At 33.5% G+C, this 57671-nt stretch carries 48 protein-coding genes (2 of these 48 only partly in view); 30 read left to right on the top strand and 18 right to left on the bottom strand.

Features of this window, described 5'->3' with window-relative positions; all coding sequences use genetic code 11:
* The 6 genes from E9099_RS08315 to panC form a co-directional block, all read right to left on the bottom strand.
* A protein-coding gene (locus E9099_RS08315; protein ID WP_168800729.1) for a LamG-like jellyroll fold domain-containing protein crosses the window boundary here: on the bottom strand, positions 1-5304 show its 5' portion. Its footprint begins 972 nt before the window's first position; the window shows 5304 of its 6276 coding nt (coding positions 1-5304); the start codon lies at positions 5302-5304; the stop codon falls past the left edge of the window.
* 351 nt (positions 5305-5655) lie between these two features.
* Positions 5656-7017 carry a DNA repair protein RadA gene (radA, locus tag E9099_RS08310; protein ID WP_136583193.1) on the bottom strand — a complete coding sequence of 454 codons (1362 nt, stop codon included), beginning with the start codon at positions 7015-7017 and terminating at the stop codon, positions 5656-5658.
* 3 nt (positions 7018-7020) lie between these two features.
* Positions 7021-8166, bottom strand: coding sequence for an alpha/beta hydrolase (locus E9099_RS08305; RefSeq protein ID WP_136583192.1), 1146 nt, complete (start codon positions 8164-8166; stop codon positions 7021-7023).
* A 38-nt stretch (positions 8167-8204) separates the two neighbouring features.
* Positions 8205-9161: a YbhN family protein gene (locus E9099_RS08300; RefSeq protein ID WP_136583191.1), complete on the bottom strand. Its 957-nt coding sequence runs from the start codon at positions 9159-9161 to the stop codon at positions 8205-8207.
* Positions 9162-9512, bottom strand: coding sequence for an aspartate 1-decarboxylase (gene panD / locus E9099_RS08295; RefSeq protein WP_136583190.1), 351 nt, complete (start codon positions 9510-9512; stop codon positions 9162-9164).
* A 14-nt stretch (positions 9513-9526) separates the two neighbouring features.
* A complete protein-coding gene (gene panC / locus E9099_RS08290) occupies positions 9527-10375 on the bottom strand; it encodes a pantoate--beta-alanine ligase (RefSeq protein ID WP_136583189.1) in 849 nt (282 codons plus the stop codon).
* 109 nt (positions 10376-10484) lie between these two features.
* Between panC and E9099_RS08285 the strand changes: the two genes are divergently transcribed.
* From E9099_RS08285 to E9099_RS08255, 7 genes are all read left to right on the top strand, one after another.
* On the top strand, positions 10485-11294 hold the full coding sequence (locus E9099_RS08285; RefSeq protein ID WP_136583188.1) for a glycogen/starch synthase: 810 nt from the start codon (positions 10485-10487) through the stop codon (positions 11292-11294).
* Between the two features lie 29 nt (positions 11295-11323).
* Complete coding sequence (locus tag E9099_RS08280; RefSeq protein ID WP_136583187.1) at positions 11324-12961, top strand: DUF4270 domain-containing protein; 1638 nt, start codon at positions 11324-11326, stop codon at positions 12959-12961.
* Positions 12962-12976: 15 nt separating this feature from the next.
* Positions 12977-14824 (top strand): glutamine--fructose-6-phosphate transaminase (isomerizing), encoded by a 1848-nt coding sequence (gene glmS / locus E9099_RS08275; RefSeq protein ID WP_136583186.1) that lies wholly within the window; start codon positions 12977-12979, stop codon positions 14822-14824.
* 196 nt (positions 14825-15020) lie between these two features.
* On the top strand, positions 15021-17858 hold the full coding sequence (locus E9099_RS08270; protein ID WP_136583185.1) for a TonB-dependent receptor: 2838 nt from the start codon (positions 15021-15023) through the stop codon (positions 17856-17858).
* Positions 17859-17863: 5 nt separating this feature from the next.
* Positions 17864-19531, top strand: coding sequence for a G-D-S-L family lipolytic protein (locus tag E9099_RS08265; protein ID WP_136583184.1), 1668 nt, complete (start codon positions 17864-17866; stop codon positions 19529-19531).
* 174 nt (positions 19532-19705) lie between these two features.
* Positions 19706-21214: a F0F1 ATP synthase subunit beta gene (gene atpD / locus E9099_RS08260; protein ID WP_101015556.1), complete on the top strand. Its 1509-nt coding sequence runs from the start codon at positions 19706-19708 to the stop codon at positions 21212-21214.
* Between the two features lie 17 nt (positions 21215-21231).
* Positions 21232-21510, top strand: coding sequence for a F0F1 ATP synthase subunit epsilon (locus tag E9099_RS08255; protein ID WP_136583183.1), 279 nt, complete (start codon positions 21232-21234; stop codon positions 21508-21510).
* 69 nt (positions 21511-21579) lie between these two features.
* Here E9099_RS08255 and E9099_RS08250 read toward each other — a convergent pair whose 3' ends face one another.
* Positions 21580-22020, bottom strand: a complete 441-nt coding sequence (locus tag E9099_RS08250; protein ID WP_136583182.1) for a LexA family protein — start codon at positions 22018-22020, stop codon at positions 21580-21582.
* Positions 22021-22399: 379 nt separating this feature from the next.
* On the opposite strand from E9099_RS08250, the gene E9099_RS08245 reads away from it, so the two are divergent.
* Complete coding sequence (locus E9099_RS08245; protein ID WP_136583181.1) at positions 22400-22975, top strand: hypothetical protein; 576 nt, start codon at positions 22400-22402, stop codon at positions 22973-22975.
* An 8-nt stretch (positions 22976-22983) separates the two neighbouring features.
* Positions 22984-24402 (top strand): flotillin family protein, encoded by a 1419-nt coding sequence (locus tag E9099_RS08240; protein ID WP_136583180.1) that lies wholly within the window; start codon positions 22984-22986, stop codon positions 24400-24402.
* A gap of 57 nt (positions 24403-24459) precedes the next feature.
* Here E9099_RS08240 and E9099_RS08235 read toward each other — a convergent pair whose 3' ends face one another.
* Together E9099_RS08235 and E9099_RS08230 are read right to left on the bottom strand one after the other, a co-directional pair.
* Complete coding sequence (locus E9099_RS08235; RefSeq protein ID WP_136583179.1) at positions 24460-24666, bottom strand: helix-turn-helix domain-containing protein; 207 nt, start codon at positions 24664-24666, stop codon at positions 24460-24462.
* 3 nt (positions 24667-24669) lie between these two features.
* On the bottom strand, positions 24670-25149 hold the full coding sequence (locus E9099_RS08230) for a DUF2975 domain-containing protein (protein WP_136583178.1): 480 nt from the start codon (positions 25147-25149) through the stop codon (positions 24670-24672).
* Positions 25150-25444: 295 nt separating this feature from the next.
* Here E9099_RS08230 and E9099_RS08225 point away from each other — a divergent pair, with 295 nt between their 5' ends.
* A complete protein-coding gene (locus tag E9099_RS08225; protein ID WP_136583177.1) occupies positions 25445-25984 on the top strand; it encodes a hypothetical protein in 540 nt (179 codons plus the stop codon).
* A 1-nt stretch (position 25985) separates the two neighbouring features.
* On the opposite strand, the gene E9099_RS08220 is transcribed toward E9099_RS08225, so the two are convergent.
* A complete protein-coding gene (locus E9099_RS08220) occupies positions 25986-27485 on the bottom strand; it encodes a PLP-dependent aminotransferase family protein (protein ID WP_136583176.1) in 1500 nt (499 codons plus the stop codon).
* Between the two features lie 59 nt (positions 27486-27544).
* Here E9099_RS08220 and E9099_RS08215 point away from each other — a divergent pair, with 59 nt between their 5' ends.
* The 3 genes from E9099_RS08215 (at position 27545) to E9099_RS08205 (ending at position 30821) form a co-directional block, all read left to right on the top strand.
* Positions 27545-29383: a TonB-dependent receptor plug domain-containing protein gene (locus tag E9099_RS08215; RefSeq protein ID WP_240788976.1), complete on the top strand. Its 1839-nt coding sequence runs from the start codon at positions 27545-27547 to the stop codon at positions 29381-29383.
* 68 nt (positions 29384-29451) lie between these two features.
* A complete protein-coding gene (locus E9099_RS08210; RefSeq protein ID WP_136583175.1) occupies positions 29452-30321 on the top strand; it encodes a cupin-like domain-containing protein in 870 nt (289 codons plus the stop codon).
* A gap of 5 nt (positions 30322-30326) precedes the next feature.
* Complete coding sequence (locus tag E9099_RS08205; RefSeq protein ID WP_136583174.1) at positions 30327-30821, top strand: DUF6646 family protein; 495 nt, start codon at positions 30327-30329, stop codon at positions 30819-30821.
* 59 nt (positions 30822-30880) lie between these two features.
* Here the strand turns inward: E9099_RS08205 and E9099_RS08200 are convergent, their stop codons facing one another.
* A complete protein-coding gene (locus tag E9099_RS08200; protein WP_136583173.1) occupies positions 30881-31357 on the bottom strand; it encodes a regulatory protein RecX in 477 nt (158 codons plus the stop codon).
* Between the two features lie 43 nt (positions 31358-31400).
* Here E9099_RS08200 and E9099_RS08195 point away from each other — a divergent pair, with 43 nt between their 5' ends.
* Positions 31401-34616, top strand: a complete 3216-nt coding sequence (locus E9099_RS08195) for a lamin tail domain-containing protein (protein ID WP_136583172.1) — start codon at positions 31401-31403, stop codon at positions 34614-34616.
* Positions 34617-34665: 49 nt separating this feature from the next.
* On the opposite strand, the gene E9099_RS08190 is transcribed toward E9099_RS08195, so the two are convergent.
* The 4 genes from E9099_RS08190 to gdhA all read right to left on the bottom strand — a co-directional run bounded on the left by E9099_RS08190 (position 34666) and on the right by gdhA (position 41640).
* Complete coding sequence (locus tag E9099_RS08190) at positions 34666-37074, bottom strand: TonB-dependent receptor domain-containing protein (RefSeq protein ID WP_136583171.1); 2409 nt, start codon at positions 37072-37074, stop codon at positions 34666-34668.
* Between the two features lie 4 nt (positions 37075-37078).
* On the bottom strand, positions 37079-37801 hold the full coding sequence (gene recO / locus E9099_RS08185; RefSeq protein WP_136583170.1) for a DNA repair protein RecO: 723 nt from the start codon (positions 37799-37801) through the stop codon (positions 37079-37081).
* Entirely contained in the window at positions 37801-40170 is a 2370-nt protein-coding gene (locus E9099_RS08180) for a two-component regulator propeller domain-containing protein (RefSeq protein WP_136583169.1), read from the bottom strand. The genes recO and E9099_RS08180 overlap by 1 nt, the downstream gene beginning before the upstream one ends.
* Before the next feature lie 126 nt (positions 40171-40296).
* Positions 40297-41640, bottom strand: a complete 1344-nt coding sequence (gene gdhA / locus E9099_RS08175) for an NADP-specific glutamate dehydrogenase (RefSeq protein WP_136583168.1) — start codon at positions 41638-41640, stop codon at positions 40297-40299.
* A gap of 224 nt (positions 41641-41864) precedes the next feature.
* Between gdhA and E9099_RS08170 the strand changes: the two genes are divergently transcribed.
* Positions 41865-42665 (top strand): THC0290_0291 family protein, encoded by an 801-nt coding sequence (locus tag E9099_RS08170; protein WP_136583167.1) that lies wholly within the window; start codon positions 41865-41867, stop codon positions 42663-42665.
* A gap of 77 nt (positions 42666-42742) precedes the next feature.
* On the opposite strand, the gene E9099_RS08165 is transcribed toward E9099_RS08170, so the two are convergent.
* Positions 42743-43882, bottom strand: a complete 1140-nt coding sequence (locus tag E9099_RS08165) for a cystathionine gamma-synthase (protein WP_136583166.1) — start codon at positions 43880-43882, stop codon at positions 42743-42745.
* Positions 43883-43974: 92 nt separating this feature from the next.
* Between E9099_RS08165 and E9099_RS08160 the strand changes: the two genes are divergently transcribed.
* Complete coding sequence (locus E9099_RS08160; RefSeq protein WP_168800728.1) at positions 43975-44700, top strand: PdaC/SigV domain-containing protein; 726 nt, start codon at positions 43975-43977, stop codon at positions 44698-44700.
* On the opposite strand, the gene E9099_RS08155 is transcribed toward E9099_RS08160, so the two are convergent.
* Positions 44697-45152: a DinB family protein gene (locus E9099_RS08155; protein ID WP_136583164.1), complete on the bottom strand. Its 456-nt coding sequence runs from the start codon at positions 45150-45152 to the stop codon at positions 44697-44699. The two genes, E9099_RS08160 and E9099_RS08155, sit on opposite strands and share 4 nt — an antisense overlap.
* 92 nt (positions 45153-45244) lie before the next feature.
* On the opposite strand from E9099_RS08155, the gene E9099_RS08150 reads away from it, so the two are divergent.
* The 3 genes from E9099_RS08150 (at position 45245) to E9099_RS08140 (ending at position 47035) form a co-directional block, all read left to right on the top strand.
* A complete protein-coding gene (locus tag E9099_RS08150; protein ID WP_136583163.1) occupies positions 45245-45721 on the top strand; it encodes an OsmC family protein in 477 nt (158 codons plus the stop codon).
* Positions 45722-45792: 71 nt separating this feature from the next.
* A complete protein-coding gene (locus E9099_RS08145) occupies positions 45793-46149 on the top strand; it encodes an arsenate reductase family protein (protein WP_136583162.1) in 357 nt (118 codons plus the stop codon).
* Positions 46139-47035, top strand: a complete 897-nt coding sequence (locus E9099_RS08140; RefSeq protein ID WP_136583161.1) for a DMT family transporter — start codon at positions 46139-46141, stop codon at positions 47033-47035. The genes E9099_RS08145 and E9099_RS08140 overlap by 11 nt, the downstream gene beginning before the upstream one ends.
* Here the strand turns inward: E9099_RS08140 and E9099_RS08135 are convergent.
* Complete coding sequence (locus tag E9099_RS08135; RefSeq protein WP_136583160.1) at positions 47016-47495, bottom strand: acyl-CoA thioesterase; 480 nt, start codon at positions 47493-47495, stop codon at positions 47016-47018. The two genes, E9099_RS08140 and E9099_RS08135, sit on opposite strands and share 20 nt — an antisense overlap.
* A gap of 117 nt (positions 47496-47612) precedes the next feature.
* Between E9099_RS08135 and E9099_RS08130 the strand changes: the two genes are divergently transcribed.
* The 11 genes from E9099_RS08130 to E9099_RS08080 all read left to right on the top strand — a co-directional run.
* The gene (locus E9099_RS08130) at positions 47613-48473 is read left to right on the top strand and encodes a YicC/YloC family endoribonuclease (RefSeq protein ID WP_240788975.1); all 861 of its coding nucleotides are present in this window, start codon (positions 47613-47615) and stop codon (positions 48471-48473) included.
* A 12-nt stretch (positions 48474-48485) separates the two neighbouring features.
* On the top strand, positions 48486-49073 hold the full coding sequence (gene gmk, locus E9099_RS08125; RefSeq protein ID WP_136583159.1) for a guanylate kinase: 588 nt from the start codon (positions 48486-48488) through the stop codon (positions 49071-49073).
* Between the two features lie 97 nt (positions 49074-49170).
* The gene (nadD, locus tag E9099_RS08120) at positions 49171-49749 is read left to right on the top strand and encodes a nicotinate (nicotinamide) nucleotide adenylyltransferase (RefSeq protein ID WP_136583158.1); all 579 of its coding nucleotides are present in this window, start codon (positions 49171-49173) and stop codon (positions 49747-49749) included.
* Between the two features lie 481 nt (positions 49750-50230).
* Positions 50231-50692: a mobile mystery protein A gene (locus tag E9099_RS08115; protein ID WP_136583157.1), complete on the top strand. Its 462-nt coding sequence runs from the start codon at positions 50231-50233 to the stop codon at positions 50690-50692.
* Positions 50683-51279, top strand: coding sequence for a mobile mystery protein B (locus tag E9099_RS08110; protein WP_136583156.1), 597 nt, complete (start codon positions 50683-50685; stop codon positions 51277-51279). Before E9099_RS08115 ends, E9099_RS08110 begins: the two co-directional genes overlap by 10 nt.
* A 604-nt stretch (positions 51280-51883) precedes the next feature.
* Complete coding sequence (locus E9099_RS19685) at positions 51884-52720, top strand: PAAR domain-containing protein (RefSeq protein ID WP_136583155.1); 837 nt, start codon at positions 51884-51886, stop codon at positions 52718-52720.
* A 71-nt stretch (positions 52721-52791) separates the two neighbouring features.
* Complete coding sequence (locus E9099_RS08100) at positions 52792-54063, top strand: hypothetical protein (RefSeq protein ID WP_136583154.1); 1272 nt, start codon at positions 52792-52794, stop codon at positions 54061-54063.
* Between the two features lie 2 nt (positions 54064-54065).
* A complete protein-coding gene (locus E9099_RS08095) occupies positions 54066-54515 on the top strand; it encodes a hypothetical protein (protein ID WP_136583153.1) in 450 nt (149 codons plus the stop codon).
* 531 nt (positions 54516-55046) lie between these two features.
* Positions 55047-55532 (top strand): hypothetical protein, encoded by a 486-nt coding sequence (locus tag E9099_RS08090; RefSeq protein WP_136583152.1) that lies wholly within the window; start codon positions 55047-55049, stop codon positions 55530-55532.
* A 6-nt stretch (positions 55533-55538) separates the two neighbouring features.
* Complete coding sequence (locus tag E9099_RS08085; protein WP_136583151.1) at positions 55539-56183, top strand: hypothetical protein; 645 nt, start codon at positions 55539-55541, stop codon at positions 56181-56183.
* 803 nt (positions 56184-56986) lie between these two features.
* Positions 56987-57671, top strand: partial view of a hypothetical protein gene (locus E9099_RS08080; RefSeq protein WP_136583150.1) — the 5' portion only. Its footprint extends 86 nt past the window's final position; 685 of the gene's 771 nt are visible here — the first part of the coding sequence; it begins with the start codon at positions 56987-56989; its stop codon lies off the right edge, out of view.

Here is a 57671-nt window from a genome sequence, read left to right as displayed (position 1 = left end):
TAAAACATGTGAATCACCACCCGTTTGTTCCCAAAAATAAAGTGCACCACCACCTCCTAAAACAGAACTATTATCAAGTATAAAAGCTTCGACATCTAAAGCTGAAGGATAAGGATTACCCACTAACGACGTTGTTCTTGTTGTACCTCCAACGGATCCTGAACCTCCAATATCTGTAGCAGGAAGAACAAGTGTTCCATTATTTGGTTTCCCTTCGAAAATATACTGAAAATCCGTAGTACCAATACCTGTTCCCTTATGAATATAACCATGCCCTGAAAGAATATCATAATTAGCATTAATATTTACCCAATCGTAATAAGACACTCCACTTTGATAAATATAGGTCCAATACGTACTTATTTTACCTAATTCGTCATAACCCGTTGTAAACTCCATAGGCGTAAAAGCATTATCCTTAAGCATACTTAAATTAAAAGGAGAGTTACTAGTATTAGACACACTATTATTATCAGAAATAAGTGTTACCTGCGTTTTACCAACTGGCGACCCCCAATAATTATATCTATATTTATTAGCCATCCCTTCTTGGCGTCTATAAACTTTACCATCCGTATCCGTTACTAAATCACTTTGATCTGATTGCAATAACTGAGAATCGTCAGACAAATCGATGGTTCCGTTAAGCTCTAAATACCATGTGTTATCAATATAATTATCATTATTAACCGTAAACGTTTGAGCATCTTTTATCAACAACCCTAAATTTTTGTGAGACGCTACTGTAGATATATTATTATCTAATTTAACAATACTCCAATCTTTATTATTAGCTACAACATCAATATCCCAAACATCTCCATGTTCCCAATTGGAAACACTAGTCCAAGCTCCATCTTGAATTGTTTTATATGGCAATGGTGCTGTTTGAAAATATATATTTTTAATATTATACAATTTAGCTCCCGTTACCTGGTCGATTGCAGGAGTTACCTTATTATCTGTAATATCACCTTTATAACCATCCATTTTATAGTAGCGTATAAGATTTGCTCCAATAGAATTTCCTGAGATGTCTTTAGGAATTATCTTACCTTGATTAAAACTTTGATTTTCGTCTAACTCTTGATATACGGTCCTTTGGACTTCTTCTTCTGTTAAACTAATATCAAACACTCTAACCTCATCAATTTCTCCATGAAAATAACCTGAGTCTATATTAGCTAGTCTCCCTATACTAAAGCTAGATGTATCATTAGACAAACCTCCGGTTCCGGATGGACTACCTTGCGCTTCTCCATTTACATATAAAATAGTTTCAGCCCCATTTGTTGTTACTGAAAGATGTGTCCAAATAGTATCAACTACCACATCGGTGGACGTTAGTACTACACTACCATTTAAAACCACTGACACTGAATTATCTGCAGTATTAACAACCAAATAAAAATTAGCCTGTCCTGCAACAACTCTATTTGTGCCTAAAGTATTATCTCCTTCAGATTTTATCCATGCCATAAGTGTCGCATTTCCGTTTGACAGCACATTAGCATCCTCTACATAATCATTACGTCCATCAAAGAACAAACTATAAGAATCCTCTAAGTCTCTAGGAGATCCGTATACTGAATTATCCGAATCAAATGCATCTAATATCCCATCGTGATCTGCGTCTAAATTTCCATCAATAACGCCATCATTATTCGCATCTAATGAATTATAGATTGTATTATCGATATCACTTCCATTAGATACATCATTACTAGCATCGTCACTATCTATATCTAAATAATCAGGTATTCCATCCCCGTCAGTATCTAAAGGATACTCATAACCGTTAGTACCAAGACCATGGTCATCCCCATCAGCATCATCATCATTATTATCTATTAATGCCAGAACACCATCTCCGTCAAATGTATCATTATTTATTCCCGTACTTGCATCTGTACCGTCTCCTAAACCATCTCCATCTATATCTATATCTCCATTACCATCATTTTCTAATGCATCAAAAACAGAATCATTATCAGAATCTAGATCCACATAATCTGGAGTACCATCATTATCGGAATCTAAAGCAGTTGCTGTTTCATATATATCACTCATCCCATTGCCATCAGTATCTGCTCCTGGTCCAAGCAAAGCGACACCGTTTCTATCTACATCAATATCCGCTCCTAATAAAGGAGGCCCAAATTCGTAAATATTAGGAATACCATCGTTATCATTATCTAAATCAAAAACATCTGCAACACCATCATTATCTAAATCACACAAGGATTGCGTAACAAGAATATCATCTAAGGCTAAATCATTTCCTAACCCTCCTGGTGAATTATTAATAAATTGAATAACAAATTCTGATTCTGATAAAATAACCCAAGTACTGTATTCTTTCCAAATAGAATCTACACAATTATTCCCTGAAGCACATCGCGTGATGTCTCCTGTATCAAACGAAGCTAGCTCGGTTGTATAATCCGAAGATAAAAACCTAACTGTTATATTTGGATTTATCCTTGGAGTTTCTCCTCCTGGAAATCTATTATCGGCATTATCGATATTAATAGCCCAAAAACTATAGGCTAATGGCACATCAGGTAATATTCCTGAAATTAAAGTTTCATAAAAAATACCTGGATCTGTGGCAGCATTAAATATTGCCATTCTACCATTGGTATCTCCTGGAGTATGATCTTCTCCTTTATACCATGCAAAGTTTGCAAAATCGGCTATATTTTCGCCATTAGGCGTAACAGCATTATTAGCCGCGTCTCCGTTTGTAACAGAGTAATGCACTACATATTCACCATCATTTAAATTTACATTTGCATCACACTCTTCTGATGCTTGACCAGCAACTCCATCTTCATAGCAATATGACGTTGTCACACCATCCGTGTTACCATTAATTGCTGCTCTAGTTAATCCGGCTCCAAAATGTTCATTTAAAAATTCTGTTTCCACAATAGATGCTCCAGAATACAACAAACACTGTAACTGCTCTTCACTATCGGAAATACCGTCATTATCATCATCAATATCTACATTATTAGAAACGCCATCACCATCCGTATCTGGATACAACTCATCCCCTTCACCTATTATGGTATACGTAAATGGGTTTTCATCTGGATCATCACTATCAATAACAACAACTGCTGTTATATTACTAGCAATAGCACTCGGATCAAAACTTATAGAGAATGTCTCAGTACCTCCTGGTGGAATTACTGTACCTGCAGTAGGTTGTGACGAAATAGAAAAATCTACACTTGACCCCAACTGTAAAGACACTGGCAGAAGCCCCAAAACTAATGGTTCTGATCCACTATTAAAAATTGTAAAAACTCTTGTTTTAGCCCCTCCATTAATATCGTAAATTCCAAAATCTGTGAAACTAGAAAAAGTTGTTTCTGTTTGACCATTTATAATCTCAGTATTATTACCTGATACGGTAATATCTTGGGGCGCAAGTGGATCTAAAGAAATCTTAATTTTATAATCCTCAAAGTCTATCGCATTACCAGAAACCTCTCCACAAGGATCAGCTGGAGAAGTAAAATGTTGAATACCGATACGCATAGTCGTTACCCCCGAAACTGCAGTTGTCGGAACTGTAAAAGATCGCGCCACATACGGAAAAGTTGCATTAGACTCTTCTCCACCTCCTGTTCCTCCAGAACGATACACTCGTTCTCCTTCATCAAAAACATTATCCTGATTAAAATCGATATAAGCAACCCAACCTGAGCGATGATTTGCAGCATTTAAAGCTGTATTCCCATCTACCAAAATAGAAATGTCATATGTTTCTCCATAGTACAAATCAGCAGCTGGTAAATAGGTGTAATCAAAATATCCTCCTTCATTCCCTGAATCATTATCAATACTTACAGTCTCTCCAGGTAATGTAACATTTGTTATAAAACGATCCCCAAAAGAACCATTTGTATTTGCTACTGGAGTACAATAAGCACCTGAGCTTAATGTTATAAAGTTTTCCGTATCAGAGTATCCTGATTCTGCAACACCACAAGCACTTGCAACAGCCACATCGTATTCTGTTAAAGCATCCAAACCTGTAAGGTTTACAGAATTAGTTACAGAGTTTACGGTAGTCCAAGTTACGCTTCCGGTTTCTCTATATCTTATTACATAAGTTTCTTCACCTAAAAAATCATCCCACGAAATTGTTGCACCAGATTGTGTTATTCCAGACACCACTATACTGGCAGGAGGCACCAACCCTTCTATGATTACATTTTGTATTGCTGTTGCAGACTCTCCTGCTCCGTCGTCGTACAACCAAGTAATTGTACCACTAGATGTAAATGTATCATCACCTGTTCCAGAAGTAGAACTAGCAAAAGTAGGAGTAATTAAATTACAACTATAAATTAAATCCGCTGGTGGCAACACAGTATAATTACAATACGCGTTAACATCAGGAAGGACAGGAGCTACTAGACTTCCAGAATAAGCATTTACTGTCACTACAGCGTTACATGTATCAGTCTGACCCTCGTCATCTGTAACCGTTAAAATTACTGTATTATCCCCAAGATCTGTACAATCAAAAGTGTCTATATCTATTGCGTAAGCTAATGTAAATGCTGAAAAATCATCAGTAGATCCATTATCTACATCTGTCGCTACAATTGTTGCATTCCCATTACTATCTAATTCTATTGCTATGTTTTTACAATTTGCTGTTGGCGGTAAAGATGTTGGTACGATATGCGTTAAAAGAGCATCATCTATATAAACATACTCATTACCATTTTGATTATCAGCATTTAATTCAATATCAAACCTAAAACTTAATGAACCATTTGGTATCGCCAAAACATAAACATTAGCAGCACCTGTACCATTATTTATGGAAGAGCCAAAATCAACCTCTCCATTACCACCCTGAATTAAAGTAACTCTTGTAGGAACGCCATCGATATAATAGACCAAATCCATTGTATCATTAACGCCTAAAGCATTGTTAGAAGCATACCCAATTGAAAACTCGACATTTATTAAACCTGTGATATCTATTTGATCAAATAACACCTTATCTACAAACGTATGATAATCTCTAATTTCTAAACTTCTAGTAGGACTTATAAATTTAGAAGAACTATAAATGACTGCCCCATTATCTGTATCAACTGTGAAATTCCAGTTATCCCCTCCATTTGAGAGGCCTTGATTACCATCAGTTATCTCGACATAATTAGTAGAAATAAACTCGTTCTTGACGATAGTCGTCTGAGAAAATACTTGAAAAGTAAATAAAAACGAAAAGACACATATTAAATGTCTACAAAATTCAGGGCAATTTCTCATAAATAACATAAGGTTTTAAGTCGTAATTAACTAAAATACAAAGCATTAATGAACGCAAAAGTAATTTAAAAAATAATAGTAAAGAAACATTTTTCCGATTAAAAGCGAAAAACACCGCTCAACAACATATTCTAGGTTTTTAAATTAAACCTTCATCTTTTAGTAAATTATTACTGTTTTTTTTTAAAATCTTGAGGGAAGACCAACATACATACGACAAATATCGGTATTAGGTTTTTTAAAAAAAATTTAAATCGACGGAACGCAATAAAGCTACGACGGATGACGTTTTAGCTAATACAGAATGAATAAAAGTTAATATCAAGGCTTTTACCGCCCATAATACAGGAATTAATTAATAATCAAATCTACCAAATCTTCAATTTTTGAGATCAATTGAATTTTGATTGCTGTATCCTTCAAAGATATCTTATTGTATTTAGATACAAATATAGTAGAAAAACCTAATTTTTCAGCCTCAAGAATACGTTGCTCCACACGCTGTACTGGACGGATTTCGCCGGACAAACCAACCTCTGCAGCAAAACAATAATTAGCAAGCAACGCTTCGTCTTCATTTGAAGATAATATAGCAGCAACCACAGCCAAATCTATTGCGGGATCATCTACATTAATGCCTCCTGTTATATTTAAAAACACATCTTTTGCTCCCAATCTAAAACCGGCACGTTTTTCTAGAACAGCCAACAACATGTTTAAACGTTTTGCATTAAAACCAGTTGCACTACGTTGTGGTGTTCCATAAACAGCAGTACTAACTAAAGCTTGCACCTCTATCATCAAAGGTCTTACCCCTTCCAAAGTAGCAGCAATAGCATTACCAGATAATTCTTCGTCTTTTTTAGAGATTAAAATCTCACTTGGATTAGAGACTTCTCTTAATCCAGAACCTTGCATTTCATAAATACCTAATTCATGTGTAGACCCAAAACGATTTTTCTGTGCACGCAAAATTCTAAAAACATGATTCCTATCACCTTCAAAATGAAGCACCGTATCTACCATATGTTCCAATATTTTAGGCCCAGCAATGTTTCCATCTTTGGTAATATGTCCAATTAAAATCACTGGAGTATTGGTTTCCTTAGCAAATTTAATTAACTCTGTAGTACACTCTTTAACCTGGCTAATACTTCCGCTTGACGATTCTATATAGTCCGAATGTAATGTTTGAATGGAATCAATAATAACAATATCAGGCTCTAACGCTTCAATTTGTTTAAAAATATTTTGCGTTTTTGTTTCTGTAAGAATATAACAACTATCGTTATTTGGATTGATACGTTCTGCACGCATTTTTATCTGCTTCTGACTTTCTTCACCAGACACATACAACGTCTTATAAGGTAACTTTAACGAAATCTGAAGCAGCAAAGTACTTTTACCTATTCCAGGCTCTCCTCCTAACAACGTCAAAGATCCAGGCACAATCCCACCCCCTAAAACACGATTAAACTCTCCATCTAAAGTATCTAACCTAGCCTCTTTAGAAGAATCAATCTCTTTAATCCGTAAAGGTTTAGACACCCTTTTAGAACTATTACTAGGTGTTTTCCATTCGCTTTTTTCAGGCTTTTGCACAACCTCTTCAACAATAGTATTCCACTCTTTACAAGCATTACACTGACCTTGCCATTTTGCATATTGCGTCCCGCAATTTTGACAAAAAAAAGTTGTTTTTACTTTTGCCATATATTAATATCCAAAGTCTGCTTTAATTTGCTCTGCTAATTCTAAAACTTGATCTTTTGTAACACCCGCAATTTCAGCTAAAACATAAGCCGATTGATACGTTTTCATAGCTTTTTTAGGAGAGCCTGTTTCCTCATAAAAACGTCCTAAATAATAATTTCCAAGTAGTGTTTCTGGATATTCTTTTCTAGCTAATTTACCTAAGTCTTCAAAATAATCCCAGTTTTCATTCTTTTTAATAGCCGCTTCAATTGCTTTAAAATCATTAATTAAAATTGGTTTTTGGATCCCAAATAAATCATCAATCATTTGATATTTTTCAACTAAGTAATCCACCGGGTTACCTTCTAATTTTAAAATAGTTTCTTTATATTCTTTTTTACTAATTGGTTGAAAAACAAGAAATATACTTTCTAATGCTTTTGGAATAGCATGCGCAGGTAATGTATAATGTGATGGCCCTTCAAAAGTATCAAAAGTTTTAAGTACATTATTGTTACCTATAGCTTTCAGGCTTTTAGACAAAGCTTCTGTTTGTTCCTGAATCCCACTAGCATCATTTGTTGTTGTCGCTAAATAATAAAATGTTTTTTGCTCTAACCTAGACATAACCTCGGTTAAATACTTTGGCATATCTGGGGCTAACTCCGGGCTTAAAACAATATAAGATTGAAATAATGGAATCCCTTTTAATAAATAATAATTTATAAAGTTTGCTGACATACCATGTCCAACTGCCACCTTAAAATTTTCTGTACGAAAGGTTTTGTTTATAAACGGAACTAATTCCATACTTATAAATTCGAAAAACTCAGCTCCCGTCTCTACTGGTAACGAGTTTTGTTCGCTATAATAACAATCATTTTCACGCAACCCATATTGATTGATACCAATTACAATTGCTTCCGGAATATCTTCCCAATAGGCATAATAATCAACATTACCAGCTACAGGTTCAAACAAATAATCTGCATCAAAGACATAAATAACTGGGTATTTTTTATCAGAAGTGTCATAGTTTCTAGGTAACTGAATTTTTATCTGCCTAGTTTCTCCTAATTTTTCAGAATTAAGCTCTTTGTATATCGTTTGAGCAGATAGGTTTGACATAAAAAATAAGCCAACAAATATAAAAAGGACATGTTTCATAAAAAAGGTGATTATTAAATTTGGGTGTAAGTTACAAATTATTTGTTTCGGTTGAAAAACGGAAGATATAATAACGAAATTCCGCCACAAATAAAAATCAATATTGTACTAGAACTCCACATGATCCATCCAAATGCACGACTTGAATCTTCAGGAAGACTAAATAAAGAAAAAGCTATAACAATGGCTTCGGGATAAGATCCAATGCCGCCATTAGTTGCAGCGACACTAAACGTCGCTAAAATAAAACCAATTAGGATTGCCCCTAAAGGAATGTCATTTAAATCGGAAAAAGCTAAACTTGTGACATAAAACATTAGCAAATACATGATCCAAATAAACAGGGTATGAAATATAAAAGCCCACTTTTTTTTCATTTTAAAAATACTAAGTGCACCTTCTACCAAACCATTAACAAAGTCTTTGATTTTTATCGCAATTTTAGAACTACTCCTTTTTATTAAAAATATAAAAAGCAAACCTAAAAGAGACAACACTAAACCTCCCATAATAATTTTTGTAACATTAAATCTCTCGGATAAGAAGCTATATATAAAATCAAACTGCATAAATAACGTTATTCCTATAATAACTAGCATGACTATCATATCAGCTATACGCTCTGCGACTATAGTACCAAATCCTTTTTCAAATGGCACGCCTTCATAATTTGTTAAAATGGATGCTCTAGCAACTTCCCCTGCTCTTGGAATAGTATAATTTATTAAATAAGTCGCAAAAACAGCCATAATACTATTACCCAACCTAATTTTATAGCCTAAAGGTTCTAGCATAAAAACCCACCGATAAGCTCTTGACAAATGACTAAGTAAACCAAAAAAGACTCCTAACAAAATATAACTATAATCTGCGTTTTTAGCAAAACTTATTATACCAGCAAAAGATAATTTTGAGAGAGAATACCAAATTAAAAAAGCTCCCAATAAAATTGGGAGCATGATTTTTAATAATTTTACAATTGGTCTTTTAGACATTTACTTTAACAAGTTATTGGCTTCATTTGGAAACACCAATGATGGCTTAAAAACTTTAGCTTCTTCAATATCCATAAAAGCATAAGTGATTAATATCAAAATATCGTCTTTAGCAACTAATCTTGAAGCTGCACCATTTAAGGTGATTTCTCCACTTTGTCTTGGCCCAGGAATTGCATAAGTCTCTAATCGCGCACCATTGTTATTATTTACAATTTGCACTTTTTCGCCTTGAACAATATTTGCAGCATCCATTAAATCCTCATCAATAGTTATACTACCGATATAATTTAGGTCTGCACCTGTCACTTTTACTCTGTGAATTTTTGATTTTACTACTTGTATTTGCATAGGTACAAAGGTAATTAATTTAGAGCGATATTATCTATTAATCTTATATCGTCAGCATAAACGGCAATAAACGCTCTATAATTTCTGTTTTTATTTTTTCGTATGACTGTTTTTAATGTGTCAACATCTGCTATTATAAAATATTCTAACTTCAATAAATCATGTTTTGCAAATTGTTTCTCAACCCATTTAGTAACTACAGTAGCACTTTTTGTGCCAAACTTTTTTTGAGCAGTCTGTAAGGTTTTATAAATAAAAGGTGCTGACAAACTGTACTCCGGCTTTAAACGTACATTCCTAGAACTCATAGCTAAACCACTAGTTTCTCTATGTATTTTACAGCCAACAACAATTACAGGTAATTGGTGTTTCTCAACTAACTTCTTAATAATTGCTAATTGCTGAAAATCTTTCTCCCCAAAATACGCATTATCTGGTTTTATTATTTCGAATAATCGTTTAACTATAGTCCCAACGCCATCAAAATGGCCTTTTCTAAAACGCCCTTCCATTTCAAACTCTAAACCATCAAAACTAAACGATTGAGATTTAATATCACCTTCATAAATATCATCTACACTTGGAGCATAAATGACAATATTTTCAGAAAATGTTTCTAGCAGTTTAATATCAGCTTCCAACGTTCTGGGATACTTATCCAAATCTGCTACGTTATCAAACTGTGTAGGATTAACAAAGATGCTAACTACCATGACATTATTACTCAACAACCCTTCCTTTATTAAAGACAGATGACCTTCATGCAAAGCACCCATTGTCGGCACAAAACCTATTTTATTTCCCTCCCTTTTTAAAGAAGAAATATAGGTGTCAATTTTGTTTTTATTAGTAAATACAAGCATTTTTAATATTTAATTAACTAGTGCAAACTTAATATATTAGTAGCAATCTGCATAAATTTTCGTACTTTTGCGTGTTTTTATTGATAATTCTGAAAAGCTAAACAATATTATGAAAGATAAGAGGATATTATATGTGTCATCTGAAGTGGTGCCTTATTTACCAGAAACAGAGATTTCTTCAATGTCATTTGAAACCCCGAGAATGGTTAACCAACAAGGCGGACAAATAAGAATTTTCATGCCAAAATATGGTAATATCAATGAGAGAAGACATCAGTTACATGAAGTTATTCGTTTATCTGGAATTAATCTAATTGTAAATGATTTAGATATGCCTTTAATTATAAAGGTTGCCTCTATACCAAAAGAACGTATTCAAGTTTATTTTATTGATAATGACGAATACTTTAAAAGAAAAGCGACGTTAACCGACGAAGATGGAAATCTTTTTGAAGACAATGACGAGCGTGCCATTTTCTTTGCCAAAGGTGTTATTGAAACTGTAAAAAAACTAAACTGGTCTCCAGACATAATACATGTACACGGTTGGTTAGCCTCCTTACTTCCATTATATCTAAAACAATTTTATAAAGACGAACCTTTATTCAGCGAAAGCAAAATAGTAACATCTATTTACAAAAGTGGGTTTGAAAAAACACTTAATCCAGATTTAATCAAAAAAATTCAATTTGATAAAATCGAAGATGATAAAATTAAAACATTAGCAGATCCAACCTACAATAATTTAATGAAGGTTGCTATAGATAGTTCTGACGCACTAATAGTCGGATCAGAAGACTTGCCTGAAGAGTTAACGAAATATCTTAAAAACTCTAAAAAACCTGTTTTAGACTATCATGCCAAAGATGAATTTAGCGAAGCATACACTAATTTTTATACAACTAGCGTTCTAGACTAACGCAACACTACTATATTTAAGATATATCTATGAAAACATACTTATTAAAAGTCGTCAAACCTTTATTCTTATTGATGATTCTAGTTTTTACTGCAATTGCTTGTGAAAAAGACTTTGTAAATTTAGAAAGCGATATTACAGGTGCTCAAAATTTTGCTACAAACAGCAAACTATTCCCTCTTGTATCCTACAACAAAAAACTAGACCCTGTACAAACCAGTTCTTTAACAACTAATGTTCTTGGCTTATACAACGACCCTAATTACGGTTTGACATCAGCTAGCTTAGTATCGCAAATTGCTCCAGATGATCTAGACCCTAACTTTGGAGAAAATCTCAACATCTTATCTGTAAAATTATATATCCCTTATTATTCTACGATAGAAGACACTGACGATGACGGCAATACGACTTACACTTTAGATTCTTTATTTGGTAATGCGGCTAGTAGCTACAAGTTATCTATTTTTAAAAACGATTATTACCTACGTGATTTAGATCCTGGATCAGATTTTAGTGCATCGCAAGCCTATTATTCAAATGCCTATTCTAGCTTAAACTTAACCACCTATGAAGGAGAAATGTTATATCAAAGTGATGATATAAATGGGTTCACACCAAGTGCACAGTATGTTGCCATCCAGGAAATCCCTTTAGACGAAACCGAAATAGAAGATTTAGAAGATAATCGCTCACCTGGCCTTTACTTAGACCTTACTGCTGAAGAGTTTGGATTAGCCCAATGGAAAGAATTATTAGTTCAATCTGATGGTACAGTAAACCCTAACTTAACTAATAGCGCCGATTTTAAAAATGCTTTTAGGGGTTTAATTTTTAAAGCAGAACAATTATCTGGAAATGAAGGCAATATGATATATCTAAACATAGGCACTAGCGCAAAAATAGATGTTAGATATGAAACAGATGTAGACGACACGACTACGGGAGAACGAGAAAGAGACACCTATACGTTTAATCTTAATAGTATTAAATTTAATACTTTTGAAAAAATCACATCCCCTATTACCTTAACGGATGGAGATGCAAACAACGGAGATGACCAACTTTTTATTTCAGGGTTTCAGGGATCAATGGCCGTTATAGACCTTTTTAAAGGAAACATCTTAGATGACAATAACATCACTCAGGATGCTCTAGAATACTTTAAAGACAAAGAAGATAAATGGTTAATTAATGAAGCTAATCTAAATTTCTATGTCGACTTACCTACAGGTCAAGGTGGCGCTACGGAACCGGATAGAATAATAGTCTACGATCTAAAAAATGAGATCCCTATAGTGGATTACTTTTTTGATGGAACATCAAACACAACAGATCCTCTTAATTCGAAAATAATTTATTCTCCAAAATTAGAAAGAGATGCTGATGAGAATGGAGTTAAATATAAAATCAGACTAACAGAACACCTTAATAGCATACTATTAAACGACTCTACAAACGTCCAATTAGGTCTATATGTTTCAACTAATGTTAACTACATAGATACATCAAAAATACTAGACGCAGTAGACGACGACACTGTTCGTTTTATACCAAAAAGTTCTGTAATAGCTCCAGAAGGAACAATTTTACATGGAAGCAAATCTAGTGTTCCAGAAAACGTTAGAGCTACTTTCGAAATTTTTTACACAGAATCTCAAAATTAAAAAAAGACAAACAATATGTGCGGAATTGTTGGATATATAGGGAAAAGAGAAGCCTATTCGATTGTAATGGAAGGCCTACAACGCTTAGAGTACAGAGGATATGATAGTGCAGGTATAGCACTATATGACGGCTCTGATATAAAACTTTGTAAAACAAAAGGAAAAGTTGCAGACTTAGCAGAACGTGTTAAAAATGAAATAACCACCAAAGGAAATATAGGTATAGGTCATACAAGATGGGCAACTCATGGTGTACCAAATGACGTAAATTCTCATCCTCATTATTCAAATTCTGGTGATTTAGTAATCATACATAATGGTATTATAGAAAATTATGCCTCTATAAAAACAGAACTTATAAAAAGAGGGTACACTTTTAAGTCAGAGACAGATACTGAAGTATTAGTCAATCTTATTGAAGAAGTTAAGAAAAAACAAAACGTAAAATTAGGAAAAGCTGTTCAACTCGCTTTAAACGAAGTTGTTGGCGCATATGCCATAGCTGTTTTTGATAAAAACAAACCTAATGAAATTGTAGTCGCTAAACTAGGGAGTCCATTAGCAATAGGAATTGGTGAAGACGAATTTTTTATTGCAAGTGATGCCTCACCTTTTATAGAATACACAAAAAATGCTATTTATCTTGAAGATGAAGAAATGGCTATTATCCGAAGAGATAAAAAAATAAAAATCAGAAAAATTAAAGATGACTCTGTAGTAGCGCCAGCTATGCAAGAGCTTAAATTTAATCTTGAGCAGATAGAAAAAGGGGGCTACGAACATTTCATGTTAAAAGAAATACATGAGCAACCCAATGCTATAAAAGACACATACAGAGGTCGTTTACTTGCTAAGGAAGGCATTATTAGAATGGCTGGAATAGATGATAATATCGATAAATTTTTAAATGCCAATCGCATTATTATAGTAGCTTGCGGTACATCTTGGCATGCTGGATTAGTAGCAGAATACATCTTTGAAGATCTTGCTAGAATTCCTGTAGAAGTAGAATACGCATCTGAATTTAGATATCGTAATCCTGTAATTACAGAAAAAGATGTTGTCATTGCCATATCACAGTCTGGTGAGACAGCTGACACCCTTGCTGCCATAAAATTAGCAAAATCTAAAGGTGCATTTGTTTTTGGTGTTTGTAATGTGGTAGGATCAACAATTGCTCGAGAAACGAATGCAGGTGCATACACCCATGCCGGTCCGGAAATCGGGGTAGCTTCTACAAAAGCATTCACGACCCAAATTACGGTCTTAACCTTAATTGCTTTAAAACTAGCAAAAGCTAATGGTAGTATGTCAACTTCAATATTCCATAGTCATTTGCAAGAGTTAGAGCTAATTCCTGAAAAAGTAAAAGAAGCTTTAAAAGCAGACGAACACATTAAAAAGGTAGCGGAAATTTATAAAGATGCCAAAAATTGCTTGTATTTAGGAAGAGGATATAATTTTCCTGTAGCACTAGAAGGTGCTTTAAAACTTAAAGAGATATCATACATCCATGCAGAAGGCTATCCCGCTGCGGAGATGAAACATGGACCAATAGCTCTTATTGACGAGCAGATGCCTGTTTTTGTTATAGCAACAAAAAAAGGACATTATGAAAAAGTGGTAAGCAACATACAAGAAATTAAATCGCGATCAGGTAAAATAATTGGTATTGTCACGAAAGGAGATGAAGACGTAAAAAAAGTGGCCGATCACGTTATTGAAGTTCCTGAGACTATAGAATCTTTAACCCCTCTACTAACAACTATTCCTCTTCAATTATTATCGTACCATATTGCTGTAATGCTTGATAGAAATGTTGATCAACCAAGAAATTTAGCAAAATCAGTAACTGTGGAATAGCCAACAACTATTACACCTATTAGACGCTTCAAAACTTATAATTACTCATTAAAGTAATCAGTTTTTTGAGAATAATGAGCTTTAAAGCGTCTTTTTTTTACAAATACCTATTATGCACGCATAATTTTTTATCTCTTTTTATTAAACTTTAGTTAAAAAACGTATATTGTCGTTCTAAATTAACTAAAACTAAAAAATGAGAACAATCCTTTCAATTGCATTATTGTTATTTTGTGGACTATCTTTTTCGCAAACAACAATAACAGGAACAGTGGTAGACGACATAAGTCAACAGCCTATTCCAAGCGCTAATGTTGTAATAGCTGGTACATCTATAGGAACTGCTACAGATTTTGATGGAGCTTTCACTTTAAGCACAGATCAAAACCCACCCTTTACAATCCAAGTTAGTAGTGTCGGCTTTTCTAGCAAGGACATAGAAGTAACCTCTAAAAATCAAAAATTTACTGTAGTCCTTAACGAAGGTACTGCTTTAGATGAAGTCGTTATTTCTGCCTCTAGAACGCCAGAACGTATCTTTGAATCACCAGTAACCGTTGAACGTTTTGGACTTAAAGAGATTAAAAACACTGCTTCTGCCGATTTTTACGACGGATTAGAAAACTTAAAAGGTGTTGATGTCAATACAAATAGTTTAACATTTAAATCTGTAAACACACGTGGTTTTGCTTCATTTGCTAACACTCGTTTTATGCAATTAGTTGATGGTATGGATAACTCAACACCTGCTCTAAATTTCCCTATCGGAAACTTAGTAGGTATGACAGAAACAGATGTTTTAAGTGTAGAATTACTACCGGGAGCATCCTCTGCTCTTTATGGTGCAAATGCCTTTAATGGTATTTTATTTATGAGAAGTAAAAATCCATTTGAACACGAAGGAGTAAGTGTAGCTCTAAAAAGAGGAATTACCTCTCAAGAGGCTGCAGGAGATAATCCGTATACCGATTTAAGTTTAAGAATGGCACATAAATTTAGCAACAAATTTGCTGCTAAAATCAATTTTGGATATTTAAAAGGTACGGACTGGCAAGCTACTAGTGAAGTTGATAAAATTGATCCTACTAGAACACGGTCAAACACAAACTATGACGGTATAAATATCTACGGAGACGAGGTCTCTACTAACATTAGAGCCGCTTCTGGTTTAGGTATAATACCTGATGTTGTTGTTAGTAGAACAGGATATAACGAAAGTGATTTAACAAACTACAATGCTGAAAGCATTAAAGCTGATTGGGGTTTATATTTCCGTCCAATTGAAGGTAATAGTTTAGAATTATCTTATGTTGGTAAAGTAGGAACTGGTACAACAATCTACCAAGGGACTAATAGATATAACATTGATGGTTTTTTTCAACAACAACATAAATTAGAAATTAAAAATGATAATTTCTTCGCACGTGTTTATGAAGTTTCTGACAAAGCTGGAGATTCGTATGATATGGTCTTTACAGGTATTAACATTAATAGATCTTGGAAAAGTGATGAAAATTGGTTTCAAGACTATATCGAAGCCTACGCGCAAGTGGAACTATCGGGGAACCCAGGAGGTTTAACAGATCAACAAAAACATGCACATGCTAGAAATGTCGCAGAGGAATTCTATGACATTAATCCAACTACTGGACAACCTATTCTTGATGTTAATGGTAACCCAATTGAATCGGATGGTATTATTAAATATAAACCTGGTACTCCAGAATACGACGCTGCTTTCAACAGAATAATAAAAGACCCTGATTTAGCTACGGGATCACAATTCCGAGATGCCTCAAAATACTTACATAGTGACGCTAACTATAATTTAAGTCATTTAATTGATTTTGCAGACATCCAAGTTGGAGGGTCTTACAGAAAATACAAATTAAATTCTGGAGGAAGTATTTATACTGACAGCAATGGACCAATTGAATATTCTGAGTTTGGTGTCTATTCTCAAATTCAAAAAGATATAGCTATTAATGAAGAGATGGAATTAAAAATAACGGCATCTGGTCGTTATGACAAATCAGAATTATTTGATGGCTTTGTTTCTCCAAGATTATCCGCAGCCTTAACTTTAAACAGAAACCACAATGTTAGAGCATCTATTCAAACAGGCTTTAGAAATCCAACGACTCAAGATTTATTTATTGGATTAGACACAGGTAGAGCAATTTTAGTTGGTTCTGCCCCTGATAATTTAGATCGTTATTCAGGAGATTACGATATTAGCTTGGCAGGACAAACTACATATGGTCAACCAACAACTGTTACTCAAACCGCAGCTGCCGCCTATAATAACTCTTACTCTGCAGGCTCTGTAACTGATTTTGCAGCTTCTGGTGACCCTACACTTTTAACAATAGCTAATCCAGAAATTATAAAACCAGAACAAGTAACTTCAATTGAAGTTGGTTATAGAGGTAAATACGAAAGTATAATTGTTGACTTAAGTGCTTACTATAATAAATACGAAGACTTTATATCTTCAGAGGTAGTAGTAGCACCTTTATATGGTACAGTTGGTGATGGCGGGTTATCTGTTGCAGCTTTAGCAAACGGAGATTTCCAAGCTTATAGCGCTTACACAAATTCTGACATCGATGTAAACTCTTACGGCGCTTCTATTGGTTTATCAACCAAAGTATTTGGTGGTTTCGACTTAGGAGGAAGTTATACTTTTACAAAACAAGATTTTGACAGAGCTGCTAATCCTGACTTCATGACTAGTTTTAACACTCCTGAACATAAATTTAAAGCCTCTTTTGGGCACACAGAAGTATTTGAAAATTTCGGTTTTAATGTCGCTTACAGATTTAGTGATGACTATTTTTGGGAAGCTACATTTGGTAGTGGTATAATACCAGAGTTTCATGTAGTAGATGCACAAATCAATTACAAGGTACCTAGCCTAAAATCAGTAATAAAAGTAGGAGCTACTAACCTTACGGGGAAAGAGTACTTCTCAGCCTTTGGAACTGGGTTTATAGGATCTATGTATTACGCATCATTAACAATTAACAACTAATAAGAATGAAGACATTAAAAAACATAAAATATATAGGACTTATTGCTTTAGCAGTTGGTTTTACAGGCTGTAGTGATGAATCCGATTTTGAAGAGTTTTTAGACGAACCACCAATGGATGCGGTAATATTGCCAACATTAACTGCTGGTTCTGCAGATTTCTCTAACTTCGTCTCTTTAGGAGCATCATTTACCGCTGGATATACGGACGGTGCATTATTTGTTGCAGCGCAAGAAAACGCTTTCCCAAACACGTTAGCAAAACAATTTACAAATGCAGGTGGCGGACTTTTTACGCAACCATTAATGCTGGATAACACAGGAGGAATGATTATTCCAATTCCTGGAGTTGATGACCTTCCATATCGCCTAGTTTTTAATGGTTCTGGCCCACAAAGGCTAGATGAATTTTTAACAGATTCAGGAGCTACTGTACCACCCGTAACAACTATTGCAGGTGTTAATTTAGGAAATACTTACAATAATGTTGGAGTCCCTGGCGCAAAAAGCTTTCATATGACAGCTGCAGGTTACGGATCACTAAATCCTTATTTTGGTCGCTTTCAAAGCTCTGCTGGTGCAAGTATGCTAGGAGATGCAATAGCACAAAACCCAACCTTTTTCATTTTGAGTGAAGTTGGAGGAAACGATGTTTTAAGCTATGCTACTTCTGGCGGAACGGGAGTTGACCAAACTGGTAATTTAGACCCAACAACTTATGGAGGTGATGATATCACGGATCCTAACGTATTTGCTCAAGTTTTTAATGGCCTAGTAAGTGCATTAACAAGTAACGGAGCAGAAGGTGTAGTAACCAATTTGCCTTACATTACAGATTTACCACACTTTACAACTGTACCACATAACCCACTAGATCCTACAAACCCAGATTTTGGACCTCAAATACCACTATTAAACTCAATTTTTGGAGCATTAAACCCAATATTTAATGCGGTAGATCCTACTAGAGCTATTGTTTTTTCTGAAACAGCAGCAAGTCCAGTTGTTATTAAAGATGAAACTTTGACCGATATTTCAACCATAATTAGTGCACAGCTAAATGCTAGCCCAACATTCCCAGCTTTTATAGCGCAATTTGGATTACCTGCTGCTGCTGTACCTTCAGTTGCAAATCTATTAGGTGCGACTTATGGCCAAACTAGACAAGCAACTGCTGCAGATCTACTAGTGTTATCAAGCTCCTCTATTATAGGAAAAGTTAACACAGCAAGTGTTACTACATTAATAGGACAAGGTTTACCACAAGCCTTGGCTGGTCAATTTTCTGTAGAAGGCGTTACTTTACCTCTTGAAGACAAATGGGTATTATTACCTTCGGAACAAGTCGAAATAAAAACAGCAACTGATGCTTACAATACTACAATAGAAACTGTTGCCGCAACAAGCGGCTTAGCTTTAGTAGATTTAAATGCTATTTTAAGTCAGGCTTCAACTAGTGGCGTTATGTTTGACAGTTATAACTTAACTACAGATCTAGTAACGGGAGGATTAGTAAGTTTAGATGGTATACATCTTACAGCTAGAGGTTATGGATTAATGGCTAACAAATTTTTAGAAGCAATAGATGCTACCTATGGCTCCAACTTTATAGCTTCAGGAAATGTAGCTGTTGCCGAAGATTTTGGTGTAACATATTCTTCAACACTTCAATAGAAAGCATATAGAGTAATTATAAAACACCTACTTTCTACATATTGAAAGTAGGTGTTTTTTCATATATAAAAAAGAATAAACCCCTTTCTTATTAAATTAAAACCTCTATCTTTGCACGCGAAAACAGAAGGTGTTTTCTTTCAATTAAATACCATAATATTAAACAGATAAGTAATGTCAAAAGTTACAGGTAAAGTTGCTCAAATAGTAGGTCCAGTTATCGATGTCGAATTCGCTGCCGGTTCTGAACTACCAAAAATTTACGATTCATTAGAAATTAATAAGGCTGATGGTTCAAAATTAGTATTAGAAGTACAGTCTCACATTGGTGAAGATACAGTACGTACAATTGCTATGGACTCTTCAGATGGTTTAAGTAGAGGTACAGAAGTTGTTTCAACTGGTGCTCCAATACAAATGCCAATTGGTGGAGATATCTACGGACGTTTATTTAATGTAATTGGAGATGCTATTGATGGTTTAGGTGATTTACCTAAAGCTGGAGATGCAGGGTTACCAATACACAGATCAGCTCCAAAATTTGAAGATTTATCAACATCTACTGAGGTATTATTTACTGGTATTAAAGTTATTGACTTAATTGAGCCTTATGCAAAAGGAGGTAAAATTGGATTATTTGGTGGTGCAGGAGTTGGAAAAACAGTATTAATTCAAGAGTTAATTAACAACATTGCAAAAGGACATGGTGGTTTATCTGTTTTTGCAGGAGTTGGAGAAAGAACACGTGAAGGAAATGATTTACTTCGTGAAATGTTAGAGTCAGGAATTATCAAGTATGGTGATGACTTTATGCATTCTATGGAAGAAGGAGGATGGGATCTACAAAAAGTAGACAAAAATATAATGAAAGATTCAAAAGCAACTTTCGTTTTTGGACAAATGAATGAGCCACCTGGAGCTCGTGCTCGTGTAGCACTTTCAGGATTAACTATAGCAGAATACTTCCGTGATGGCGCTGGAGAAGGACAAGGAAAAGATGTACTTTTCTTCGTTGATAATATCTTCCGTTTCACCCAAGCTGGTTCTGAGGTGTCTGCACTATTAGGTCGTATGCCTTCTGCAGTAGGTTACCAACCAACATTAGCAACAGAGATGGGTGCAATGCAAGAGCGTATTACATCAACTAAAAGAGGTTCTATTACATCTGTACAAGCAGTATATGTACCCGCAGATGATTTAACAGATCCTGCACCAGCAACAACGTTTGCGCATTTAGATGCAACAACAGTATTATCACGTAAAATTGCTGAGCTTGGTATTTACCCAGCGGTAGATCCTTTAGATTCTACATCTAGAATTTTAACAGCTGATATTTTAGGTGATGAGCATTATAACTGTGCACAACGTGTAAAAGAGTTATTACAACGTTATAAAGAATTACAAGATATTATTGCCATCTTAGGTATGGAAGAATTATCTGAAGAAGATAAAATGGCTGTAGGTAGAGCAAGACGTGTACAACGTTTCCTATCTCAACCTTTCCACGTAGCAGAGCAGTTTACTGGTCTTAAAGGTGTTTTAGTAGACATTAAGGAAACAATCAAAGGTTTTAATATGATTATGGATGGTGGTTTAGATCATTTACCAGAAGCTGCCTTTAACCTTAAAGGATCTATTGAAGAAGCTATCGAAGCTGGAGAGAAAATGTTAGCTGAAGCTTAATCTAAAAACTTAGAATTATGTATTTAGAAATAGTATCACCCGAAGCAACATTATTTAGTGGAGAAGTAATTAGCGTTATTGTTCCAGGAATTGATGGTAACTTTGAAATGTTAAATAATCACGCACCTGTAGTCTCTCTTTTAAAAGAAGGAACTGTAAGAATAAGTGGTAATATAGTATTAGAAAAAGAGGTTGAAAATCACTTTACAAAAGGTGACAAAAACACCACTTTACTAAATATCAATTCTGGTACGTTAGAAATGAATGGAAACAAAGTAATTATATTAGCTGACTAATATTTTTACCTTATTAATAAAAAAAAGCGAAACTTATGTTTCGCTTTTTTTATGTCTTATAATCTATAACTACACCTTCTTAATTACATTAGTTACTATTCCCCAAATAAGAAAATTGTTATCCTCTGTTATTCTTATAATTGGATAATTTGGATTTTCTGGTTGTAACCATATCTCGTCTTGCGAAACTCGCAATCGTTTTACAGTAAATTCACCATCGAGAAAACACACTGCAATTTTATTATTTGTTGGTTCTAAACTTCTATCTATTACTAATAAATCGTTATCGTCTAAACCTGCACCAATCATAGACTGACCACTAACTTTAGCATAAAACGTCGTGTCTTTGTTTTTGACTAACGTTTCATCTAATGACAGACGTTGTCCTTTAAAATCTTCGGCTGGTGATGGAAATCCCGCAGAAATTCCCGTATCAAAATAGTGACCAGCTGTATTATCTACAGTCTGAGGCGTAAAGAGCGTTAAACCTTGAGATTTAAGTGTTATCATAATTTTATTACATTAGCTAGCTTAGGATGCGTTAAGGATTGAACGGTATGTTTGAGCTCCTCGCAGAGAGCGAGTAGTGAAAGCCTGACCCTTGTGGTAACGCACAACTACTGTCCCTTATAAAGTTAAAAACCTACTTTACGTACAACTTAATACGACATCAAATTACTTTTCTAAAGATAGACATTACATCATTACAAGACGACAAAAAAAAACAAGAAATGATGTATAAAACACGCTATTAACATTAAAACTAGCAATTAATTTGTAACAAAACTACAATTACGACTACCAATATAATAGGATGTTAAAATCGTTTCGTTTAATTATTGCTTAAGACATTCAAACGCACTATATTTCATCTTTAAAACAACACATTATGATAGACTGGTTTTACAGCTTAGAATGGTTTCCAAAATTGTATTGGAGCATCGCATTACTAGCTTCATTTATATTTATAATAACTATTGGTTTATCCCTTTCAGGAGGCGATACTGACGAATTTGGTGATGTCGATGCTGATATTGAAGGCGACACGGGTATTGGGTTTCAATTTATAACCTTAAAAAATCTGGTGGGCTTTTTTACTATTTTCGGATGGTCTGGAATTGCCTGTATTGATGCTGATTTTTCTTATAGCTTAACCGTCGTTATATCTATAATTTGTGGTTTAGCAATGATGGGTATTATGGCTGGTATGTTTTATTCTATGAGAAAGTTAAGCGATAGTGGCACTTTAGACTATAAAAATGCCACTAACCAGATTGGTGAAGTTTATCTGACTGTCGGTGCCAGCAGATCGTCAATAGGAAAAGCACATGTCAGAATTCAGGGCGCTTTGCGCGAACTAGAAGCACTGACTGATAATCCAACCGATTTAAAAACGGGTACTGTCATAAAAGTAAAATCCGTTACATCTAACGGCATATTAATTATCGAAAAACTTAACAACTAAATAAATCTATGAACCTACAAATCAACCCAGAGTCCTTAAATTTAGGATTCCCAGTAGCTATTATTGCTGCTGTGCTATTTATTTTCTTATTCTTAATTGTCTTAGTTAGACGTTACAAACGTTGTCCTTCCGACCGTATACTAGTCGTTTATGGTAAAGTTGGTGGCGGACAATCTGCTAAATGCATTCATGGTGGCGCTGCTTTTATTTTACCGGTAATACAAGATTATCAGTTTTTAGATTTAACTCCAATATCTATTGAAGTAAATTTAGTTAATGCCTTATCAAAGCAAAACATTCGTGTTAACGTACCGTCTCGTTTTACTATTGGAGTGTCTACAGAACCAGGTATTATGCAAAATGCTGCCGAGCGTTTATTAGGCTTAGGACAAAGTCAAATCCAAGAATTAGCACAAGAAATTATCTTTGGTCAGTTACGTTTAGTCGTAGCGTCAATGGATATTGAAGAAATTAACAGTGATAGAGATAAGTTTTTAACTAATATCTCTCAAAGTGTTGAATCAGAATTAAAGAAAGTAGGTCTTAAACTAATTAACGTAAACATTACAGATATTGTTGACGAGTCTGGTTATATCGAGGCATTAGGTAAAGAGGCTGCAGCGCATGCTATTAACGCCGCTCGTAAATCTGTTGCAGAGAAAACTAGAGATGGATCTATTGGTGAAGCTAACGCTGTCCAAGATGAACGTACACAAGTTGCTGCTGCAAATGCACAAGCAGTAGAAGGAGAAAACACAGCTAAAATTGCAGTGGCTAATTCAGATTCTTTACGTCGTCAACGTGAAGCGGAAGCTGGACGTGTTGCTGTTGCTTCAGAAAAAGTACAAACTGCAAAAGCATTAGAAGAGTCTTATGCTGCAGAACAAATAGCAGAATCTGCAAGAGCAGAACGTGAACGTTCTTCTCAAATGGCCGACATTATTGTACCAGCAGAAATTGATAAACGTAAAGTCGAAATTGATGCAGAAGCACGTGCCGAAAACATTAGAAGAATTGCAAAAGGGGAAGCCGATGCCATCTTGTTTAAAGCGCAAGCCGAAGCGCAAGGTCAGTTTGAAATTTTAACTAAGCAAGCAGCTGGTATGGAGCAAATTGTTAAAGCAGCAGGAAATAACTCTAAAGATGCGGTATTATTGTTAATTGCCGATAAACTTCCTGAGCTAGTTAAAACTCAAGCTGAAGCTATTAAAAATATTAAAATAGATAAAGTTACCGTTTGGGAAAATGGTGGAAGTGGTGCTGACGGGAAGTCGTCAACTGCTAACTTCTTATCAGGAATGTATAAATCAGTTCCACCTTTACAAGACATGTTTAATATGGCTGGTATGGATTTACCTGAGTATTTAAAAGGTAAGGACAAAACACCTATTGAATCTGCTAAAATAGATGATAGTAAAACTGAATAACCTTACTATTAAATCATAAATAAAAAACCTCACAGATTTTAAATCTGTGAGGTTTTTTTAATCCGCTGTATATTCTAAAATATCTGCTGGTTGACAATCTAATGCTTTACAAATAGCTTCCAAAGTAGAAAACCGAACTGCTTTAGCTTTTCCTGATTTAAGGATAGATAAATTAGCGGTTGTAATACCTATAACTTCAGCTAGGTCTTTACTTTTCATCTTGCGCTTGGCCAACATGACGTCTAAATTTACTGTTATGGACATCGGCTATATTGTTAGGTCGTTTTCTTGTTGTAATAGACTACCGTTCTGAATGTAACTTGTAAGTACTAATAAACTAAAACCAATTAACATTAATAAAATACTTGCCTCTATTCCTATAAATAGAGATTTCCCTTCAGAATACACTAACAATACTAAACTCCAAAGCAAACTTAAAGTTCCAGAAATTATTAAAAGTTGCCCTGTGACTTTAAATTTAATTGAACTATTCTTATTAAAAAAACCATTCTTAATTGTTATCAGTAATCCCTTTTTTAGAAAAAATAAAGCAATAAAAGTTACAACTGAAATTGCCAAACCTACAAACTGAGTATAGTAACCAAAAATAAATTGACTATAAAATTCGTCTGAAAAATTCATGAAATCAGGAGTATATACGGATAGAAAAATATTGGATAAAAAAATAACAAAATATATTGCTATCAATGCTATTACAAACCAATGTAAAATTTTTATTTTTTTCATAATTAAAATACATTTATTATCGTTTAACAATAACAAATATATAAAAATTATTGATAAACAATAATATTTTATAAAAAATCAATATAAAAAATCAATATAAAAAATTAGTGCTTTAATTTTAAAAAAGAATACGAGCTTCGTATATTTAACAAAAAACATGACTAAAACTCTATGCCTAAACCTGGCTTAAAAACTAATATAGGTTTGTGTCTGATTTAAAAAAAAGTTTACACAAGCTAATCTAAAAACAAATGTTAACTGTGACATATAATTTAATACAAAGTAAAACATTGATTTGAAAAAGAACACTTTACTAATTTCAGAAAACGATAGACCTTTTTGGCAATTACCACTTGCTGCTTTATTACTTACAATAGTGGTATATATCATCGGAAAAGATTTATTCCACTTCAATTGGAGCAACAACTATTTTAGATACATATCTAGTGATATACAATTAGTCCTATTACTTATACTTGCCGCAATGGGCTTATGTTCAACCAAAAGAATTTATATCGATATTGAAAAGTCAAGATTTAAAACAACGCTAGAAGTAGGTCCTTTAAAACTTGGTAAATGGCAAACTATCAAAAACTACACGTATGTTTCAGTTTTTCACAAACCATTAACTGATGGAAGTTATACTTTCGTGGTAAACCTATGGTACAATAAAAATAAACATTTTGAATTATACTCAAAAGACTCCTTTTCAGATGCCATCCAAATGGGATACGACCTTTCCGAACAATTAAATATAGAACTACTTGACGCTACTATACCAAACGACTTTAAGTGGATAGACAAAGAAGCTCTTAAAAATCAAAAAACAACATAAACTAAAGAAGACTTTTAACATCCTCAAAAGCAGTCTTTAAAATTTTAATTACATTATCAATTTCATCTTCGTTTAAATGGCCAAAACCTAATCGTATCGCACAAATGTCTTTATTTTGATACAACACTGTTTTAGGTAAAAATAAATCGTTTGCCTTTGCTTTTTCTGCTAACTTAATAAGCGATACGGGTATTTTAAAACACAACCAAACAGCTAAACCTCCTACTGGCAATTGCCAAGTAGCATCATCTTTAAAATGAATAGTTAAACTCGCGCATAAATAATCACGTCTTTGTTTATAGATCGTTATATTTTTTTTGATTAACCGATGTATTTCGCCTTCAGAAATAAGCTCTGTAAGTATTTGTTTCTGAATTAAATCTCCCTGTTTATCTAAAATTTGCAAGTAGTTTTTAGCTTCGTTTATTATATTTTCTGGTGCCACCACAAATCCTATTTGAAAACTAGGAAAAAATGATTGTCCCAATCGCCCCAAATAAATAACAACCCCTTCTCCATCCGAGCTAGCCATAGGCAGCATTGCAGAACCATCAAACTGGAAATCGTAATCAAAATCATCTTCTATAATCGCAAATTGATATGCTTTTGCTAATTGCAATAATTTTAATCGGCGCTCTGCAGTTAGTGTTACCGCTGTTGGATATTGTCTATGTGCACAAACATACACGCATCTGATACTCTGTTTTGTAAAATTCTTTTCAATAAAATCGACATCAATCCCATGGTCATCAACAGGAATAGTAATTATATTGGCCCCCGCTTGTTGGAAAATCATATTAGATTTGTAATGACTTAAATGCCCTACAAGCACCACATCGTTGTTTTTAATTAAAAGTTGCGACACAATATACAAACTCATCTCTGTACTGCGCGTACTGATAATCTTATTTGGCTTTATATGAAATCCTCTTGTTGCATTTAGGTAGTTACACAACTGTTTACTAAAGGTTCTATAAGATTGCTCCTGGGTTTGATTCCATTTTGAAATTAAAGAACCACGTTTCATTGATGCACTGTACCATTTTGAAAATTGGTGTGTTGGATGCAATCTTAAATCCGGCTGTCCATCGTTAATAACATACTTACTTACAGAAAACTCTTCAGTAGATGCTAAATTAAAAGAAGATTGAAATGGGAAACCTGCTGTTTCAGGATATGCTTTTAATTTATCCAAACCCTGAACGACACCTTTTATAGCTGCTGTTTTCTTTTCAGGCATTAACACGAACGTACCTTTGTTAGCAATGATATCAACCCAACCTTGAGATGCTAACTCATCATAAACAGCAACTGCAGTATTTCTATTTATATCAAATAATGTACTAAATTTTCGGGTTCCTGGCAACGCAGTTCCTTCCGCTAAATAACCACGTTGAATAGCATTAATGATCTGTTGTGAGATCTGAATATAAATTGACGTGGTAGTCGATTTCTCAAAACTAATTAAAGATTCTAATATGTCATCAACCGGACTACTCATTGTTTTAAAACTGGACTACTTTAGTGATCCGGAAAGTTACGAATTTCGCACCGCAAAAAATGCGATTAACTATTATTATGAAATCGACTTACTTATTTACTTTACTTGCTTTGTTTACAATAACAATACAAGCACAAGATCTAGAACAAGAACAAAAATTAGATTCTGTACTTATTACATCGTCTAGAATTGAGTTACCCTTTAAAGAAAACTCTAGAACTATTTCTGTTATTTCGTCTTCAGACATAAAAAACAGCGCAGCAACTAACGTAGCTGACGTTTTACAACAAATAGCTGGTGTAGATATTAGACGTCGTGGAACAGCTGGTAGTCAAGCTGATTTATATATAAGAGGTGGTGGTTTTGACCAAACGTTATTATTAATTGACGGGATTAAAATGGACGATGCACAAACGGGTCACCATACCATGAACGCCGCTTTACCTCTTGAGGTAATTGAACGCATAGAGGTTATAAAAGGCCCAGCTGCAAGGGTTTTTGGTCAAAATGCATTTACTGGAGCAATCAATATTGTGACAAAAAACAGTTTAAAAAATACGGTCTCTGTAAAATTGGAAGCAGGTTCATTTGGTCAATTTAATGCAGGCGTTACTGTTGGTTCGGATTTAGAAAACTCGTCACATATTGTACATATAGACAAAATGACATCAGAAGGATACATATACAATACAGACTATGATAATAGTAACTACTTTGTAAAAAGTGTTTTTAACAAAAAGAAAAAAGCTATTGAAATGATTTCAACATTTCAAGAGCGCAAATTTGGTGCTAATGGGTTTTATGCTCGCGCCAGTGCTGTGGATCAATATGAAGAAACACAAAATAGCTTGATAGGGTTTTCGACTATATTTAACACCGAAAATTTAACCATAAAACCTCGTTTATATTGGAAACGTAATCAAGATGAATATGTTTATCTAAGAGAAAACCCTACAGTATACAGAAACTTACATATTAGTAATAAAATTGGAGCAGAAGCTAATGCGTCTTATAGCTCCGAGTTAGGTACCACTGGTTTTGGTGTGGACTTATCTAAAATTTATATTAGTAGCAATAACTTAGGTAGCAGACAACGTTTTATGTCTACCTTATTTTTAGAGCACCAATTTAAGTTGTTTAATGATGTTGTAGATGTTACTCCTGGTATTGCTGTAACCTATTTTTCAGACTTTAAATTTTATGCCTATCCAGGCGTAGACGTTGGAGTCAAAATAAACGACAACTTAAAAGCTTATGGTAATGTTGGTTACACCTACCGCATACCGACGTATACAGATTTATATTACTCTGACACATTTACCTCTGGAAACGAAAACTTAAAACCAGAAAAAGCATTTTCACAAGAGATTGGCTTGAAATATACCTCAGCAAAACTTGCTATTTCAGCAGCAGTATTTAATCGTAATTCTAAAGATTTAATAGACTTTATAAGACCTAATAATATTACGGAAGTATTTACAGCTACTAATATCACAGAAGTCACAACAAAAGGATTTGAAATAGACGCAAAATACAATTTCAATATTAATGATTACAAACAAACCTTTACTGTTGGGTATAGTTTTTTAGAAGACGATATCTTAGACCAAAACAAAGATTTATCCAAATACTCTCTAAACACATTAAAGCATCATTTTACATCACGTTTAAGCACAAAACTATTTAAAAACGTAAATCAAAACATTATTTATAAACATGCTGAACGTACAACAGGAGACAGTTATAATGTTTGGGATGCTTCCATTGATGTTACTCTTAAACAATTTACATTAACAGCTACTGCTAATAATATTTTTGATGCCGAATATATAGAAACTGGCTATGTACCAATGCCTCCAAGTAATGTATTATTTGGACTGCGTTATAATTTTAACTAAAATAGTATACAAACAATAACACTACTTTTAGTAACGATTTAGTAACTTTGAGCTATAAATTTTTAAAATTGAGCTTAAACCTTAAAGACATACCAAGAGTTAAAACCATAACTAAGCAGGATTTTATTAAAAACTATCTTAAGCCTCAAAAACCAGTAGTTATAGAGGGATTTATTACAGATTGGCCTGCCTATACTAAGTGGAATTTAGAATACATAAAGACGATCGCTGGAGACAAAATAGTCCCTTTGTATGATGACAGACCCGTTGATCATAAAGACGGATTTAATGAACCTCATACTAAAATGAAAATGAGTGACTATGTAGATTTACTGAAACGTGAGCCTACAAAGTTTAGAATATTTCTTTGGAATATTTTAAAAGAAGTCCCTCAGCTTCAAAAGGATTTTACCTTTCCTGATTTTGGACTGCGTTTAATGAAGAGGCTTCCCATGCTATTTTTTGGTGGTCGGGATAGTTATACCTTTATGCATTATGACATAGATTTAGCCAATATATTCCACTTCCATTTTGAAGGCGAAAAACAAATTATTTTATTTGACCAAAATCAAAACGATTATCTATATAAAGTCCCGCATGCTTTAATAGCTAGAGAAGACATAGACTTTTCAAACCCTGATTTTACTAAGTGGCCAGCGTTAAAAAAGGCTAAAGGTTGGCAGTGTCATTTAAATCATGGAGAAGTATTGTATATGCCAGAAGGCTATTGGCATTACATGAAATATATCACTCCTGGTTTCTCTATGAGCCTAAGGGCCATAGCAAGACAACCAAAAAATTTAGGAAAAGCCGTATACAATGTCTTTATAATGCGTAATTTTGACAACTTAATGCGTCGGATTAAAGGGCAAAAATGGATTGATTGGAAAAATCAAAAAGCCATTACCGACACAAACAATAAATTAAAAGATAATTAAATACAATGAAAAAGGGACTACTATTAATGGCATTATTACTAACTGTAAGTTTAGTAAGTGCACAAGCTTTTGATGGAAAAGGAGATCAAAAACTTCAAATTGGAGCAAATCTTCAAAACAACGCAAGTGGTATTGCATTGACTTATGACTATGGTATAGGTGAAAATATATCTATTGGTGTAGTTACAGGTTATGCTTTAAATTTAAGCAATGGCTTATCTGCTAATTTTGAAGACCGTATTGAATTAGAAGGACGTTTTAATGCTAATTTAGGTAGTGTCTTAGATATCAGTGATAATTTTGATGTATATCCTGGTATTAGCTTAAGCTTAAAAAACTTTGGTGGTCATTTAGGGATGCGTTACTTTTTCTCTAGTGGTTTCGGAGTGTTTTCTGAATTCGGTACTACTTTAGCAAAATATAACTCTAACACGTTAACTGCTGCTGAAAAGATAAATAATCAATTCACTGTAAATATTGGAGCTGTATTTAACTTATAGTCTTTATTTTTAAATCAATAAAAAACCTTTCATTACTTAATGAAAGGTTTTTTTATGCCTTATTTGATCAATTCGCTTGCTTTTTCATACACCATATTACTTTCCCATCCTCTATATAGTAAATAGTCAATTAACTTTTTTCTTTTTTTATACTTATCACTTTCCTTCAAAGAATTCACCTTTTTCTCAGCTAAATCATTAAACACTTCAATATATTCCGCTTCATCTATTTCCGTAAGTGCTTGATTTACATTAAATTTAGCAATATCCTTTCGCTTTAATTCTAAAGTGATTCGGTATTTGCCCCATTTTTTTATTCTGAACTTACCTCTAGCATAAGCTCTGGCAAAACGTTCTTCATTAAGAAAGTTATGCTCCAAAAGATGAACCACAATAATATCTGCAGCCTCAGGTATCATATTCATGTCTCTTAGTTTCTGCTTTACTTCTTTATGACAACGTTCTTGATAAGCGCAATAGTGTTCCAACTTTTTAGTTGCTTCTTCTACTGTGTAAGACTCTTGACTTTTAAACATAAGCCAAAAATAAGCTATTAATCATTTAAAAAAACCACTATTTATGAAACAAACACCAATGTTATTTGCCTTACTACTCTTTAGTTGTATTACGTATGCTCAAACCGTTATTTATAACGAAAGTTTTATAAACGACAATAATAAAGGGGCAACTTATAATGCCGTAACGGGAGTCACTGATATTAATATGTCTAGTGTAAATTGGTCTATTGACGTTTCTGGGACTAATTTTGATAGTAGTGAGGATAAATTTAGTATTGAAAGTGGTTCCACATATCTAGAAGCACGCGACACCAATGGACCAGCAATCTGGTATTCTCCAATTATAAATATTACAGATTATACTGATGTTACTTTTCAATTGGAAGCAGTTGATAATAGACCAACGTTTGACGATTTAGAGCCTAGCGATACATTTACTACAACATATAGTATTAATGGAGGCCCATGGGCAATAGCAGGTAATAACGGTGCGCTAAACGATGATATTGATGCCATCACAACGGTATCACACAATCTCTTTTTAGCAGGAAGTACAATACAGCTAAAAGTGACGATGGATAATAATGGTAATGATGAACGCTATAGATTAGATAACATACTAATTAACGGTGTAGCTACCACAACTCCCACAGTAACTATTAATCCAAACACAACTGTAATATCGGGATTAAGTTGTGTAGAAGGCAATGTCGATTTATTACCAGAAACATTTACTGTGCAAGGTTCGTCAATTGCAAATGACATTGTTATTACTACTTCTGGAAGTTTTGAGATAGCATTAAACAAAAATGGACCGTATTATAATACTATAACTCTATCTCCAATTTTAAACACTGTAGAGCTAACCACAATATATACGAAACTAAGTTATGGGTTAGCAGTCAATACGTATAATGAAAATATCAATGTAACGTGTGACACTATCGCTTTAGTCGTTAACGCTCAAGGCGAAATAACACCTTACACACAACCTGCAGATTGTACCACATTACTCATTTCAGAATATCACGAAGCTGCAACCAGTACCCCAAACGAAAAATACATAGAGCTCTATAATACATCAAGCGTCCCAATACGTCTTGCGAATTACCAATTGGCTAGATTTGCCAACGGAAGGGTAAATTACAAACCACAAATTAGAACGTTACCAGAAGACGATATCATACCACCCCATTCCACGTATATTATAGCCCTAAATAATTCGGAATTGTGCTTAAACGGAACTGCAGATTACTGTACGAGTGCTGTTGTTTTAGAGTCTGATGGTAATGACATTACTACTTTACAAAACACTGACGGTGTCAATATAGACATAATAGGTGTCCTGAATGTCAATAATAATTTTGTCCAGAACACTAATCTTGTTAGACACAGTAACGTGCAAGCGCCTACAACAAATTACATCGCTTCTGATTGGACTAGTAATACATCAAACCATCTTACTTTTTTAGGCTACCACATAAACGATTGTGCTTGTTCTGAATCAACTGTAACTTGGGATGGCACTGTATGGTCTAATGGTATAGGCCCAAACATAAATACCCCTGCCATAATTAACGGACCATATATTACTAGTGCTGCGACTAGCTTTTCAGCCTGTCGTCTAACAATAAATGCAGAAGTGATTATTACTCCAAATGCTTTTATAGAAGTAGAACATAATATTATAAATACCGCAAGGCTTACTATACAAGAATCAGGAGCCCTAATACAGAATAACGAAACTACAAAATTTATAAATAATTCCGTAGAAACATTTCCAATAGAGGTCATAAAACGGACGGCACCTTTTGTTGCTTGGTATGAATATACGTATTGGGGATCTCCATTAGTAGATGCTCTAATAGAAAACTTAGTTCCAAACACAAGCAACGACAGAAAGTTTACTTTTAATGGTGGTTCTTTTAATGATATGGAAGCAGAAGACTTAGGTAACAACAATATCGTTACCGTTGGACAAGATGATATTGATGATGAAGGAGATGATTGGCAACTTTATCCCTCCGGAATAATGACTCCTGGCGTTGGATATGCAACAACGATGTCACCAATAGAACTGACTGCACCAAACAGTGCAAGTACGGGCATAAATTTATCCTTTTTGGGCTCAGCTCTAAACTCAGGAAAAATTAGTGTTCCTATAGTTAGAAACGACAGCTCTACACTAGATAATAATTGGCAATTTATTGGAAACCCCTATCCTAGCGCTATTGACGCAAATGCCTTCTTCACTCAAAACGCAACAACACTAAATACAGTTACTCCAGGAGTTTTAGATGGCGCGCTCTATTTTTGGTCCCAAGCGACACCGCCTTCTGCCACGACTATTGGTAATCAGCAAATAAATTTTAGTAGTAATGATTACGCAATAATTAATTTTAGTGCCAATGTTGCAGGCGAACGCTATGTACCAAATAATTTTATTCCTTCAGGTCAAGGTTTTTTTGTCAATTTCTCTGATAGCTATGCAGGTACAACTAGTCACGTGACTTTTAATAATAGTATGCGCGTTATTGGTAATAATGATCAATTCTTTCGTACTAACAATACAAGTCTTGATAATAAATTATGGTTAAATTTAACCAGTGACAATGGTGTTTTTAGCCAAATTGCAATCGCCTATATTGCTGGCGCAAGTAATATGGATGACGGTCCATCCTACGATGCAAGACGCTATTACAGTGGAGGTTCTGCCATATTAGTATCATTTGCAGATGATAGCAACATTCCTTTAGCTATTCAAGGAAAACAGAATGAAGCATTAAACAGCGACGAAGTCATTGTATTAGGATTAAAAACGGGACTAACATCGCCTACTATTTATACGATATCGCTAGATCATTTTCAGGGTGATTTTTTATCAGACCACGCTATTTACTTAAAAGATAACTTAGAGAATACTTCTCAGGACTTAACAACATCAGACTATAGTTTTACTTCTCAATCAGGAGCATTTAATAACCGTTTTGAAATTGTGTTTAATACAAGCAGCCTCGCGACAAACAGCTACAATATTAATCAGACTGATGTATCGATAATTGAATTGGCTAATAATCAAGTTCAGTTTACTGTCCCAAATAACGTAACGATTAAGACCATAAAAATAGTAGATATATTAGGGAAAATAATATATACTTTTAAAAGTCACAATAGTACTGAAATTGTAAATCTAGCCAACCTCAGCCAAGCACTTTACATAGCCCAAGTAGAATTAAGTAATGGACAAATTATTAGTAAGAAGGCAATTAAAAAATAGATCTAATTTCGTAAATAAAAAAGTCTCAATTTAGATTGAGACTTTTTTTTTATAAACTATATTTTAAAGAAACAATAAGGTTTCTACCAGGAGCCGAAATACCAGAAGAATAGGTTCTATAACGTTGATCCGTAATATTTTCTAAAGCCGCAGTTACTGTTACGTCATCTCCTATTTGATACTGGGTTCTTAAGTTTAAAGTATACCATGACGGCGAATAGGGATTTCCATTTTGATCTAGGGCATATATATAATCCTTCTCCGCTTCGGAAGGTGCGAGTTTATTAAATGACAGCTCACTATTATAATTAACAAAACCATCAACCTTTACTCTATTTTTTTGCCAAACAATATGCGTATTTCCAAAATTAGGGACAACATGTCTAACAGGGACTTCCACACCATCAGTTTCTTCAGTTCCACCAATAACATTATATTGAGATGTTAATTTAAATGATTTTGTAAAATTAACTTGCGCTCCAATTTCAAAACCGTAAATCCAAGATTTTGAGGCATTTTGAATGGATTGCACATTACTTAACTCGCCATCATATAAAATTTGTGTTTCACCATTTAACGACCCATTACGTCTAACTAGAGCATTATCTAAATAAGTATAATACGTGGCCATATCTAAGACAACAACTTTATCAAAATTCAACTTTAATCCTAGCTCTCCACTATATGCATATTCTGGATCTAAATTATCATTAGGCACAACAACAGACCCTGGTTCTGAATCAAACACCTTACCCGTATCATCAATGTTTGGCGCTCTAAATGCTGAAGACAAATTAAATTTCCATTGCAACATTGGATTAGGCAACCAAGTAACACCTGCTGTACCCGTTAACGCGTTTGCTGTATTATTTGATTCAGAAAAAGGTAAATCTAAAAATTGATTATTCTCTGTAAAATCTGCCTTTTGAGTGACTATATTATAACGCAAGCCAGACTGAAATACAACCTTTGTATTTGGCTTATATTTATAGCTAGCATATACCGCTCCACTTTGCCATGTCGCTCCATCTGGGTATCTCGACACAGCCTTTTCTACTGTATTAGTTTCAATGTTTTCAGTATAGCCTAAAGACCCAACAGTATTATAAACATATTCAAAACCATAAAATAAATTTGATTTTTTACTAAGTTTTTTTTCGAAATCGATATTAAAAGATAAAGCATCTACAGACTCTTCCCTGACGTTTCTATCGCTATCTTGAAAATCTCGATCCATTCTACTTTCTTGAAAATTCTGATAAGCTAATGTGGTTTTTATATTGTCATAAAACGTTGCATTACTGCTTCGTTTTGTAACACTTAAATTAGACATGAACCATTTTTGAGGTCCATAATTCCATTCTGCAGATCTTAACGCATCATCACTATAGCGAATTAACCTGTCATAACGAGAGTAATCCGACGTGGCTGTATAAAACACTCCTAAATCAATATCCAAATCTTCCGCAGCTTTATAACTCACCTTTTGCATCAAATTAATTTGGTTATATCCCGTAAATTTTTGGATTCTAGAATCATTATTTTCTACAATTACATCTTGACCATTCTCCGTAACAACATATTCTGGCCTTAAATAAGCGTCAGGCCCATAACTTCCCATGGTTAAATCATTAAAGTCGGTATAACTCACATTAGTTAAAAAAGCCCATTTCTGATAGCCTACATTTACATCTATATGCGCCGTTTTTTCCTGACTTGCTGTTCCATAACGTAACATCACATTACTCTTTACATTTAGAGTATCTGAAAATGAAAACTTTGGTTTTTTAGTATAAAAACTCATCACTCCTCCAATAGCATCACTACCATAAATGATTGAACCAGCACCCAGAGTAACCTCCGTATTTTGTATTGATAAAGGATCAATAGAGATCACATTTTGAAGATTTCCACTTCTAAAAATGGCATTATTCATTCGCACACCATCCACAGTAATTAATAATCTATTTGTTGAAAAACCTCTAATCATTGGACTACCACCTCCCAATTGACTTTTCTGTATGTACACTTGCCCTGTAGCCTCTAACAGGTCTGCACTAGTTTGTGGATTATTAAAGGTAACGTCCTTAGCAGATACGGTTGCAATAGTTTTAGGAATATCTTTTTTTCTTTGTCCAAAGTTGGAAGCAGATATCACAATCTCATCCAGACCTTGTTGACTAGCCATTAAATAAACACGTTTATTTTTAATATTACTTTTTATAATCTGCTTTAACTCATGAGACATGTGCTGAAAGTGTAGCAACTCTGTCGATTTAAAGTTATCCAAACTTGCTTCTCCGTTAAGGTTTGTGATTTCACTTTTAGATTGATCGTTATTATAAATAGCGACTCCAAAAATTGGCTCGTTAGTGGTTTTATCCATCACTTTTATAGTCTGTGCTGTCACCGTAAACGAGAAAAAGAATAGAAAACAAATGCTAAAAAGAAACTTCATATTTTTAATTAAAAACATCATTAAGGATTTGTAAAGATTTTGGTTTTTTGAAATTTCCCAAATGTAATTCAAAATACACTAAAATAAGAGCCAAAAAAGATTGTCTTTGTTTTGCGTTAATTTTGATACTATCTAAGTCATCAAATGATGTGCCTAAAAGCTGTTTTAATAGTGTTAAATTTTCGCCTGAGACATTATACTTAGAAATGCTTTCCTCTTGAAATTCGCCATCATACAAATTAAAACATAAAGCGGTTTCCATGTCTGTTTGATCTGGATAAAATCCTAAGTATTTAGTTAATTGTATAAGAAACAATAAATGAAAATTAGAATAACTATCATTGGTATCCAACCACTGTAAAGTGGTCTGTATATAACTGTACAAAGAATCATTCTGTTCTTCTTCCTGTAAAGCATGCGATAAAACTTCTGCCAAAAACATGACAATAGCACTCTTTAAAATATTGGTATGAAGTGACGCATATAAAAAATCTGTTTTTATATCTTTTATATACTGCAAAGAGCGATTTGGTTTGTAATCTGTATTTAATTGCAATTGCGACAAGGGCTGGAAATAAGCCACTTTTTTATTGCTTTTTTTTGAAGACAAAACACCCTTTAACAAATAACTAACAACACCTTGTTTTTGTGTGTAGCATTTAACAATTAAATCGTTATCTCTAAATCTAAGCTTAGACAGGACAATGGCATTTGTAGTGATAAACATTATCTTATAACCATTACTTTTAAAACCTTTGTTTCAAAGGTATCTAAATCGTTAAGCATTATCAAATACACTCCAGAGGCTACAATGTTACCTCCCAAATTTTTCCCATTCCATAACGCTGTTCCTCCATCTATTTCAAGATTATAACCCTTAAATCTAGAGTTTGTTCTGGACTCCGCTTCCGCCACTAGATTACCTTCAATATCAGTAATTTTAATATTTACGTTTTCCGAAATATCTCTTATTTTAACTTTATCTGTTAAAATATTAAAGTTTGGCCGCACTGGGTTAGGATAAACAAAGGCATCTTGTAGCGTAGATTGAGGCTTGGAAGCTTCAGACCTAAAAGAAACTAGCCCTTTATCCGTTGCAATATAAATAATCCCATTTTCATCATCAATATCAACATCCAATACGTCGTTTGTTGGTAAAGGAGAATTATCTTTTGTAAAATGAAAAATAGTGTTTTGCCCGTCTGAAGAAAAATAATAAAGCCCGGTATCTAAGGTTGCAATCCACTTGTTATTAGAACCATCTACTTCGATATCCGTTATGTATTGTTGAAACAATAACTCGCTAGCCTCACCATTATCCGAAACAATAATATCATCTATTTCTGGCGTCCCATCTATAAAGTCGTTAGTATTATAAATAATTCTCAAACCATGATTTGTTCCCATCCACAACTGGCCATTTCTATCAATATTTAAAGCAATAACAGCATTCGATGGCATACCTTCTGCTTCATCTATAGTATTAAAATCTCCGGTACTTGCGTTATAACCAATAATTCCAAAATTATATGACCCTGTAAAAATAGTATTATTAGCATCTACGATAATTGAAGCAAAGCCTTTATTATCTTGGGCAGGATCAATCACGTCTAAATAACTATAAGAAGTCCATTGCCCTTCTTTATATTTATTAAGCGGAAAATCGTATCGACTGTTCATGACCCAAAGCGTCCCTTCAGAATCAAAAACTGACGCATGCACAAAATAGTTATTTGGAACAAAGGGATATAACGTACTATTGTCTTCATTAAAAAAAACGGACGGAACATTATTCTCTAATTTTAAAAGCCCACCAATAGAAGAACTTATATATGCTTCATTTGCATTTAAAGGGTTAATAGAGATATGAGACAAAGACCTGGTCTCTGCTGTTAACTCCAAAAGATCATCATAACTAACATTCTGCCAAGAGTCGTCAAAATAATGACTAACACCAGCTCTTTGATTAGTAATAGCATAAGGATTAAAACTAACATCATAACCTCCATGAGTACCATATATATGACCTGATAAGGTTTTAATTTTAAAAAAATTATTTAATAAAGGCCCGTTTGGATGAATTTCCTCCATAACAGAAACATCATTAACCGTAGTTTTCAAAACTCCAAATCCAGTTTTACCATTAGCCGGAGTTCCATTTGTTCCAATATAGATCGTATTAGAATCATCAATTAACGCACATGTATAATTAACATCAAATTCACTTGTATTAACAACTTGAGCTATAGTTACAAAATTTTCAGGATTATACACATATACTTCTCTTTGCGTCGCAACAACCAATTGACTATCAAAAACCCTTAAATCTTCAATAAAATTGGGATATGTTGCTTTAAGTTGTAATGTATTACTAACAAACTCATATAGGCTTTTACTAGAATTAACTAAAAACAATTGTTCTCCAACAGCTTCTATTCCAATCCAATTACCAGCAACAACCTGTGTCCACTCTTGATAATCGATAAGATTAGGATTAGTTAATAACCCTTTTTTTAGTCCAGAAGCAGTTGCCGCATAAATAAATCCATCTAAAATTGATGTTTGAGAAATTACTATTTGCGATCCACTGGCTCCTATATAATATGTATCTCCAAATTCCAATCTATCTAAATTATAAACAGAAATACCATAATCCGCAGAGATGTAAACCGTATCATCTACTAGATTAAAATGATTGATTTTTTTATCACTTTGGGGAATTGTTGGTTTTTCTAAAATATCAACGACGGATAAAACAGAATTATTAACCTCATCATAGATCTGAATTAAGCCATTTTCAAACCCAAGAAAAAGCAACCCACTATCTTCTGCATATTTTATAACTGATATGGTTTCTCCCGACAATCCATGTATCGTGGATAGTGTTTCAATCTCATTGGTGTTTTTATCATACACAAAAACAGCATTGTCTGAAGCTCCAAATACTTTTTCACTGCCCTGAGAAACATCCTTAATATTCAAATAAGAAAAATGACCAGTCCACTCGTCAGAAAAATCTTGAGCACTACCAACTTGTATAGTTAAAAAACTTATACAAAGAATAAACAATTGAAAATTAATCTTATTTGTAAGCATGTTTTTAAAATCAATTATAAAACTCAAAAATACCACAATTTATTGTATCCAAGCTATTAATATATAACACTAAAAAACCCCTAATCTTAATAAAATTAGGGGTTTTAATATTTATACTCTTTTTTTTTATACTACGCCTTGTGCTAACATTGCATCAGCAACTTTTACAAAACCAGCAATATTTGCTCCTTTTACATAATCTACGGTACCATCTTTTTGAGTACCATACTGCACACAAGAAGAGTGAATATCATCCATAATTTGATGTAGTTTAGCATCAACTTCTTCTCTAGTCCAATTGTAACGTAAAGAATTTTGGCTCATTTCTAAACCTGAAGTAGCAACACCTCCTGCATTAGATGCTTTTCCTGGAGAAAACAACACTTTAGCTTTTTGAAGTACTTCAATAGCTTCTGGTGTCGTTGGCATGTTTGCGCCTTCAGCAACAACTAATACCTTATTATTAACTAACATTTCAGCTTCCGCTTTATCCAACTCATTTTGAGTTGCACATGGCATTGCTATATCACAATTAACACTCCAAGGTCTTTCTCCTTTATGGAACGTCGCAGATGTATACTTATCTGTATACTCGCTAATTCTACCTCTGTTAATGTTTTTAATTTCCATGATATATGCTAACTTATCAGCATCTATACCATCTTTATCAAGAATATACCCTGACGAATCTGACATTGTTATAACTTTACCACCTAACTCTGTTGCTTTTTCACAAGCATATTGAGCAACGTTTCCTGATCCAGAAATAACTACTGTTTTCCCTTCAAAAGAATCGTTTTTAGTCGCTAACATGTTTTTTGCAAAATACACTGTACCATAACCAGTAGCTTCTGGTCTAATTAAAGAACCTCCGTAAGACAATCCTTTACCTGTAAGTACACCTGTAAACTCGTTTGTCAAACGTTTATATTGACCAAACATGTAACCAATCTCACGTCCTCCAACACCAATATCTCCAGCAGGCACATCTGTATTAGCACCAATATGTCTGAATAATTCTGACATAAAAGATTGACAAAAACGCATCACTTCGTTATCACTTTTTCCTTTTGGATCAAAATCACTTCCTCCTTTTCCTCCACCCATTGGTAAAGTTGTTAGAGAGTTTTTAAAGACCTGTTCAAAACCTAAAAACTTTAAAATACTAAGGTTTACTGATGGGTGAAAACGTAACCCCCCTTTGTAAGGTCCAATAGCCGAGTTAAATTCTACTCTAAAAGCTCTATTTACTTGTGTATTACCTTTATCATCAATCCAAGGCACTCTAAAAATTATTGTGCGCTCTGGTTCTACCATACGCTCCAATAACATCTTACCTTGATATTTTGGGTTATCTTCTATAAACGGAATTACAGTTTCTGCAACTTCGTGTACTGCTTGCAAAAATTCTGGCTCATTACCATTTTTTTGTCTTACTAAATCTAAAAACGTTTCAATTTTATCTTTCATTATGTAAATAATTACGATACTGTTATACAATCCATAAATATGTACTGCAAAGATACATTATCTTTAATACAGCACCTACTTTTTTTTTGTTTTCGCAATCGTTATAGTTGATATTAATATAATTAAATCATCAATTAAAATGATGCGTTTTATCCTTAAAATTTGCGGGTTCGTCGGGATTTTATATATTTGCTTAATAAATAGCCTCTAAATAAAGCCTTATTATGCTTAACCCAAAACAATTGATATTAGCTGTACTTATACTATTAAGTGCTAGCCCTGCGTTTTCTCAATTAGGCTTTTCTCACGAAATCGGTATAATCACTGGACCCGTAGCCTTTAAATCTGATTTTGGAGAACGTCAAGATTCTGACACAAATTCTGGTAACACTGGTTTTGGTATTGGTTTAGTCCACTACATGAACTTTGCTTACCAAGCCAATTGTAATTGTTATACAACTGACAATTATTTTAATGACCACTTTAAACTACGTACAGAGATTTCTTATAACAAAACAAAACTTCAACACTTTGGACATTGGGTTCAAGAATCCAAGACTAGCGATGAAGCAGACCGATTAAGAGGTCATACTGGTGAATCTAGCAATTTTGAGATCGGAATGCAGTTAGAGTTTTACCCTTTAAGCATCCGTTCTTTTCAAGCGTTTGGATACAAGTTAGCACCGTTTGTAAGTTTAGGAGCTCATTTCGTTTCATACAATCCAGAAGTATACACAGACTATGATAATGGCACCAATGATGTCGGCAACGTATTAGATAGCAATAATTTTTACTCACTATGGGAACCAGGTTCTGTTAGCCCGGAATCAGGATCGACTTGGGCTGTAGTTTCAAGTATTGGTGTTAGATATAAATTAGACAACTCATCGGATTTGATGTTAGATCTTAGAGGTCAGTATTATTTTAGCGATTGGGTTGACGGTTTGGACCATCAATTAAATTCTAACAAGAACAACGATTGGTTGGTTTGGTTAAATGTAGGTTATATTTATTACTTAGATTAACAGATAAAATATAGTGTTAAAATAAAAAAAACTCAAGTTTACACTTGAGTTTTTTTTTGTTTTAACATCGTTATAAATTAACCTAAAGCCTGACTTAAATCCTTTATTAAATCGGCCTCATCTTCGATACCAACACTTAAACGAATTAAACTATCTACTACTCCTATCTTTTCACGTTCTTCCTTTGGGATGCTAGCATGTGTCATACTTGCAGGATGCCCACAAAGGGACTCCACACCCCCCAAAGATTCCGCTAAAGTAAAGACCTTAAGGTTTTCGACAAACTTAATGGCTTCGTCATAATTATTTCCTTTAGCAACAAAACTCACCATACCACCAAAGCCACTCATTTGTGCTTTTGCAATATCATGGTTGGGATGATTTTCAAAACCTGGCCAATATACTTTTTCTACTTTAGGATGGGTATTTAAAAATTCGGCTACAGCCTTACCATTTTCACAATGACGCTGCATCCTAACATGTAAGGTTTTAATGCCGCGCAACGCTAAAAAAGCATCTTGCGGGCCACATATCGCGCCGCTTGCATTTTGTATAAAATATAATTGATCTGCCAACGCTTTATCTTTTACAATTAAAGCGCCCATAACTAAATCGCTATGTCCTCCTAGATATTTGGTTGCGGAATGCATCACAATATCCGCCCCAAGATCTAAAGGCTGTTGTAAATAGGGTGTTGCAAACGTATTATCCACAGCTAATAGCACGATATGCTGTTTCGCGATTTTAGCAATAGCCACAATATCAATAATATTTAGCATTGGATTAGTTGGTGTTTCTACCCAAATCAATTTAGTTTGTTCATTAATAAACCCTTCAATATTAGAAGCCTTTTGCATATCAACAAAATGAAACTTAATTCCAAACCCCTCAAAAATCTTAGTAAACAAACGATAGGTACCACCATATAAATCGTTGGTACAAATTACCTCATCACCTGGCTTTAAAATTTTCATCACGGCATCAATAGCAGCCATTCCTGATCCAAATGCTAATCCAAAGGCGCCATTCTCCAAACTCGCAAAGGCATTTTCTAAAGCTTGGCGTGTTGGGTTATGAGATCTTGAATACGCAAATCCCTTATGTCCACCTGGTGTCGTTTGTACATAAGTAGACGTTTGATATATTGGTGGCATCACAGCTCCATATGCTGGATCTGGTTTTTGACCACCATGTATTGTTTTTGTATTAAATTTCATAGCAAAAATCTTTGTTAGCCACGAAATTAGTTTTTAAATTCGTGGTATTCAAACTAGAACAATACCTTTAGTCTATGTTTAACACTTTATCTATGTCAAAATCAGTAGTTTTTGCTGTGTTTACCTGTTTATTACTAACCGTGTCTTGTCAAAAGGACAAAGTTATAACGTTTTCTGAAACTCAAATTTCAAAAGAAAAGGAAACCTTTGTAGAAATAATTATCCCTAAAGCACAAGGAAAATCTAAAACCGCTAAAAACATAAACAACACACTAATAGGTTTTGCTTGTAATGTTTTAAATATAGATAGTGCTAAAAACAAAAAAGAATCTGTAGAAGAAAGCATCAAAGCTTTTAACGATGCTTACATTAATTTTAATGAAACATTGCTTTCAAATTTTGATAATAAATTTTCAAGATGGGAGGCGCTTATTGATGGAGAAGTCTCTTACCAAAGTGAAGGTCTTGTAAGTATTGCCATGAATGGAAGTATCTCTACAGGATCCGCCAGCAGTAGCTTAAGATTTAAGTTTTTTAATTTTGATTTAACAAACGGAAAATCTCTAGCCACTAAAGACATCATCAATAACATGGATGCCTTCAAAACCATTGCTAAAAAGTATTACGATAAAGAAATACTGACAACTTACACTAGCCTAACCGATGACACTAGCGATTTCAAACTTCCAGAAACCATCGGCTTTAACGACGATGGTGTTATTATCGTTTATGACAATTTTGAACTAGGAAATTTTACTAAAGAGCTTGTCGAATTCACCATTCCTTTTACAGTAGTAGACCAATATCTAAATTACTAGATATTTTTTTTAAGCGCTAAAATATACCCTAAATGGATGCCTTCATGAAAGGTGTTAAATGTAATAGCATCTTCCGCAGTCCTTAAAGTACTTTTGGTAGATACAGTGTATTCATTATAAGTTTTAAACACTTTATTATTATAATCTTCCTTTGTTTTTTCGATAGTAGAAAACAATAAACCCTTTACTTCATCAACCTCAGCTTGCGTCACATCGCCTTCTGTTTTTGTTCCCTTTTTATAAGCTTCGACTAACGCGTCACTAATAAGCATGTCCAAACCAGATAATTTATACACCAACAATTGTTGCGTTACGACAGTGTGCGCCACATTCCAAAAAATATTATTAGTATAACCTGTTGGCACTTTATTTAACTGTTCTAAAGTAAAGCTTTCCAGAAAATGGTTTAATAATTGTCTGTTTTTTATAGTGACATCAAAAGTAAAGTCCATAGTATTTCAATTTTTGCCACAAGTAACTAAATAAAAAAAACTTAAACTAATTACAATTGGATTTTTAACTTTAGACTTTAATTTTTAAAAAAATGAAAACCCACCATTACCAAGCGACAATACATTGGACCGGCAATCTAGGACAAGGCACTTCGCATTACAAAAACTATAATCGCAACCATAGTATAACCGTAAAAGACAAAACACAAGCTATTTTAGCCAGCGCAGACCCCGCATTTCTAGGTGATCACACACGCTATAATCCAGAGGAATTATTATTATCCTCCATCGCTTCTTGCCACATGCTTTGGTATTTACACCTCTGCGCAACCAATAACGTAATCGTCCTAAGTTACACAGACCAACCCGAAGGCACAATGGAAGAAAACAATAATGGTAGTGGCCAATTTACAAGCGTCACATTACACCCTAAGGTTACCGTCCAACATACAAATATGATAGACAAGGCTAATCAATTACATCACGACGCCAACGCCATGTGTTTTATAGCACGCTCCTGTAATTTTCCGATTTTGCATAACGCTTTCGCGGAAACTCCGCCGTTCTAAAACTAGTTTTAATTTAAAAATAGAGATCTTTTTACCAAAAAAAACGACCTTTGACAAAAATGTTTACCCTTATGAAAAAAGTATACTACCTAAAAACCTGCAGTACTTGTTTACGAATTTTAAAAGAGTTAAATCTACCTTCAGATTTTGAACTTCAAGACATCAAAACAAACCCTTTAACGCTAGAACAAGTTGAAGAACTAAAAGCATTATCTGGTAGCTACGAAGCGTTATTTAGCAAGCGCGCCAAACTTTATAAAGAGAAGGGACTTAAAGATCAAAATTTAACCGAAGAAGATTACAAACAATATCTTTTAGAACATTATACCTTTTTAAGTAGACCGGTAATAGTAATTAATGACGCTATATTTATCGGAAACTCTAAAAAAACAACGGAAGCCACAAAACTAGCACTTGATGAAAGCTAGGTATTGGGCCTTACTGGCGGCCCTAACCGTCCAAATCCTATATGGCTTAAACTATACTTTTGCCAAAAACGTTATGGTCGGCGGTTTTATAAAACCCTTTGGTTTTATTGTCTTACGTGTTGGAGGTGCAACACTCTTATTTTGGTTGTTTAGTTTTTTTGGACCTAGAGAAAAAATAGAGAAGAAAGACTTTTTAACCCTAATCTACGCCGCCTTTTTTGGCGTTGCCACCAATATGCTTTTATTTTTTAAAGGTCTGGAGCTAACGACACCAATACATGCATCGGTAATAATGATTATTACACCCATTATTGTATTATTACTATCTTCTTTTTATTTACAAGAAAAAATTACAAGGTTAAAAATAGTAGGCGTGATTTTTGGTTTTACAGGCGCTGCAATTTTAACCATTTATGGTAAATCTGCAAGCCCAGGAGACAATGTGTTTTTAGGTAATCTTATGATTTTATTTAATGCTATTTCCTATAGTATTTATATCATAATCATCAAAAAACTAACCTACAGATACCATCCCTTTACATTTATAAGATGGTTGTTTTTAATAGGTTTCTTTATGGTACTACCATTTGGATTTAACGATATTCTAGCTATTAACCTCTCGTCATTTACACCATACATCTGGTTTTCGGTACTATTTGTTATAGTTGGCGCTACTTTTGGGACTTATTTATTAAACCCTTTAGCTTTAAGACACTTAAAAGCCTCCACAGTAACCGTATTTATTTACCTACAACCATTAATAGCAGGTATTTATGCTGTAATAGCGGGTAGTGATGCTGTAACAGCTGTAAAAGTGACAGCATCATCCCTAATCTTTTTTGGTGTGTATTTGGTTACTAAAAAACCTAAAGTTTTAAATCCTTAGGTAAACGTCCATGCAAACGCATGTCTTCTTTAGTTAGCACTTTAAAATCTTCCGTTTTCGGGAATTTATTAGCCATTTCTAATAAGTCTGCGGATAAGCCTGTCAGCTTTCTAGTTTCTAAATTAATCCATGCGCCTACAATTTCGCAAAACGCTAAATTCTGACCTTTACTATTATAAAAGTTGTGATCAAATTTAAAAAACATCCCATCTTCACTTAAACCAGACACTTCTAAACTAACCGTTATAGGCTGCCCTAAAAACGCTTCCTTAAAATAATGTACATGCTCATGGAAAACAACAGGACCAATACCAGCTTTACTTAAGGCCATTAAAGAAAACCCGTGGTCTTGTAAAAAAGCAGTCCTAGTATGAGACATGTAGTTAATATAAGCCGAGTTAGCTAAATGTCTGTTAGCATCAATATCACTCCATCTAATTTCAAAATCTTTTGTGTACATAATTTTCAACTTTTGTTATTTCAAAATTACAATAATTAGCACGCGACTCATAATAAATTTTCGATTTCTTAACCGTTAACATTTTACTTACCTTTGTCACAATTAATTAGTGTGTATATGATTTATTCGATGACAGGTTATGGCAAATCTGTATTACAATTGCCAACAAAGAAGATAACTATAGAGTTAAAATCGCTTAACAGTAAAAACCTAGATTTGAATGCACGTATGCCTTCAATTTACAGAGAAAAAGAACTAGACTTACGTAAGCTAATGGCCAAGCAATTAGAACGTGGTAAAGTAGACTTTTCTATCTACGTAGAAACTACTGCAGATGATACCTCAACACAAATAAACGCGCCTGTTGTTAAGCAATACATGCAACAACTTAAAGCGGTGTACAATACCGGTAATGATATCGAATTACTAAAAATGGCAGTTCGTTTTCCTGACGCCTTAAATACCATTAGAGAAGAAATTGACAATACAGAGTGGGCACAGATTGAAGCCGAAATAAATATCGCTTTAAACAGCTTAAAAGACTACAGATTAAACGAAGGTAAAGTCCTAGAACAAGATTTTAACGATCGTATTAAAAACATAGCCGATCTATTACAGCAAGTTATCGCTATGGATCCTGATCGTATTGAAGGCGTGAAAGAGCGTTTAAGAAAAGGGGTTGAAGAACTAAAAGAAAAGTACGACGAAAACCGTTTTGAACAAGAACTGGTGTACTATATCGAAAAATTTGATATTACTGAAGAAAAAGTACGTTTAGACAATCACTTAAACTACTTTATAGAAAGCATAAACAGTACAGATTCTAACGGAAAAAAATTAGGATTTATCGCGCAAGAAATTGGTCGAGAAATTAATACTATTGGGTCAAAAAGTAATTATGCACCAATGCAACAATTGGTTGTACAAATGAAAGACGAATTAGAAAAAATTAAGGAACAATTACTAAACGTCCTTTAAAACACTAGACTTTTGACTGAACACACTAAAAAACAAGGTAAACTAATCGTATTTTCAGCACCTTCAGGCTCTGGAAAAACAACTATAGTAAGACATTTACTAAAACAAGATCAGCTAAATTTAGCCTTTTCTATCTCTGCTACATCTAGAGAGAAACGCGGTACAGAAGAACACGCCAAAGACTACTACTTTTTATCTGCCTCAGATTTTAAACAACACATCAAACACGACGATTTTTTAGAGTGGGAAGAAGTGTACAGAGATAATTTTTACGGGACTTTAAAAACCGAAGTCGAACGCATTTGGGCTTTAGGAAAAAATGTGATTTTTGATATTGATGTCTCTGGAGGCTTACGTATTAAAAGAAAATTTCCAGAAGAAACTATTGCTATTTTTGTTAAGCCGCCAAGTATTGACGAGCTAAAAATAAGATTAAAAAAGCGCAAGACAGAAACTGACGACAAAATAAACATGCGTATAAGTAAAGCCAGTGCAGAGCTTGCAACCGCGCCTTTATTTGATGTTATTATAGAAAATGATAATCTTGACAAAGCATTACAAGAGGCTGAACATTTAGTGAGCGACTTTATAAAAAAATAACAACATACTGTCAATTTTGGTGGTTACTGAGGTGTAAAAACGCATCTCTCTAACACTAAAAGCACTTCGACTGCGCTCAGTATGACACTTCTAAAAAATGAAAATAGGCTTATACTTTGGATCGTTTAACCCAATACACATTGGGCATTTAATAATTGCTAACCAAATGGTAGAAAATAGCGATTTGGATCAAATTTGGTTTGTGGTAACGCCACACAACCCGTTTAAAAAGAAAAGCTCGCTGTTAGATAACTACCAACGCTTAGAAATGGTATATCTAGCCACTAAAGACTACGACACGCTTAAAGAGAGCGATATCGAGTTTAATTTACCCCAACCCAATTACACCGTTAATACTTTAGCGTATTTAACCGAGAAGTATCCTGACAAGGATTTTTCTTTAATTATGGGGGAAGACAACCTGAAAAGCTTTCATAAATGGAAAAACTACCAAGTTATTCTGGACAATCATCATATTTACGTCTATCCAAGAATTAGTGCAGGCACAATAGAAACCCAGTTTGATAACCATGCTAAAATACATCACGTTGAAGCACCAATCATGGAAATATCTTCAACCTTAATACGTAATAGTATTAAAACTGGCAAAAACATAAAACCACTATTACCAGAGCATGTTTGGGCGTATTTGGATGAAATGAATTTTTATAGATAGCGCAATTGCTAATACCATTGACTTTATAAAATCCTTAGACTCTTTACGTTTAACTAATAACAACATTAATCAAAACCATCTAATCCGGTGGTTTTTTTTATGCTTAGTTTTTAAAATGTCCCGGAAACCCGTAAAATTTATTATTACACTAGTGCAACTTAGACCTAACAAATAAAATCACTTAGTTATACGTATTTTAAATGCGCATTAATAATTGTAAGTTTACATAAGAGCACTTAAGTAAATCAGGAACAAAACTTCCACATACCACGCAATAATTAAGGAATAATTAGTGCTTTAGTCTCCATATAATTAGTTGGCATTAATTTAAAACAGAAACTTTCACACAAAGTCACTAATACATATTTGTATAATTAAAACATAATAAGAATACATATAAGTATTCTTTTATTTGTTTTTTTATATTTATATGTATAATTTTGAATTAAATTACATACTTATATGTATAAAATGTTATCAAATGAGAAACAAGAAAAAACTACTCATAGAACAACTAGATCAAAAATTGGTAAATTTTAAAGATGCAGGAATGGTCCTGGTCCCACAAAAGGGATGGGTGAATACTATTAGAACGACTCTTAATATGACGAGGGAACAGTTAGGGACCAAACTTAACTTAACTAAAGGAGCTATACAAAAAATCGAGGAACGTGAAGCTACAGGGCAAATAACCATCAATAAATTAAAAGATGTTGGTGATGCTTTGAACATGAAATTTATCTATGGTTTTATTCCGAAAGATGGGACGATTGAAAACTTAGTAAACATAAAGGCTGAAAGGTTAGCACGAAAAATAGTTTTAAGAACTAATCAAAATATGAAATTAGAGGACCAAGGAATTCGAGATGAAAAAATAAATAAAACCATAAAGGAACTTGCTGGTGAAATAAAACGAGAGATGAAAAAATCATTATGGGATTAGAATTCGATTATAAAGAAGGACAAACACCTTTAGACGAAGAAGAAAAGGAAGGTCTTAAAATAAAGTCTATTACTTCTCAAGGAGAACTAGATGAATTTGAGCAATTGAATATTGAAAAAGCAGTCGAATGGACTATTCATACAAAATTCAAACTTGAAAAAATTTTAACTGAGAAGCTTGTAAGAGACTTGCACAAAAAAATGTATGGTGATGTATGGAAATGGGCAGGCGATTTTAGAAAGACTGAAAAGAACATTGGAATTCCGTGGACGCAAATTGGAATTGAATTAAAAAATTTATTACACGACACTAAGTATTGGGTAGAAAACAAAACTTTTCCACCTGAAGAAATAGCTATAAGATTTAAACATCGTATAGTATCCATCCATTGCTTTCCAAATGGAAATGGTAGACACTCTAGAATGATGGCTGACATTATTATGGAATCAATATTTGGAAACGAAGTATTTACTTGGCATCAATCAAATATGGTTAAAGCTAACCAACCAAGAAATCAATATATAAAAGCTCTAAGACAAGCAGATAATGGTAATTTCAAACAGTTAATTGAATTTGCAAAAAACTAATACCAATCAAGTAGACGGCTCAGACTAAAATAGTCGGAGTGCGCCTCTCACACCAACGTACGTAAGTAACTACGTTGGTCCTATCGTCCCAATTACCACTAGCAATACAACTCAGGAACGTATACGGCGGTTCGTAAATCATCACATCATAGGGTTTTACAGCTTTGACACAATCTCCTAATTTAGGCATAGGTTACCACTAGTGCTCCTATGCGAATTTTGAAGAGCATTACGTTCAGTTCGTCCTTACTTGTGAGACCTTCTGAGGCATTTGCTCATTAATCAATCACAAATAGCCTTCAGATAACCTCAGGGTTTTCACCCTTGAGACTTACTAATGCTTCAATAAGCCTGTCCTGAGCGTAGACGAAGGGTTACTCCTGCGCATAAGGGACTTGCACCCTCTAGATTAATTATTTACCTTTAGGTAAATTAAAAGATGCCCATGCTGGGCACACACATCATATATAATTAATGGCTAGTTTTAGCTTGCTTACGAAAATCTTTGCAGATTTTTTATTCGGTTTTTATTTGCTAAATTAGGTGCTTAAACAAGCCACTAATCATATACAAAACCGTTAGCAAACATTAAAAACTAAGAATTATGGCAGGACCAGCAGCAACGGTAAGTAGTAATCATATATGTCCAATGTGTAGTGGATTAGTTCCACATGTTGGCGGACCAATAACACAAGGAGAACCTACAGTACTTATTGAAGGCAAACCTGCAGCCACAATAGGCAGTATCTGTACTTGTGTAGGACCTCCAGATATTATTGTAACTGGTGTATCTAATGTGTTTTTTGGAGGAAAGCCTGCAGCCACAATGGGTAGTATGACAGTACATGGAGGTTCAGTTGTAATGGGTGCTGGTACAGTTTTAATAGGCACTGGAAGCTCTGCACCTACTGCCATTATGCCTATAGCTAAAATTCCTTTCTCTAAAACAACAACCATTGATAGAATTAAGGCAGCGCTAATAGGTGAAACTAAAAATTTAAGAATTGCAGAAGAAAATCAAGCAGAAATAAGAGAACTTGCAGAACAGCAAGAACAAGAACCTCAAATAATAGATATTCAATTTATAAACGAAAACGATGTTGTATTATCGCAATCGAGTATCAAAGGAATTGAAGGAGGAAATGCAACCGATTTTATTTATGGAATAAAAATAAAAGTAACAACAAAAAACATAGAGAACGGTAAAAAGATTAAATGTAAATTAAAAGGAAAAACAAAAAATACTAATCAAAAATTCTTAGGCATAAGTCAACTAGATTGGGAATTGGAAATAAATAATGACGAATGCGAAACAATATTATTTCCTTTACCTATATCTTGGTATAGTGAAGTTTTTGAAAACTATAATTCACATAAAACAATAATAAAATCAGAAGATTTAAATGCTTTCATGGTTGATACAATGTATGAAGGGCAATAACTTTTTTACATAAAAAAGAACATTGGCTTAAACCTATAGCTTATCGCAGAAATTATGAGGAATATATAGGGTTGTATAAATATGAAGATTTAACTATTAAACACTCCGAAAAAAGAGACTCAGTAGATAACTACGAAAACAAATACATTTCTAAAAACTCTGAAATTCGCACATTGGTAAAAGACTTTTTAGAATTTTTAAACCAAGAAGATTTAAAGATAGAAGGTGATGAAAACAAAGGCATAAAAGAAAGAATAGAAAAAGATGCAAAAAGATTATGGCTCTTAGGTGTTAAACAAGTGCAGGATGGTGATTTAGACGACAGAACCTTATATTGGGCGAGAAATAAAATGCAAGTACATTTAAAACGTCATCCCTTATTTGAAAAGGATATAAACTTTGAAAAAAGTACTGTAAATACTAATAATACACCATTGAATGATATTATTATTTTATTTGAAGAATTGAGTAGAAATTATAATAATATAAGTTTTTCAGGTATAACAAGTAAAAAATTATTGATAACTGGATTTGACCCATTCATCTTAGATCCAACAAAAGGAGGTAATCCATTACAAAGTAATCCAAGTGGAGTGAACGCTTTAGATCTACATGGCAAAACTATTGGCGATTATTATATACAGACATTTATTGCTCCCGTTAGATATAAAGATTTTGATGAATTTAAAGAAGGTGAAGGTATTATAGAAAAGTTTATAACTCCTTTTATAAAAAAGGTTAATATGATAATCACCGTAAGTCAAGGTGGTGCTTTTAGATTTGATGTAGATAGGTTTCCTGCAAAAAACAGAGGTGGTTATAAAGATAATATGCTTTGGGGTACAGGAACCGATGATAATAAAACTCCGTTTAAACAACTTACTATTGATGGTGAAGAATTCTATAAAACAACATTACCTTATAAAAAAATAGTGCCTGATGTTAACAATCCTTCTGATACGTTTTGGGTCTATTTTAATCAAACCTTTAAAGCAAATGGAAAAATTTATGTTAGAAAAGATATACAAGGAACAAAATTAATAGAAGAGGTTAGCGATAGTACTTCTCAAAATAACGGCATCATTAATGATTTTAAAGAATTACAATCTTTAAAATCAGTTAGCGGTTCAGGTAGTAATTATCTTTCTAATGAAATATATTATAGGGTTGCAAGATTAAGAACAGATATAAAGTCAACTTTACATACAGGACATTTACACATTCCGTTGACGCAGTACGGAATAAGCTTCCCTGATTCAAGAGGAAATATAGTAACTATAGATATTAACCCTAAGATGGAAGAGTTAATAGACAAAATCAAAGAAATAATCACAAAAATATAATTATGAAACTCATTTTATTAGTAAGTTTTTTATTCCTTAATTCTAATTTAATATTAGCACAACCAATAAACACTCCTAGTATTGAAATTAAGAACATTTTATTAAAAAACAAGCCTTTATGCTTTACAACTTCAAATGGAACAGATTATTCATTGTCAATTAAAAAAAAATGTGAATTGTGCAAAAAATCATACAACTATGATTATGCTTTAATATCTGTTAATCGTGTTTCCAACTTTATTTATAAAAAAGATACAATGCAATTAAAATTAATGTTTGATTCGCATAGCCCATTTCGATTTCAAATAGATAAATTACTTTTCCAAAAAGGGAATTTTAAAATTGATTTAAAAGGGTGCACAGAAATACTAAATTCGGACTCTTTTCCGATTGTAATAAAAAAGTTACCTTATGATTGTAAGTCTTATATTGAAGAAGACGAAGAACAGTAAATTAATAAGAAGTAACGTTTGCTAATCGAGTAGACGGCTCCGACTAAAACAGCCGGAGTGCGCCTCTCACACCAACGTACGTAAGTAACTACGTTAGTCCTTTCGTCTCTATTGCTACTAGCAATACAACTCAGGAACGCACAAGGCGGTTCGTAAATCATCACGCCAAAGGGTTTTACATCTTTGACACAATCTTCCTGTTTAAGTATAAACTAAAACTTGTACTATTACCCCCATTTTTAAGCCTTAAAAAAACCACTAAGACTAACAGTACTGCTGTAGTACTCAATCTTTTTACAACAATGAGGTTTCCCGTAAACAGCCTACAACTAATTAGTGTACATTTAAACCTTATTAACAGTAAAATATACATCGTTCTACGTATTGCGAGGCTACTTTATAAATTGTAGCTTAGCTTTTTAAAACCTAAATCAGGAACAAAAAGTACCGATATCTCACAATATTTACGGGATATTCACTACTTTAGTTGCTATATAACGAGTTGTAACACATTGCTCACTGAACTCAAAAATGACTGAAAAGGAAGAAATAAAATTTAATACAAAGGACAAAAGAAAATTAAAAAATAAAATTTTAGGAAAAGGAATTTTTACTTTTCTTTTTTTATTATTAAGTGCTTTTTCGATTTATTATTTTTTCAAGATATCCGCAGATAATTATTTAATCTTATTTATTGTAAGTCTTATTTTTTTAGGCACACTTACTCATATTATTTATCTATTTATAACTTTAAAAAAAGATTTAGATAATAATACAAAAATAGTTAGTACTGTAAAAATTATAAGTATGAAAGAAAAAAGGAATGATGGTATATCTGATTACCATATATTATTAAGTGGAAATTATGAATATAACAATTATAAGGTTTTTAAAAAGGACTTTGATCGCATAAATAGCGGAGATACTATAGAACTAGAATATTCAAAATACGGAAAGTGGATTTTAAAAATTAAATGTAACGGAATAAATATTGAAAACAATGCTAACTTTAAGTAACTAAAAATGAAAAACACATTAACACTTATTCTTTTTATGTTTTTTTTAAATTCTTGTTCAAATAATAATCATACAAAAGAAAACGTAGTTGTTATTTCAAAAAAAATAGCAAATTTGAGAAAAACTAAAGAAAATTACAGGAAAGTGATTAAAGAAAAGAGTGAAACGCTCAATAGAATAAGTAGTGAACAACCTGAAAAATATGGAGAATTAAAACACAAATATGAGCAAATAAAAGTCCAGTTAACTGATTTAAATTTATTAATAGAGACACTAAAAAATGAGTCTAAAATCAATAATTTTGATATTTCAAATTATGAGGAATTAATTGACCTTTCTTTATACAGTAAACTTCTTTTTAATAATTCAGAAAAATTATCAAAAAAAGGAATTAATTTAAAAAATAAAATCAATTCTCTTTATATAATAAACAAAGAAATATTGAATAAAAATCAACGTGAATTCAAGTCATATAATGAAAGGAAATTTAATGTGAATTCAAGTTTAGTAGATGAAAACGGTAAAAATATTAAATATATAAACTTCAAATTAAATGATAAATCTGTAATTGGAGTTTTATTATATTTAGAACAGTTACAACTTGAATTAGAAACATTTGAATATAAGTATATGAATTCGATAATACAATAACGTGTTACAATCGAGTAGACGGCTCCAACTAAAATAGCCGGAGTGCGCCTCCCACACCACCGTACGTACGGGTCTCGTATACGGCGGTTCGTAAATCATCACACCAAAGCTCTTTTCACCCTTGGCACTATCTTCTAATTTAGGCATAGGCTACCACTAGTGCTCCTATGCGAATTTTGAAGAGAATCACGTTCAGTCCTTCCTTACTTGTGAGACCTTCTGAGGTATTCCCTCAACTCGTTTCCTGTAAGTACTATGACCTCTGCTGACTTCTCCATATAGTCAACTCGTAACTTTGGAGACCTCCCCAGGTAATGGCATCTTCTTTCACTCAATGACTGCCGTATCTACATAATTACTCTTTTGTTACTGTTTGGGCGTTACAATGATGTGCTTGCTTACCCGAATAACTATGCCTCTGTATACGATTTCTGTTTAGTTTATGCTGAGCGTAGTCGAAGTATCAGTACCGAGTTTTGTAGTGGTATTTGCTCATTAATCAATCACAAATAGCCTTCAGATGTAACCTCGCGATTACCACCCTTGCGACTTACTAATGCTTCAAGACGTTACTCCTGCGCATAAGGGACTTGCACCCTCTAGATTAATTATTTACCTTTCCGTAAATAAAAAGATGCCCATACTGGGCACACACAATGTATATAAAAAATAGGCGAAAAAGTATTGATAATAAGGGTTTTAGCTTGTATTAAATTCAATGCTTAACTGAAAAGATAAAGCTTCGAAATCGCCTACTTTTCATATACAAACCGTTGGCAATAATTAAACTCACTCAAAACTGAATGAAAAAATTTCTTACTTTAATAACAGTATGTATTCTTACTTCTTGTAGTTCTATTATGACTAATCGTGGTCTTAAAAGAAGTGGAGTATTTAATATAAGAAGTGAATTAAATTCAATAGAAAACGACCAAAAAAAAATAATTTTTATTCCAATGCATCACATTGGCAGAAAAGAGTTTTATGATGATGTTGCAAATAAAATTGACTCACTTCAAAAGCTAGATTATACTGTTTTTTATGAAGGAGTCGATTATGGAAAAGATTCTTTAGAAAGAATAGAAAATCTTATGAAGTTAAGAAGGATTAAAGGCTTTTTTCCACAAGGAAATCAAAGGTATTTAGATACAACTACAAATATTATTGCAGGTAAAATAAAATACAAGGGGAAATATAAATTGATAAATCAACCAAGCTATGGGAAATTAAAGTTAGATAGCTTGACTTCAATACGAGCAGATGTTAGTTTGGCTGAATTGATAACTGATTTTGAGAAAAAAAATGAGGAAATAATATTGGATAAATGTGATTTTAGTTTTAGCCTAAAAGATGAAAATTTCAAATGTAAAAAAGTAAAAAAGAGTTTACGAAAGATATTTGATAGAGAATATGCTTTTGGTTATAGAGACAAATCTTTAGCTAAAAGAATAGTCAAAAGTGAGAAAAAGAAAATTTTAGTTATTTATG

Origin of the sequence: Psychroserpens sp. NJDZ02, assembly GCF_004843725.1 — a bacterium.
Lineage (GTDB): Bacteria > Bacteroidota > Bacteroidia > Flavobacteriales > Flavobacteriaceae > Olleya.
The sequence above is the reverse complement of the archived record's forward strand: the minus strand, read 5'-3'. Positions and strand labels throughout refer to the sequence as shown.

Excerpts from the sequence above, each read along its gene's own strand:
- E9099_RS08150 (WP_136583163.1), top strand. The coding sequence starts at position 45,245 with ATGAAAACCCACCATTACCAAGCGACAATACATTGGACCGGCAATCTA.
- E9099_RS08265 (WP_136583184.1), top strand. The coding sequence starts at position 17,864 with ATGAAGACATTAAAAAACATAAAATATATAGGACTTATTGCTTTAGCA.
- E9099_RS08195 (WP_136583172.1), top strand. The coding sequence starts at position 31,401 with ATGAAACAAACACCAATGTTATTTGCCTTACTACTCTTTAGTTGTATT.
- E9099_RS08215 (WP_240788976.1), top strand. The coding sequence starts at position 27,545 with ATGCGATTAACTATTATTATGAAATCGACTTACTTATTTACTTTACTT.
- E9099_RS08305 (WP_136583192.1), bottom strand. The coding sequence starts at position 8,166 with ATGAAACATGTCCTTTTTATATTTGTTGGCTTATTTTTTATGTCAAAC.
- E9099_RS08095 (WP_136583153.1), top strand. The coding sequence starts at position 54,066 with ATGAAACTCATTTTATTAGTAAGTTTTTTATTCCTTAATTCTAATTTA.
- E9099_RS08115 (WP_136583157.1), top strand. The coding sequence starts at position 50,231 with ATGAGAAACAAGAAAAAACTACTCATAGAACAACTAGATCAAAAATTG.
- recO (WP_136583170.1), bottom strand. The coding sequence starts at position 37,801 with ATGTTTATCACTACAAATGCCATTGTCCTGTCTAAGCTTAGATTTAGA.
- panC (WP_136583189.1), bottom strand. The coding sequence starts at position 10,375 with ATGCTTGTATTTACTAATAAAAACAAAATTGACACCTATATTTCTTCT.
- E9099_RS08180 (WP_136583169.1), bottom strand. The coding sequence starts at position 40,170 with ATGCTTACAAATAAGATTAATTTTCAATTGTTTATTCTTTGTATAAGT.
- E9099_RS08245 (WP_136583181.1), top strand. The coding sequence starts at position 22,400 with ATGATAGACTGGTTTTACAGCTTAGAATGGTTTCCAAAATTGTATTGG.
- E9099_RS08140 (WP_136583161.1), top strand. The coding sequence starts at position 46,139 with ATGAAAGCTAGGTATTGGGCCTTACTGGCGGCCCTAACCGTCCAAATC.
- E9099_RS08250 (WP_136583182.1), bottom strand. The coding sequence starts at position 22,020 with ATGATAACACTTAAATCTCAAGGTTTAACGCTCTTTACGCCTCAGACT.
- E9099_RS08280 (WP_136583187.1), top strand. The coding sequence starts at position 11,324 with ATGAAAACATACTTATTAAAAGTCGTCAAACCTTTATTCTTATTGATG.
- E9099_RS19685 (WP_136583155.1), top strand. The coding sequence starts at position 51,884 with ATGGCAGGACCAGCAGCAACGGTAAGTAGTAATCATATATGTCCAATG.
- E9099_RS08255 (WP_136583183.1), top strand. The coding sequence starts at position 21,232 with ATGTATTTAGAAATAGTATCACCCGAAGCAACATTATTTAGTGGAGAA.
- E9099_RS08235 (WP_136583179.1), bottom strand. The coding sequence starts at position 24,666 with ATGTCCATAACAGTAAATTTAGACGTCATGTTGGCCAAGCGCAAGATG.
- E9099_RS08160 (WP_168800728.1), top strand. The coding sequence starts at position 43,975 with ATGTCAAAATCAGTAGTTTTTGCTGTGTTTACCTGTTTATTACTAACC.
- E9099_RS08145 (WP_136583162.1), top strand. The coding sequence starts at position 45,793 with ATGAAAAAAGTATACTACCTAAAAACCTGCAGTACTTGTTTACGAATT.
- atpD (WP_101015556.1), top strand. The coding sequence starts at position 19,706 with ATGTCAAAAGTTACAGGTAAAGTTGCTCAAATAGTAGGTCCAGTTATC.
- gdhA (WP_136583168.1), bottom strand. The coding sequence starts at position 41,640 with ATGAAAGATAAAATTGAAACGTTTTTAGATTTAGTAAGACAAAAAAAT.
- E9099_RS08270 (WP_136583185.1), top strand. The coding sequence starts at position 15,021 with ATGAGAACAATCCTTTCAATTGCATTATTGTTATTTTGTGGACTATCT.
- E9099_RS08200 (WP_136583173.1), bottom strand. The coding sequence starts at position 31,357 with ATGTTTAAAAGTCAAGAGTCTTACACAGTAGAAGAAGCAACTAAAAAG.
- radA (WP_136583193.1), bottom strand. The coding sequence starts at position 7,017 with ATGGCAAAAGTAAAAACAACTTTTTTTTGTCAAAATTGCGGGACGCAA.
- E9099_RS08155 (WP_136583164.1), bottom strand. The coding sequence starts at position 45,152 with ATGGACTTTACTTTTGATGTCACTATAAAAAACAGACAATTATTAAAC.
- E9099_RS08165 (WP_136583166.1), bottom strand. The coding sequence starts at position 43,882 with ATGAAATTTAATACAAAAACAATACATGGTGGTCAAAAACCAGATCCA.
- E9099_RS08190 (WP_136583171.1), bottom strand. The coding sequence starts at position 37,074 with ATGAAGTTTCTTTTTAGCATTTGTTTTCTATTCTTTTTCTCGTTTACG.
- E9099_RS08240 (WP_136583180.1), top strand. The coding sequence starts at position 22,984 with ATGAACCTACAAATCAACCCAGAGTCCTTAAATTTAGGATTCCCAGTA.
- E9099_RS08230 (WP_136583178.1), bottom strand. The coding sequence starts at position 25,149 with ATGAAAAAAATAAAAATTTTACATTGGTTTGTAATAGCATTGATAGCA.
- E9099_RS08135 (WP_136583160.1), bottom strand. The coding sequence starts at position 47,495 with ATGTACACAAAAGATTTTGAAATTAGATGGAGTGATATTGATGCTAAC.
- E9099_RS08220 (WP_136583176.1), bottom strand. The coding sequence starts at position 27,485 with ATGAGTAGTCCGGTTGATGACATATTAGAATCTTTAATTAGTTTTGAG.
- E9099_RS08110 (WP_136583156.1), top strand. The coding sequence starts at position 50,683 with ATGGGATTAGAATTCGATTATAAAGAAGGACAAACACCTTTAGACGAA.
- panD (WP_136583190.1), bottom strand. The coding sequence starts at position 9,512 with ATGCAAATACAAGTAGTAAAATCAAAAATTCACAGAGTAAAAGTGACA.
- glmS (WP_136583186.1), top strand. The coding sequence starts at position 12,977 with ATGTGCGGAATTGTTGGATATATAGGGAAAAGAGAAGCCTATTCGATT.
- E9099_RS08285 (WP_136583188.1), top strand. The coding sequence starts at position 10,485 with ATGAAAGATAAGAGGATATTATATGTGTCATCTGAAGTGGTGCCTTAT.
- nadD (WP_136583158.1), top strand. The coding sequence starts at position 49,171 with ATGAAAATAGGCTTATACTTTGGATCGTTTAACCCAATACACATTGGG.
- E9099_RS08085 (WP_136583151.1), top strand. The coding sequence starts at position 55,539 with ATGAAAAACACATTAACACTTATTCTTTTTATGTTTTTTTTAAATTCT.
- E9099_RS08130 (WP_240788975.1), top strand. The coding sequence starts at position 47,613 with ATGATTTATTCGATGACAGGTTATGGCAAATCTGTATTACAATTGCCA.
- E9099_RS08205 (WP_136583174.1), top strand. The coding sequence starts at position 30,327 with ATGAAAAAGGGACTACTATTAATGGCATTATTACTAACTGTAAGTTTA.
- E9099_RS08300 (WP_136583191.1), bottom strand. The coding sequence starts at position 9,161 with ATGTCTAAAAGACCAATTGTAAAATTATTAAAAATCATGCTCCCAATT.
- E9099_RS08090 (WP_136583152.1), top strand. The coding sequence starts at position 55,047 with ATGACTGAAAAGGAAGAAATAAAATTTAATACAAAGGACAAAAGAAAA.
- E9099_RS08170 (WP_136583167.1), top strand. The coding sequence starts at position 41,865 with ATGCTTAACCCAAAACAATTGATATTAGCTGTACTTATACTATTAAGT.